We start from the raw sequence: 57,671 nt of genomic DNA, 5'->3' as shown, positions 1-57,671 counted from the left end.
GGCAGATTGATAGAAGTGAAGCTCAGGTTACCGCGGCCCGTGGTGATCTCGCGATCGGGGTCGTAGACATTGCCCATGACGCGCGTACGGCAGCCCATGTAGGAAACTTCGGTCTCAGGCGTGCCCTTGTAATAAGGCAGATTGAACGGCGCATCAACGAAGCTGAAGTTCGGGAACAAACGCTTTGCGGAGCAGCGCATGGCAAGCTTGAACAGGTCATAATTCGGATCGCCTGGATTGTAGTTGATGCCTTCCTTCACACGGAAGATCTGGACCGGGAAGATGGGCGTTTCGCCACTGCCAAGGCCTTCTTCAGTTGCCAGCAGGATGTTCTTGATGACCATACGGCCTTCAGCGGACGTGTCCATGCCATAGTTGATGGAAGAGAACGGCGTCTGGGCGCCAGCGCGAGAGTGCATGGTATTCAGGTTGTGGACGAGCGCCTCCATAGCCTGGAAAGTGGTGCGATCGGTGTCGTTCTTAGCAGAGGTCTCTGCGTAATCCATCGCACGCTTGGCGGTGTCTTCGTCAACACCCAGATCAGCAAGTTCGGACTTGATAGCGCCTTCGAAGGTGGCATCCATGACCAAGGTTGCGACCTTGCCCGTTTCACCCTCGACACGACCGATGATGGTCTCAGTAGCTTCTTTGGGGTTTTCGATATCAGTGAGCAGGCTGAGCGCCTCGAACAGATGCTTCTTGTAGAGACGCTTATAGGTCTTCTTCACACCCAATGCCAGACCATAGTCGAAGTCGCAGATGGACTGACCACCGTGCTGATCGTTCTGATTGGACTGGATAGCGATGCATGCGAGCGCCGAATAGCTGGTGATATCGTTAGGCTCGCGCAGTACACCATGACCAGTGGAGAAACCGCCCTTGAACAAGCGGCGCAGATCGATCTGGCAGCAGGTGGTGGTAAGCGTGTAGAAGTCCATATCATGGATGTGGATATCGCCTTCGCGATGAGCGCGCGCATAGCGCGGATCGATGACGCACATCTCATAGAACTGCTTTGCAGATTCGGAACCATACTTGAGCATGGTGCCCATAGCGGTATCTGCGTCGATGTTAGCATTTTCGCGCTTCATGTCTGAATCGCTAGCCTTGGAGAAGGTAATATCCTTCAAGGTCTGCACCAAGCGGCTGTTAACGTCGCGCACACGGTTACGCTCTGCACGATAGAGGATGTATGCCTTGGCGGTCTGGCTGAAGTTCGCTTCGATGAGCGCTTCTTCGACGAGGTCCTGAATGCCCTCGACCGTAGGGGTTCCCTCGATAGCGCCATGCTCGAGCTTCTCCATGACAGCATCAGTGATCTGCTCAGCGACCGCACGATCCTGCATCGCACCGGATGCCTGGAATGCCTTTTCGATCGCATCAGCGATCTTGGTCTGATCGAAAGCAGTTTCTCTGCCGTCACGTTTGATAATCGATGTAATCATGTAGCTTCTCTCCTCGTTGTCTAAGTGGTTCGTTTCTAGTTCGTTTTTTCAGCAACGATGCCTATCGAGAACGACCAGGCTTTACTTACTTCTCTACTCGTTTTTTCCTCTAGTTTTCCACGTCTTTTGCCCATGTTATGCACAACATATTGTGCCTTGGTCAAAAAGTTCGTATAGATATAGTAGGAAGAGAAAACTTTGCATACAAGTCTTGACATGGAAATTTTTGGCGTTTGGCATAAAACTTCTTCCGGGGTGTTTCGGCATGAAAAAAGCGCCCCTGTATGAGAGGCGCTAAAACACCAGGAATCTTGAATGGAGCAACCTAGTGGACCGCACCATAATAGTAGCCCCATCCATGAGATGACAGCGACGAATTGAACTGATCGCACAACCGCTCACGGGTGTAGGTGCCCGGCGGAAGCAACGAAACGATCTCTTGAAGATCGGGGTTCAGATCGAGCGCCTCTGCTTGCACCACGATATCAAGACGCGTCTGTTCTTCTGCGTCGGCGAACAGGCTCTCGACGAATTCCTGCAGTACGCCGAAGTCTTCGCTCTTCTCCAGTTTTCCCATAGCGTCTCCTTCCCTATTCCACCACGTCAAGACCTGCAAGGGTCGCTACGAGCGCACCAGTGTAAGCTACGCTTGCAGCTCCTGCTGCCCGGAGGAACTGCACGCCCCAAGCATGCAGCTTGAAGGCGGCATCGACCATAGTATCTGGCGAATAGTAGGGATTATCTTTATCAGGATCGAGGGCGCGTTCGATCAGTTCGCGCACTACCAATTCCACCAACAAGGGCTTGTTGGTATTAGCTCGCAAAGTCTCCACAACGATCTGGAGCTTTTCAAGACGCGCACCCGAAGCAACACCGATCACGCTTGCGCCATATTCATCCGCTAGCTGTACCGCTTCTGCAAGCGTGTGAGAGCCTGAAGGAAGTTCGCCTTTGTCATTGAGCGCGAAAGAGAGGAACACCGGGCCATCATAGACTGCGCGGGCGGCGATGAGCGCGCACTGAGCATCGTAGCCGTTAAAAAACCCACTGAAATAGATCGCATCGAAGGGATACGCGATCAATTCGCTCACCGCTTGCTGGTACTGCTTGCGAAGCGCCTTGAGCGATGTTGCGCTCGATTCGTCGATGGGCAACCCTGTGGGGCCGATGACCGCAAGACTATGCTGCGGGTTGGCGGCATCCACCGTTTCCCACGCCATCTGGGCAACCTCAGGCCCACGGCCTTCGAACTTCTCGTGCGCTAAGCGCGCGTTGGTGATGCATTCGGTGGGCGTGCACAAGCACGGAACCTCGATCATCTTCTCCATCTGGTAAGCCTGCTCGATCAGCTCCGGCTCGCACAAGTCGATATATGCCTCTTCGGTCTTTACGTTGAAACCTTGCTGCTCGAAAAGACGGTCGAAGGTAGTGGACAGCACCAGCATGTCCTTGCCAAATCTCATCTGAATGTCCGCCATGGTACCGCCTTAAAAAGAAAGCAGGCCAGAAAATGCGTCTGACCTGCTGAAACGTACGTGGTGGAGACGATGGGGATCGAACCCACGACCTCAGCATTGCGAACGCTGCGCTCTCCCAACTGAGCTACGTCCCCACGCTTTGAAGCAAAGTTGCGCGATGTGCGCCGTTTTGCCTTTCAACATTGTACGCGAGCGAACCCGCTTGTCAATCCAAAGAACCCGACAGGCACACCGCTTCACCGTGTCTTCGAAACTTGTGCGTGAGCAGTACCATGAAGCCGAACAGTGAAGCAGGCCTCACCGGGCATCGTGCTGGCTGCCCTACTAAGCGTCTTATTAGACGCTTTACTGGATACCCTCCAGCTCGGGGATGTACGCAAAACCTTTTTCCAGGTCTTCATCACTAGGAACATAGTCGGTCATCGTGCCGTTCTGATAAGCCTGGTAGGCGGTCAGGTCGAAATAACCCGTGCCCGTAAGGCCGAACACGATAGTCTTCTCCTCACCCGTTTCCTTGCACTTGAGCGCCTCATCGATAGCCACACGGATGGCGTGGGAAGATTCCGGTGCTGGCAGCGTTCCTTCAACGCGCGCGAACAACGTTGCCGCCTCGAATACACTGGTCTGCTCTACCGCACGTGCTTCATCGATGAAGCCATCGTGATAGAGCTGCGAGAGGATCGGGCTCATGCCGTGATAGCGCAGGCCACCAGCATGATTCGGGCTAGGGATGAAGCCAGAACCCAGGGTATACATCTTCGCGAGCGGGGTGACCTTGCCCACGTCGCAGAAGTCGTACGCGAACTTGCCGCGGGTCAGTGTCGGGCAGCTTGCAGGCTCGACCGCAATGAAGTACGGTGCGTCCTTGCCTTCCAGCTTGTCAGCCATGAACGGAGCCATCAGACCACCCAGATTCGAACCACCACCAGCGCAACCGATCAGGATGTCGGGCTTCACGTCGATCTTGTCGAGAGCGGCCTTGGTCTCCAGGCCGATGATGGACTGATGCAGCAGCACCTGATTCAGCACCGAACCGAGCGTATAGCGACAGCCCTCGGTCGAAACCGCTTCTTCAACAGCTTCAGAAATAGCCGTGCCGAGCGAGCCGGTATTATCGGGGTCCTTCTCGAGGATGGAGCGGCCCACGTTGGTCTCCATGGAAGGCGATGGCGTCACACGTGCGCCATAGGTTTCCATGACCGCTTTACGGAAGGGCTTCTGCTGCGCGGAAACCTTCACCATGAATACATGCAGGTCAAGGCCAAAGAAGCCGGTAGCCATGGAAAGTGCGGTGCCCCACTGGCCCGCACCAGTCTCGGTGGTCAAGCAGGTAAGGCCCTGCTGCTTGGCGTAATAAGCCTGTGCGATAGCAGAATTCAGCTTGTGAGAGCCCGAGGTATTATTGCCCTCGAACTTGTAATAGATCTTCGCGGGAGTATCGAGCGCTTCCTCCAAGAACTTCGCATGGATGAGCGGAGACGGACGATACATGCGATAGAAATCGCGCACCTCATCAGGGATGGCGATGAACTTGTCGGTAGCATTCAGCTCCTGTTTGGCAAGCTCGGTACAGAACACTGGCTCCAGATCGGCCACCGTGACCGGCTGAAGCGTTGCTGGGTTCAGGATAGGCGCATGGTCAGTATTCATGAATGCACGAATGTTGAGCCATTCTTTAGGCAGCTCTTCTTCGGCGAGGTAAGTCTTGTACTCGGTGCTGGTTCGGTTTGTCATTTCGTTTCCTTTCCAGAAACTGCTATGAATCGTTTGTCCGTTTCAATCATAGTCGCGCACTGCTGCACAGGAGGGCAAAAAGCCGCGAGCGTTAGTGAAGGGTGCGCTTCAGGTGCTCGAGCAGCGCAGTGCAGCCGGCGTCCACATCGTCGAAGGTAACGTCGAAATCGCCCGTGTACCAGGGGTCAGCTACATCGCGCGACCAACCAGGCCAATCGAGCAAGAGCGTGCATTTTTCTTGCGGGTCCTTCTTGAACAAGCGCATCATGTCGCGACGGTTGTATTCATCCATACCGATGATGTAGTCGAAACGGTCATAGTCGGCAGCTTTCGCCAGATGCGCTGCGCGCGGTTCGAAGGGAATATCGAAGCGCTCGAGCATCTCACGCGTGCCATGATGAATATCGGAGCCGATCTCGTCAGTATGGAGCGCGGCCGATTCGACATGGATGCGGTCCGCAAGACCCGCACGCGCAACCTTGTCCTTCATGACAAATTCCGCCATAGGTGAACGACAGATGTTTCCGTGACAAAGGAACAGGATCGAAGTCATAGCTTGGCCTTTCTTTGACGTGCGGTCATGCGCCGTGGACGATCTCGTAGGCATCGTTGCGCGCAAGCCCATACGCATCGCGCATATGGGCGACGATCTCTTTCTTGGAAAGCTCCCCTGCTTGCAGGAGCGCTTGGGCTTCTTCTCGCGCGACTTGTAGCATGTCGCTGGCTTGAAGTGCGGTCTCTTCGTCGCTTGGCGCATCGACGACCAACACGATCTCGCCCTTGATAGCGCCTTCTTGTTCGCGCTGCGCGAACCTACGCGCTACTTCATCCGAACGGCCGCGCACTACTTCTTCGTGAAGCTTGGTCAGCTCACGACACACAGCCACCTGACGCAGCGGATACGCAGCCGCTATCGCTTCGAGCGCAGAAGCCACGCGCTGCGGGCTTTCGTAAAAGATGAGCGCTGCATCCAAGCCACGAAGGCTCTCGAGCAATGCCGCGCGCTCCCCTGCCTTACGTGGGAAGAACGCACCAAAATAGAACGCTGGGGACGTGAACCCGCTGGCCACATACGCGGTCGCAGCCGCCGTGCCACCAGGCAGGACCTCAACTGGCAGATCGCGTTCATAGGCTTGATCAATCAAACGCTGGCCTGGGTCGGAAACGCCTGGCATGCCCGCATCCGAGCAATAGCACACCGTCTCCCCTGCCGCGATACGGTCAAGCACCGCGGGCGCCTTCTGCGCGATGCTCGCTTCGTCCAATCGCTCAAGACGCTGCTGGATGCCGAGCGCCGCCAGCAACTTCCCTGTCACGCGCGTATCTTCACAGCACACCACATCACACGTTTCCAGCGCCGCCTTCGCGCGCGCCGTCATATCACCCAGGTTCCCCAAGGGCGTTGGACAGATGATCAATTTTCCCTGCGTGCTCACGAGCGAATGTGCTCCAAGAATCGGTAAGCCCAGCCGTTATTCAACGACCGCAACAACTTCAACTTCAACCAGAGCGCCCTTGGGCAGCGCCGCAACGCCCACCGCCGAACGCGCCGGCAGGTTCTTGTCGAAGAAGCGCGCATACACTTCATTGAACGCCACGAAATCGTTGATATCGGCCAGGAAGCAGGTGGTCTTCACCACGTGATCCAGATCGGTACCCGCAGCATTGAGCAGACCGGTCACGTTCTTCATCACCTGTTCGGACTGCTCCTGTATGGTAGTACCCACCATTTCACCACTGTGCGGATCGAGCGCGATCTGACCCGACGCGAACAGCATGCCATTTACCACGATACCCTGCGAATACGGACCGATCGCAGCGGGTGCATTGTCAGTGCGAACTACCTTCATGTGCAACTCTCCCACTCTTACCAAGTTATATCTTTCAATTGCGACCTGCTTAACTACAATAGAGACAGAAACGCAACGGTTTTCATTATTCCACGAAAACAACCTGCTGGCACGAGAAATGCCGCATGACCATCTGCAAAGAAAAGGATCGCGATAGACATGCTCACGCTCGACACCTTCGAAGATGCTTCCAAACGAGTTCAGGAAGTAACCCAGGAAACGAAGCTCATCTACAGTCCCTATTTCAGCAAGGAAACGGAAAACGAGGTCTATCTTAAGCCTGAGAACATGCAGCGCACGGGCGCCTATAAGGTGCGCGGTGCCTACTATAAGATCTCAACGCTGCCTGAAGAAGAGCGCAAGCGCGGTCTTATCACCGCGTCGGCAGGCAACCACGCCCAGGGGGTTGCTTATGCAGCAAAGAAGTTCGGCGTGCCAGCCACTATCGTCATGCCCACTACCACGCCCTACATCAAGGTCGAGCGCACTAAGGCGCATGGCGCTGAAGTGGTGCTGGCGGGCGAAGTTTACGACGAAGCATACGAGCATGCATTGAAGCTCGCCGAAGAGCAGGGGCTCACCTTCATCCATCCGTTCAACGACCTCGAGGTTGCCGCAGGCCAGGGGTCGATCGCCATGGAGATCGTGCAAGAGCTGCCGCTGGTCGATGTTATCCTGGTTCCCATCGGTGGCGGCGGTTTGGCATCGGGTGTTTCCACGCTCGCCAAGATGCTGAACCCGCGCATCAAGGTCATTGGCGTTGAACCTGCAGAAGCAGCCAGTATGAAGGCATCGCTCGAAGCGGGCAAGGTAGTGAAGATCCCCTCCGCTAACACCATCGCTGATGGTACGGCGGTGCTCGAACCAGGCGATAAAGTGTTCCCCTATATCCAGGAAAATGTCGACGAGATCATAACCATCGACGACGACGAGTTGATCGTGGCGTTCTTGGACATGGTCGAAAACCATAAGATGATCGTTGAGAATTCGGGGCTGCTCACCATCGCAGCACTGAAGCATCTGGATATGAAGGACAAGAAGGTAGTGTCTATCCTTTCAGGTGGCAACATGGACGTTATCACCATGTCCACCGTTGTGCAGCATGGACTTATCCAGCGCGATCGAATCTTCACCGTATCCATCCTGCTGCCCGATCGCCCAGGTGAATTGGTGAATGTTGCTTCGATCATTGCAGAACAGAATGGCAACGTCATTCGTCTTGATCATAACCAGTTCGTCACCGCGAACCGCAACGCTGCTGTAGAACTGCGCGTTACCATCGAAGCCTTCGGGCCCGATCATAAAGAGCGCATCGTTCATGCTCTAGAAGAGGCGGGCTATTCCCCTCAGCTGATCCAAGCCCATCTGTAAAAACCGAACGCGTTGGGACCAGATCCCGAACCGGCCAGTGTTGACGAGAATCAATAGGCACTAAGTTCCCATTTGGGATGATTTGTAATATTTCTCAATATTATTACCATTTAGGATCATATTTATGAGAAACGCCAGGTGAGCGAATAATGTGCTCATCATTCTCTTAAAGGCTCATGGAACGCTTTGCCACTGCAACGCGAGGCTCAGCGTTGGATAAGATGCGGTCGACCATCGCAGTAGCATCCGCAGACAATCCTTCAGGGTCGAATGACTCAAGTCCTTCCACGACTTCTTGAATCACCTTCTCGAACACTGGCACTGGAATATCCAGCTCTTGCGGGATGGCCATGAGGTCTTGCTCGTCCACGTCTTGCAGATAGCGGTGTTTGCCGATATCGAAAGCCATCTTCGAAGAATAACCCGTGAGCGGGACACAGATAGCGCCATAGAGCGGTGCGAGCCTTCGGCCTGTCCATCGCTCGTTATAGAGCAGCGAGATGCTCCGAAGATGAGCTTCGGCGTTACCGATGAGGTAATTGAACACCAGTCGTTTCGCAAACTCCCTCTTGCCAGCATAGGGATCTTCGACCGTATCGTCCAAGAGCGCGCCTATCATCTTGATATAGCTTTGCTCGATGGAGTCGGGCTGATACTTGAAATGAGCAGGCAGCCCTAAAGCCTGACATGCATCTTCCTGATGGAGCCTTAGAACGCGTCGGTCGTCCTGGTCACCTACCCAGATTCTGTCATAGCGCTTTATGGCAAGAGCGCCTGAAAGGCCCTCTATCAGGGTTGCCTCCGCTGCATCGATGCCGCATGCTGTAGCCAGCAATGAACAGACGAGTTCATTAAAGACAAGATCTTCCTCCCCTTTACGTGAGAGCTTGATGATATGCGTCGAAGGTGCGGTGCCTTTCGGAACGAGCCAATCGTTGAGCGCGGCCGATGAAGCCGTAAGGTCTTCGGGGAGGAACCAGGCCACTTTTGATTGAGCGCCTGGAAGCGACATGCGCAGCTCGCTCACGATCTGGGCGGTGGTACGAACAGGGGTGGTTACCAAGGACTCAGCGGTCCACTTATCGAGCGGCTCATATTGAGCAACATATTCACGCGCATTCAAGCGCTCAGACATGAAAGTGAGTGCACCTACGCTTTCGCACCCAAGCTGCTCGAGCAGAGCAAGGTAGTCGTTTCGAGAGACCTGATACATCCGCACGAGCTCGCTCATCACTTCCCCATCAGGAAGAAGAGCACTGAAGAAGAGAGCTGCCTCTCCTGAATCGTAAGGCGCAAGGTCAAGAGGAAGTCGCTCGGAGATACCCAGCTGATCCGCCTGTTGCGCTTCGTCGAGATAGTTTCGGTCGTACTGGAATGTTGCGCCCGCCACTGAATCAGAGTCGATACGGCCAACATAGACCCTGCCATCAGGTGTGTCGCGAAATACGAGGAGACCCATGCTAGTTGCCCCTTGCTCTTGCGAAGAGATCGATGCCGAGCGTCTTGCACACATGGATGACCTGCTTGATGTTGCCGCCAGCGATGCCACGTTCGATTTCACCGATGAAACGCGCGGAGCATTTGCAGGCTTGAGCAAGTTCGGTCTGGGTATAACCCAGCTCTTTCCTGCGATCCCGTAAGATCTTACCCAGATCTTCTGCATCACGGATCTTGCCGTCAGGATTTCTTGGTTTCGAAGGGGTCGTGAGCTTCATGATCGCGCCTTATCTACATGATAATACCATTCAGGAAGATTATAGCAGAAGGAGCCTGCAAATTACCGTTTAGTAAGATTCTCTTTCGCGCGAATTGCAGCATCTTCCCTTTTGGTACTATGTTAAGTTATATAAATAGAATATTCCCAAATAGTAAGATACATACATTCAAAGAAGAATCATTGATGCACGACAAGCAAAAATGGGACTCTCAGGATCTGACCCTGAATGCCCCAAAAGTGGACAGTTTGGGATCCGGTCCGGAGTGGACGGGTTAGAGGCAGAAGCCGATCACTATGGAGAGGGCGTTGTTGGCATCCATGGAGAGCAGGTTGGACTGCTCGGTGTCGTAGCCGCTGCCCTGGGTGTAGAACTGGGTAGCAGTTTCAGGATTGGGAGTACGAAGCCACCAGTTAAGAGATTGTTCGCCTGCGATCTTCTTCAGCAGATCATTCTTGAAGCCAGGGTCAGCGAACAGCGAATATTGCGATCCTTCTGCGTTCAGAACCTTCGCGTATCCCTGGTCGCCTTCAGAGACGCCCATCAGCTCAACGAACGAAAGCGCCCATACCTTCTCATTGGTAACGGTTACCGCATCAGCGGATTCGGTCTGACCGGTATTGTTAGTAGACTTCTTCACCCCAACGATATAATTTTGCAGATCAGCTGGTAGCGAATCGAACACTTCCCCATCCAGCTTCGTACGCAGCTCAGAAGCTTCCCAGCCGCCAACATTGGTAGCTGAACCGTTCATATCACCCTTGGACACGGGCACCGTTACGATGAAGCTCATGCCCGCATTACCAGAATTATTGCTGCGGGGGTCGTGATACACGCCCGCCAATTGTGCCTGAGCGGTCATACCATCAGCAAGCTGGAATTCCTTCACCAGATCATCGCGCAGTGCGCCATCATCATCTACGAAACCATGTTTCTTAGCTTCGCGCATCGCACCGTCAACATTGCCAGCAAGGGTCATATCGCTTGCGATGGTAGCCAACTCTTCCCACGAATAATCATTGAACTCTTGCGGCTCATCCGATGTGTCGTTGCTGTTGCTGTATATAAACGCGAAACCCGCGATACCCAGCACTATAAGGAAGATCGCGCCCGCAAGGATCTGCTTCCAGGTTGTCTTCGGCATAACGCGATCGATCATCTGGTTACATTCAGTGCATTTGAAGCCATCTTCCTGATGGCGAGCACCACAGTGCGGGCAGCGCATAAACGATTACTCCTTGGCTTGAACGGTCACTTCGGTAACTTCGAGCTCTTCAACACGCTGGGGCTCACTCTCCTGCTTGAGCGTTTTGGAGAACAACACCTTCGTGTCTTCCTGCACCGCAGAAGCCTGCTTCTTAGCGTTCTGCTCGGCCAGATTCGCCTTGGCTACCGAGATCATGAGCTTGATACGATTGAGCTGGTTCACTTCCGAAGCGCCTGGGTCGTAGTCCACGGCAACGATATTCGTACCAGGATAACGACGACGCAGTTCCTTGATGGTAGCCTTGCCCACCACGTGATTCGGCAAGCATGCGAAGGGTTGCGTGCAAACGATATTCGGCGCACCCGTCTTGATCAGCTCTACCATCTCGCCCGTGAGCAGCCAGCCCTCGCCCATGGAGTTGCACAGGCTCAAGATCTCTTCAGCGTATTCTGCGATCTCGTAGATATTCGCAGGAGGTTCGAAACGCTGGCTCTTCTCGAGCGCTTTAGTGACCGGCAGCCTCAAGCGACGGATCGCCTCAAGACCGATCTTGCTTCCGAAGGCGCTCTTGGCAGACTTACCGATCTCACGCTGGAAGATGCCGCCTGCGATACCGAACAAGAAGAACTCGATAAGACCCGGCACCACGACCTCGCAACCTTCAGCTTCGATCTGATCGACGATCTGGTTGTTCGCGGTCGGGTGGAACTTCACCAAGATCTCGCCGACCACACCAACCTTCGGCTTCGTGCCTTCGCCCTGGAGCGGCAGTGTATCGAAATCTTCCACGATCTGGTTCACGGTCTTCTTGAATTCCGACATCTTCACGCCACGCATCAGCTGCTCTTTGCACTTCGCCATCCAGTAGTCGAAGAGCCTATTCGCGCTGCCTGGTTCGATCTCGTAGGGACGCGTGCGATAGAGGCACATCATCAAGAGGTCGCCATACTGCAGGGCGTAGATAGCTTGATAGAGCATGCCAGGCGTGATCTTGAAGCCGGGGTTAACCTCACCCAGATCCTTGAACGAGATAGCGATGACCGGGATATGGCCCAGCCCCACCGACTTCAGCGCCTTGCGGATGAGCGAGATGTAGTTCGTGGCACGGCAGCCACCGCCAGTCTGCGTGATGAGCACTGCCAGCTTGTCGGTGTCGTACTTGCCGCTCATAACTGCTTCCATGATCTGGCCCGTGACCAGGATGGACGGATAGCAGATATCGTTGTTCACGTACTTCAGACCCGCATCCACCGCGCCGTGGTCAACACTAGGCAACAACTCGACGTTGTAGCCATTACGCTTGAAGATAGGCACCAAGAGTTCGAAATGATAGGGCGCCATCTGGGGCGCCAGGATGGTGTAGCCTTCTTCTTTCATCTTCTCAGTGAATTGCGGGCGCTCGAATTCGGTCGAGACGCCTTCACGCTGTTCGACCTGTTCATGCGTGAGCACACCATCAGCCTTTTCGGTGAAGGAGTCGGGCACGAGCGCATCGATATCTTCGATCTGGATGCTTGCCGCTGGGCAGCCACGCTTCTGAGCCAATTCATCGGCGCGTGCTTCGCTGATCTGGTCCTGCTTATCCTTGAGTGCTGCCAGCAAGCTACGCACACGGATGCGCGCCGCGCCGAGATTCGACACCTCGTCGATCTTGAGAACGGTATAGACCTTGTCTGCCGCCTCGAGCACTTCTTGCACCTGATCGGTAGTGAGCGCATCAAGTCCGCAACCGAACGAATTCAGCTGGATAAGGTCCAGGTCATCGCGCTGGGTGACCACCTTAGCCGCAGCGTAGAGGCGCGTATGATACATCCACTGGTCCACGACGCGAATAGGACGCTCGAGCTGACCCAAATGAGCGATAGAGTCTTCCGTGAGCACCGCCAGACCAAAGCTGGTGAGCAATTCAGGGATGGCGTGGTTGATCTCAGGATCCTGATGATAGGGCCTACCCGCCAAAACGATACCATGGGTGCCCGTCTCTTCCATCCATGCGAGCGTTTCCGTGCCCTTGCGACGAATATCACGCTTGAAGGCTTCGTCCTCTTCCCACGCTGCATCTACCGCTGCATCGATCTGAGATGCAGTGGGAAGCCCGCCGCGCTTGCCCAAAACGGCTGCATATTCGCCCGTGAACGCATCGTGAAGGCGCTTCTTCAGCTTCTCCTTGTCGTGATACGGAAGCCACGGCGAAACGAAGGCGACATCGGATGTTTGCAGTTCATCGATGTTCAGGCGCAACGCTTCAGGATAGCTTGCCACGATCGGACAATTGAAGTGGTTGCCTGCAGTTTCGTCTTCCTGACGCTCCCATTTCGAACAAGGCATCCAGATAAGATCGGGTTCCTTGTCGAGCAGGTTCATGATGTGACCATGAGAGAGCTTCGCTGGATAGCACACCGATTCTGACGGCATCGATTCGATGCCCGCTTCGTAGGTCTTCTTCGTAGAGGGATCGGAAAGGACCACGCGATAGCCCAGATTCGTGAAGAAGGTGAACCAGAACGGATAGTTCTCGTACATATTCAACGCACGAGGCATGCCTACCGTAGCGCGCGTTGCCTCTTCAGCAGAGAGCGGCTCGTACACGTCGAAGAGGCGCTTGGTCTTCCACTCGAACAGGTTCGGCACCGTGCTCTTTTCCTTGCCAGCGCCCATGCTCTCGCCTTTTTCACAGCGATTGCCTGTGATGAAGCGGCGATGCTTGCCTGTTTCAGGATCAGCACCGAAGTCGTTCACCGTGAGCATGCAGCTGTTGGAACAGCCCTTGCATCGAAGGGTCTTATGGCTTGGTGCCAGCGCTTCGATCTGTTCGAGCGAGAGCATGCCCGAAACAGCTTCGATGCCCTCTTCTGCCAGGAGCTTTTCCTGAGCATGGAAGCGATCGCGTGCGAGCAGCGCCGCACCGTAGGCACCCATGTTGCCCGCGATGTCGGGACGCACTGCGTCCACACCTGCAAGCTGTTCGAACGCGCGCAAGACCGCATCGTTCAAGAACGTGCCGCCCTGCACGATCACCTTCGTGCCCACATCATGCGGGTCACGGATCTTGATAACCTTGAACAGCGCATTCTTGATGACCGAGATCGCAAGGCCTGCTGCGATATCGCCCACCGTTGCGCCTTCCTTCTGCGCTTGCTTCACGCGAGAATTCATGAACACCGTGCAGCGGCTACCCAAATCAACAGGGTTTTCTGCACCGATCGCGCTCTGGGCGAATTCGGAAACATCCAAGTTCAAGCCGCTCGCAAAGCTTTCGATGAAGCTACCGCAGCCAGAAGAGCATGCTTCGTTCAGCATGATATGTTCGATGACGCCATCTTTCACGCGCAGGCATTTCATGTCCTGGCCGCCGATATCCAAGATGAATTCGACGCCTGGGAGCATCTCCTGAGCACCACGCAGATGGGCCACCGTTTCGATCTCGCCCGAATCGAGGCGCAGCGCCTCGAGCAGCAAGCCTTCACCATAGCCCGTTACCGTAGCATGACCGATGGTGACCAGCGGCTCCCCTGTTTGAGGATCACGCGGCAAAGCGCGATAAAGATCGGCCATGCGCGCCTTGGCGCAGCCGAGCACGTCACCCTTGTTGCTGGCATAAGACGACCACAAGAGCGCCCCATCTTCACTGATGAGCGCAGCCTTGAATGTGGTCGAACCCGCATCGATACCCAAGAAAGCAGTACCGCGATAATCTTCGAGCGATTCACGACGCACGGTCTCGCGGTCGTGCCTTTCCTTGAATTCCTTGAGCTCCTCATCGTTGGCGAACAGCGGATCGAGGCGCACTACCTCGGAACCCTGAACGTCACCCAGATTCTCTAAGCGATCCACTACATCATCCAGGCGTTCTACCGTGGGATGTTCTACCTGAGCACCCGCGATAGCGCAACCACTTGCAACGAACAGATGCGCATTCTCTGGCACGATGATATGGTCTTCGTCCAGCTCGAGCGTTTCATAGAAGCGTTCGCGAAGCTGTGGCAGATACTGCAACGGACCACCCAAGAAGGCAACGTTTCCCCTGATGGGACGGCCGCATGCTAGACCAGAGATGGTCTGCGTGACAACAGACTGGAAGATGGATGCCGCGATATCTTGCTTCTTTGCGCCCTCATTGAGCAGCGGCTGCACGTCCGTTTTCGCGAACACACCGCAACGCGAAGCGATGGGATAGAGGATGGTGTGGCTTTCAGCCAATTCGTTCAGGCCAGTCGCATCGGTGTCGAGCAGTGCCGCCATCTGATCGATGAACGCACCCGTGCCACCTGCGCACGTACCATTCATACGCTGTTCGATACCATCATCGAAATAGATGATCTTCGCGTCTTCGCCGCCCAGCTCGATGGCAACATCGGTCTTAGGGATGAAGGTCTCCACCGCTGTCTTCGAAGCGATGACTTCCTGGATGAATTCGATCCCGAGCCATTGAGAGAGCAAAAGGCCACCCGACCCGGTGATAGCGACCGTGACTTCTTGATCGGAGATTTGCTGTGCTGCCTCTTTCAGCACTTCAAGAACGGTCGCGCGAACATCGGCGTGGTGGCGTTTATAGACCGCGAAAACGATCTCATTCTTGTCGTTCAAGACCGCGCATTTCACGGTGGTTGAACCGACGTCTACACCTAAATGCAGATTTGGTAAGCTTGTTGAATTTTCCATGTGGCTATTTTACTGAACATTATTTATCCTTAACAACAGTAAACAGCCCTTTTTCGAAGGAATACCATGCAAATTACACCAGAGGAAATCGCTGAAACGCTTGCGATGGTGAGCAAGCAGCATTTGGATATCCGCACCATCACGCTCGGCTTGAATCTGCGCGGTTGCACGCACGAAGATGTAAATACGATCGCCACTAAGGTCTACGACCGTCTTACCACGGCTGCTGAGCACCTGGTTCCCACCGCTGACCAGCTGGAGCGCGAATATGGTATCCCTATCGTGAACAAACGCATCTCCGTTACACCTATTGCTGAGATCTGTGCGGCATGCACGGCCAGCGACCTTTCCCCTATCGCTCGTGCGATGGACAAAGCTGGTAAGGAAGTTGGCGTTGATTTCATCGGCGGTTTTTCGGCGCTCGTGCACAAGGGAGCATCGGCAGCAGACCACAAGCTGATGGATTCCATCCCCGAAGCGCTTGCCACCACTGATCGCGTGTGCGCATCGGTCAACGTTGGCTCTACGCGTGCTGGCATCAACATGGATGCCGTGTTCAAGATGGCAAGCATCATCAAACAAGCGGCAGAAGCGACCAAGGATCGTCAGTGCATCGGTGCTGGTAAGCTGGTGGTTTTCTGCAACGCTGTTGAAGACAACCCCTTCATGGCGGGAGCTTTCCACGGTTCTGGCGAAGCCGATTCGGTGGTGAACGTGGGCGTTTCGGGCCCAGGCGTGGTGAATGCTGTTCTACGCGACATCCCCCAGGATGCCGACCTGACCAGTATCGCTGAAGCGATCAAAGCAACTGCATTCAAGATCACGCGCGCAGGCGAACTGATCTCGCGCGAAGCCAGTAAGCGCTTGGGTGTTGAAAAGGGCATCCTCGATCTTTCGCTTGCCCCCACCCCTGCAGAAAGCGATTCAGTGGCCGAGATCATCGAGGCTATCGGCGTTGGTCAGTGTGGCGGCCCTGGCACCACGGCGGCGCTTGCGATGCTCAATGACGCCGTGAAGAAGGGTGGCGTTATGGCGTCGTCTTCCGTTGGTGGTCTTTCGGGCGCGTTCATTCCCGTCTCCGAAGACGCAGGCATGATCAAGGCAGCAGAAGACGGTGCGCTCACCATCGAGAAGCTCGAGGCAATGACCTGCGTATGCTCGGTCGGTTTGGATATGATCGCGGTTCCAGGCGATACCTCGGTCGAAACGATCTTCGGCATCATCGCAGATGAATGTGCTATCGGCATGATCAACAACAAGACCACCGCTGTGCGCTTGATCCCTGCGATCGGTCTGGGTGTGGGCGACCAACTCGACTTCGGCGGCCTACTAGGCTACGCACCTGTGATGCCCGTGAATCAATTCGCTGGCACCGTGTTCGCGCATCGAGGCGGCCGCATGCCTGCACCCCTTAACTCGCTGAAGAACTAATTGGGTCTTCCAGAGGCCTCGGCTGCAGGATAAGGGCCCATAACTTACCCGTTGCGCTGTTCGCCTTCGGCTCATGCGCTCCACTGCCTCATGCATTGTTTACACGAACCCGCTTTGGCGGGTTCTGTCTTTTCAAGATAGTGTTCAGAGTAAGTTCTGCACCCTTACCCTACAACCGAAGAACCAAGCACGATTTAAAAAGCGAGCAATTCGGGGCCCAGTCTGGAGTGAACAGTTAGTAGGTGGCATAGACGAGGTATTCGATGTTGCCGTTGGCGCCTCTGATGGGCGATTCGATGGTTCCCCGAATATGGAACCCCTCAGCCACCAGGGCATCTTCCACTTCCCTCACCACGCGCTGGCGGACGGATTCGTCAACAACGATACCACCTTCGGTCTCGCCTTGCTGGCTTTCGAATTGCGGTTTGATGAGTCCCAGGAAGATGGTGTTCGGATAAGAGAGCGCAGCGAATACTGGCGCGAGCGATGCCATGCCGATGAAGCTCAGGTCGCATACGATGATGTCGAAGGGCGCACCCAAGTCTTCTGGAGAAGCCAGACGGATATTCGTACGCTCGAACACCGCCACGCGTGGATCTTGACGAACCTTCCATGCAAGCTGGCCGTAATTCACGTCAACGCACGTTACTTCAGCGGCACCAGCCTGAAGCAAGCAATCCGTAAAACCACCGGTTGAAGAGCCAATGTCGATGCAACGCTGACCTTCCACGATCACGCCGAACGCATCGAGCGCTCCTTGCAACTTATGACCACCGCGTGAAACGAACTGTCGCGCGTTCTTCACGAAGATATCAGCATTAGGCGCGACCTTCAGCGCAGCACTTGACACATAGACATCATCCACGCGCACCTCACGCGCGATGACCGCACGCAGCGCAGCATCTACATCAGGAAAGAACCCCTGTTCAACAAGTATTTCATCTAGACGTTGCTTCTTCATAAGAACGAGCAGCTAAGCTGAAAGGTCGCTAGGAATGCCGCCTTCATCCACGATGCGCAAGAATTGGCGTTCGGTAAGGATCGGTACACCCAGGTCCTCAGCCTTGGTGCGCTTCGATCCAGCGGCTTCACCGCAGACCACATAGCTGGTCTTCTTCGAAACACTGCCAGAGACCTTTGCGCCCAGCGCTTTGAGCTTCTCGCCTGCTTCGTCGCGCGTAAGGCCTGACTCGACCAAACTGCCCGTAAGTACGAAGGTAAGACCCTCGAGAGGTTGCTCCCCTACTTCGGCTGCCTCTTCAGCAAGCGGAAAACCTTCCGCTTTCAAACGAGCGATGACCTGCTGATTCGTTTCATTCGCCAAAAAAGAATGAACGCTTTCTGCTATCACTTCACCAATACCAGGAATGGCCGAAAGCTCTTCAACGCTGGCCTGCGTCAGCGCCTCGATGGAAGGATAAGCCTTCACCAACATCTCCGCCGTGGTCTTGCCCACGTGGCGAATGCCCAAACCGAAGAGCACGCGTGCAAAGGGGCGCTCCTTCGATCCATCGATAGCTTCTTTCAGTTTATGGCCAACCGTTTCGCCAAGCACGATAGGTTCGCCCTCTTTATTCACGCGATCCATGTACAAGTTCGTAAGATCAGCCTCTGAGAGCGTGTAATAATCCGCTACATCGCGTACCTTGCCCGTTGCGAGCAAGCGCCCCACGATCTCTTCACCCATTCCTTCGATATCGAGCGCGCCGCGGCTTGCCCAGTGCAGCAGACGTTCCTTAGCCTGAGCAGGACAATCGAGCGAAACACAGCGATAGACCGCTTCGCCCTCTTCACGAACGACCGGCGAACCACAGCTTGGGCAGAGCGTGGGCATCTGCCACGGCTGAGCGTCAGCTGGGCGCAACGAAAGGATCGGCCCTAAGACCTCAGGTATGACATCGCCCGCCTTGCGCACGATGACCGTGTCTCCGATACGCAGGTTCTTACGCTCGATCTCGTCGCTATTATGCAGCGTTGCGCGCGCCACCACTGAACCAGCAACGCGAACTGGATCGAGCTCTGCCACAGGCGTGAGCGCGCCCGTGCGACCAACCTGGATGGTGATATCGCGCAAAAGCGTGGTCTTCTCTTCAGGCGGGAACTTGTAAGCAATGGCCCAACGCGGCGCACGCGCCGTGAAACCAAGTTCGTGCTGCTGGGCGAACGAATCGAGCTTCACCACCACGCCATCGATCTCATAGGCTAGGCTATCGCGCATCTCAAGGCAGTGCTTGCAGAAATCGAGTACTTCTTTGCGCGTCTCGCAACGCTTGACGTCAGGATTCACGTGGAAACCACAGCTCTTGAGCCATTCGAGCAGCTCCCATTGCGAAGTGGCCCGGATCTGAGCATCGTTGCCGATAGCATAGATGAACGTGGACAGGTCGCGATCAGCGGTAACGTGGTAATCCTTCTGACGAAGGCTTCCCGCTGCAGCGTTGCGCGGATTCGCGAAGGCCGGCTTGCCTTCTTTTTCCGCCTGCAGATTGAGCTTCTCGAAGCTTGCTTTGGACATGTAGATCTCGCCGCGCACTTCGATGGGTACGTCCACATCCACAATGCCCTGAAGCCCCGCTTTCGAAAGCTGCAGCGGCACATCGCGCACCGTGCGCACATTCACGGTAACATCTTCGCCGGTAGTGCCATCGCCACGCGTGGCAGCCGTTACGAGCGAGCCGTGGTCGTAGGTGAGCGCAATAGAAGAACCGTCGATCTTCAGCTCGCACACCACGGGCACGAAGCGGCCGAAATGGGCCTCCATACGGTCCATCCAGGCCTCGAGTTCTTCAAGGTCGAGCGCATTATCGAGCGAATACATGCGCTCGGCATGGCGCACAGGATCGAACTGCGTTGCGACCGCGCCACCAACGCGCTGCGTAGGAGAAGCAGGATCGAAGAACTGCGGATGTTGCTTCTCTAGCTTGTCCAGGTCGCGCAGGAGCGAATCGAATGCCGCATCTGATATTTCAGGCGCATCCTTCACATAGTAGAGATAGCTATGATGCTCGATCTCATCGCGGAGTTGCTGGATACGCTGATGGATCTGCTGTTGGTCTCCAGTGTTCTGTGCTGAATCGGCCATAGCGCGCTGCTGCTCCCCTATTTAATCCAATAGTTCAAGATAAGACTTGATCGCAACGGGCAGCGCTTCGATGACATCTTCAGCGCACACGCTCACTTCGGTCATAGCATCTGCCACGATCTTGGCAGCATCAGCGTGAAGCGAAACGCCCAGATAGGAAGCCCCGAAGGGCTCCACGCCCTGAGCGAGCAAACCACCGATGATGCCTGCGAGCACATCACCCGTGCCAGCCTTCGCCAAAGCTGGCGTGCCGCCTTCGAACACCTCGGTGCGCTTGCCATCAGAGACAACGGTGATGGGGCCCTTCAGCACGACGATGGCCTGGTACGCCTGAGCGAACTGTGCCGCAGCATCCATCAAATTATCGGGGGTGATATCGCTTATCGCGATCAAGCGCGCCGCTTCGCCATGATGTGGCGTGAGCACGGTGGTTCGACCCATCGCAGCACGCTCCAAGATAAGCTCACGGCCTTCATCGGTAGCCATGATGGTAAGAGCGCCACCATCGAGCAAGAGCGGATGCTTGACGTCCTTCACGGCCTTCACGCACAGGTCATGCGCAACAGCATCGTTCACATCAAAGCCAGGACCAGCCACAACAGCACCATGATGCTCGACAGGGATAACATAGCCCGGATTGCAAGAATCAAAGGAACGCACCACCAGAGACGGCCTACGCACCTGCAGCAACATCTCGTTGACCTTAGCGGTGAACACCTCGGTATACCCTGCGCCCATGTATTGAGAAGCCCATGAGGCGAGCAATGCAGCACCAGGATACGGCGTAGAACCCGCGATGACCGCGCACTTACCGCGCGAGTACTTGTTCGCATCTGGCGCAGGAACGGGAATGAGATTTGCAAGGTCTTGCTGAGTGAACATAGGTCCCCCTCGTTGGTCGGTTTTCGAACTATAGCGTGTCAAGCATCGAGCGCACTTCTTTGAACTGACGATGCAGTTCTTGGAGCGGGTCTTCTTGCTTGGGTTTCTCTTCTTCGTCGCGCACGAGCGCAAGCGCGCACGCTACCGCATCATTTTGCGTATAGGAAAGCGAAAGCGGAATGTCCTTGATGTCGAGCTCCTTAGCCTTTTCGGCTGCGCGACGATAGAGCTTGATCTGCGGTTTTCCCTTGGAATTCAGCACCACTTCAACATCGCGAACGCCAATGCCTTCGGCAAAGCCCGTGCCAAGCGCTTTGAGCACGGCCTCCTTAGCCGCGAAGCGCGTTGCATAATGGCATTCTGGACGCGCGGTCTTTTCGCAATAGGCTCGTTCGTCTTCGGAGAATACGCGCTGCTTGAAATTGGGCGTACGTTCGAGGATGGAGCGCATGCGATCGATCTCGACGATATCAACGCCGATCGAATGCGGGCTTTCCAGGCTGATGCTGTCGTCGAAGTTCTGCGCGACTTGCTCAGCCACCGAAGCATTATCCTGCGCTTCTGGTGTCTCCACCTCGACCGACTGCGCCACTGCTGCGCTCACTTCATCCTTCACGTTGTTCATCGTATCCGTGCCCACTATTCCACTGTGACGGATTTCGCCAGGTTACGCGGCTGGTCGACATCGCAACCGCGATTGACCGCTACCGCACGTGCCAGCAGCTGCAACGGCACGCTGGCTGTGATGGGCATGAAGCTATCGCGCACGCGTGGGATATAGATGACCTGGTCGGCAACCTTCTGAATGTCGGTATCGCCTTCGGTGGCGATAGCGATGATGGCTGCGCCGCGCGTCTTCGACTCTTCCAGATTCGAGATGGTCTTGTCATACGTGGGGCTCTGCGTTGCCACTGCCACCACAGGGAATCCTTGCTCGATCAAAGCGATCGGACCATGCTTCATCTCGCCCGCTGGGTAAGCTTCAGCGTGCACGTAGCTGATCTCTTTCATCTTCAACGCGCCTTCATGACAGGTGATAGAGGCCAGGTCACGGCCAATATAGAATGCAGAGCTCTTGCCTTCGAACAAGCGTGCCGCTTCCTCGATGGCTTCAGTATTCTGCAGGATATCCTCGATCTGCTCGGCAGTGTCTGCCAGTTCAGCGAACAGCAAACGAGTCTGTGCAAGATTCAACTTGCCCTTCACGCGTCCGAGCATCAATGCCATGAGCGTAAGGCTTACCACCTGGCCGATGAACGACTTGGTCGAAGCCACTGCGATCTCTTTGTTCGCCTTCGTATAGATGACGCCGTCGGATTCGCGCGCCACGGGAGAGCCGATAACGTTAGTGATGCCGAACACCTTCGCACCGCGAATGCGCGCATCGCGAATGGCCGCCAGCGTGTCAGCTGTTTCACCCGACTGGGACACTGCCACCACCAGCGTAGTTGGCGTGATGATGGGATTGCGATAGCGGAATTCGGAAGCCACTTCCACTTCAGTAGGAATGCGCGCCCACGTCTCGATCAGGTTCTTCGCGATAAGGCCCGCATGATAGCTGGTGCCACAACCGATGATATAGACGCGGTCCACGAAATTCAGCTCCTGGCGCGTAAGGCTCAGTTCGTCGATGACTATCTCTTGGCCCGACATACGGCCCGCAAGCGTATCGCGCACCACGCGCGGCTGCTCATGGATCTCTTTGAGCATGAAGTCAGGGTAGCCGCCGCGTTCAGCCACATCGATATCCCAATCCACATGGGTGACCTCAGGCTCGATGGGCTTGCCCAAGCGGTTGAAATACGTCACACCATCAGGGGTTGCTACCGCGAATTGATTATCCTCAAGGATGACCACGTCACGGGTTGCACGCACGATGGCCACGATGTCGGATGCCACATAGGAACCGGTTTCGTCCGACCCGATGACGATGGGAGAATCCTTGCGCGTAATAACGATCTTGCCGGGCTCTTCAGCGCACATCACAGCAATGCCGTAAGCGCCCACCAGCATGCTCGATGCTTCCTGGACCGCCTGGAGCAAATCGCCACGATACAGGTCTTCGACCAGGTGAGCAACTACTTCAGTGTCCGTGTCGGAAGAGAAGGTATGGCCTTTGAGCGTAAGGTCTTCGCGCAATTCGTTGAAATTCTCGATGATGCCGTTATGCACCACCGCGATATTGTCAGAACAGCTGGTATGAGGATGCGCATTGCGCTCACTCGGCGCACCATGGGTTGCCCAGCGCGTATGACCGATGCCGCACGTACCCGTGCAATCGCTTTCGCCGAGCGCCGCCACCAGTTCAGCAACTTTGCCCTGTCGGCGAACGACCTCGATATCTTTTCCATCAAAAACTGCGATGCCAGCTGAATCGTAACCACGGTATTCGAGATGCTGCAAACCATCGATAAGGATGCCTTTTGCCTGCTGCGATCCCGTATAACCAACAATTCCACACATACAGAGAACTCCTTATGTTTGAACTATGGCTATTCTACAATACCCTCCCCGCGCGATGTGTGAACACGAGGTGAAGGGCCCAAATCCTAAACAAACAAAACAAATCCCTCGCCTGAACCAGGCCGCATCAAGGATGGAAACAAACGCGTCCCGGACACTTTGGGGACGGGTTCAAATCGGAAGTCTTTTGGGGTGCTGCGGCTGCAAGGTAAGGGTGCATAATTTACCCGCTACCCTGTTCGCCCTTCGGGCTCATGCGGTCGCTCTCCAGTTTTGTTTACACGAACCCAGCTTAGGCTGGGTTCTATCTTTTAGATTTGCTATGCGAAGTAAATTCTGCGCCCTTACCTCACATCCGCAGCACCGCGCACGCGTACGGTGAGCCTGTCCCCGTTTTGTCCAGGACAGTTTTGGACCTGTCCCCCACCTTATAAAAAAAGAACCCAGCAGTAGCTGGGTTCCGTAAGATGCATGAAGCAGTGAAGTGCCTTGAAAGACTACGAACTAGGAACGCTCCTCGATGGTGATCTTAGCGTTCTCCAGCGCCCAATCAGCCGCCTTCATACGCGAAGCTCCTTCCTTCAGCAGGAACGCGCGACCCGCAGTCTGCATCTGGTCGAAGATATCCTCTTCCTGACCAGGAGCCATAGCAGTAAGCGTTGCCTTCAGATCGGGAACGGTAACTTCCAGATCTTCATGACGGAAGATCGCATCGAGCACCAAGCCCTGGATGAGCTGAGCGCGCGCCTGAGTAGCCAGCGATGCACGGATCTGCTTCTCGTCAGTCTTCTGCTCAAGCATGAAATCCATGAGCGTACGACCCTGCTTCGCCAGATCAAGCTTGAACGCCTCGAGCATATCGGTGGTCATCGCGTCGATCATCTTCTCAGGGATGTCGCCATCGAAGCGTTCAGCATAAGCGCTGAGCACCGCATTCATCTTCGCGGATTCAAGCTGCTCTTCCTTCACCTTTTCTGAAGTTGCGCGGAACTGCGAGCGCAGCTCTTCAACGCTCTCGACACCCATACCCTTGAGGTTCTTCACTACCCATTCATCGGTGACCTCGGGGATGATAGTCTCTTCCTCGCCCGTTTCAGGGTCGACCTTCACAGTAGCGAACTGGCTGGCCAGCATCTGCAACTGGATGTCGATATCCTGCTCGGTCACATCGAGCGGCGCGAGCACGGAAACTTCCACTGAGTCATAGCTGGAAAGCTCATATTCAGGCTTTGCCAAGATAGTGACGTTGAAAGTGAATTCCTTGCCCTCTTCAGGGTCTGCATCCGCATGCACATCGGAAGAGGTCATAGGGATGATGTCTGCTTCCTGAAGAGCGAACGGGATAAGATAGCTGATCACCGCAGAGGAGACCGCATCGCGTGCCTCTTCAGGGCTCATAGCGTTATAGATCTTCTGAAGCGACGTTTCGCCTTCGAGCTTGTCAAGCTGGAACTGGTTGATGAACACATCCAGACCATCAGCGAAAGCGCGATCGACTTCCTCGGGCGAAGCAGTGATAGCGAGTTCGATCTCGCTATCCACTTCGTTGACTTTTTCGACCTTCATTAGCGAGCCTTCTTCGCGATCTCAACCAGAGCAGCGAATGCCTGGGGATCGTTGATAGCCATGTCAGAGAGCACCTTACGGTCGAGCTCGACACCAGCCTTCTTCAAGCCGTCCATGAATACGGAATAAGAAAGACCGTTCATACGAGCAGCAGCATTGATGCGGGTGATCCACAGACGACGGATCTCGCGCTTCTTGTTGCGGCGATCGCGATAGGCGTACTGGAGCGAGTGCTGGACCTGCTCTTTAGCAGCACGATAGGAACGGGACTTTGCACCGTAGTAACCCTTTGCGCGGTTAAGGACGGTGCGACGTTTCTTATGCGCAGAAACAGCGCGCTTTACACGAGGCATGATATCCTCCCTTACTTATTACGTGGGCTCGCTTAGCGAAGACCAAGATTACGTGCGATTACTTTCTGATCAGCGGTGGAAACTTCGGTCTCATGACGGAAGTTACGCTTACGCTTTTGGCTCTTTTTGGTCATGATGTGAGACTTATAAGCCTTAGCACGCATGATCTTGCCAGATCCGGTCACGCGAAAACGCTTTGCGGTGCCGGAATGAGTCTTCATCTTAGGCATTATTCATCCTTTCCTTTTTCATCCTTCTTCTTGACCGTTGCAGGCAACGGAGCGATGAGCATATGCATGTTGCGACCTTCCATCTTCGGCTGGTTCTCGATGACCGCAACATCTTTCAGATCGTCAGCAAGACGCTCGAGAATGGTCAGACCCTGTTCGGGGTGAGACATCTCACGTCCGCGGAACATGATGGTGATCTTCACCTTGGAGCCAGCCTCCAAGAAACGCAGCACGTGCTTCTTCTTGGTGGTGTAGTCGCCAATGTCGATCTTCGGACGGAACTTCATTTCCTTGGTTTCGACCTTGCTTTGGTTCTTGCGAGCCTGCTTTGCCTTGATAGCCTGGTCATACTTGAACTTGCCATAGTCCATGATGCGGCAGACTGGGGGCTCAGCTTGGGGGGCAATCTCGACCAAATCGTAGCCCTCGTCATCAGCGATGCGCTGGGCCTGCTCAACAGGATAGATGCCCATCTGGGTTCCGTCGTATGCGATAAGACGGCACTCTTTGGCGCGAATCTCGTCGTTGAGCCTTGGTTCTTGAGCTGCTATTGCTCCCACCTCCTTTTTTCTTCTTCGTATAACGCGTTTGGGAATACGCGCTTTGAAACGTTTCGTGCAAAACAAAAGCCTGCACACGGCAGGCCACAAGAATATCGATCCTTATCGAACGCTATTCGCATGACCCATCAGCTAGATGCCGAACCAGGTGAGGCCTGTGCCTACTTGTGTTTTACAGCTTGGAAAGCTTACCACACCTGCACGTGAATACGTGCGACTTTCGGGTAAATTTTAGGAATCAACGGAATTGATCGATACGTGAACGGTGCGAACGGTATCCGCCAAGTTGTTCGACTCGATCGCTTGCGTATAGTCGTAGTCAAGGAACACGCTCCATTCGAAGGGCGTACCCGCTTCATCACTTCCCGTGCCCATGAACTGATAGCGCTCTTCTGTGGTGGTCTTTCCACTGGAATCGTAGAGCGCATACTTCTCGCGCGCGGGAGCGGTGATGGGGTTCGGCTCATAAGTGCTCAGCCCTGCCCCTACCAGCAACCGCCCGATAAGATCCGCGTCGTTGACGATCTGATCGAAGGGCAGACTAGCGCACGAAAGATCGTTGATGTTGATGCGGTAGCTCGCCTGAACGATGCGCCCGCTGCGATCAAGGTAGAGATACGTCAACGCCGCACCTGTGTCCAATGTTGCGCTCTCTTCTCCCAGCAGCACCGTTACTTCAGTAAGGCCACCCGCCACCAGCTTCGATTCGCCATCGATCTCAGCACCATGGCCGATGCGCTCCAGGGCCTGGTCAAGATTACAGCCGATGAGCTCTGTAAGCTGGACCACTTCGATGGGGTCGGTGTCGTAATATCCTTCTTTTTCAGCCTCTTCGAGCGCCTTCTCTTCGGCCTCGACCTCTGCCTGAGCGGAATGGGAGGTGAGTGTTTCTTGAGGCGTAGCAACGAGCGCGACCACGAGAGCCACGAGCACCACCGCAAGCGCCACGATAACGCCCACAAGGATCTTCGTTGTCTGTTTCTTGGTCGGTTGCATAGCTCTATCTTATCTAAGGATCGTGCGTGCGAGTCGAAAGATTCGCGCCAGGGTCTAAGCGCCAGGGTCTAAAGTCCTAAGATCCCCTTAGGATCGAGGATCATCTTAGGAAGTTGAAGTAGATGACGAAGACCACGATGACCGCGATCAAGCACGCGATGATAACCGCCTGCATGCGCCTGAACGGAACTTCATCATCTTCGGCGTTACTGGGCTCTGCAGAGGACTGGGTTTTGGCCTTGGGTTGAGGCTTTGACCAGGCAACTGCAGATACCGCGATATCATCCTCTTCGAACTGAGTCTCGATCGGGGCTTCAGCCTGTGCAACTAGCTGCGCAGGGTCAGACGAACTGCCCACAGATGCGCCCTTTTGTGCCGCATTCGAAGCTGGAACGTCAGCCGCATCCGATACTGGTGCAGACTGCACCACGATGGTCTCTTCCCCATCGATGACGCTCCGTGTGGTGCGCACACCTATCTCTTCTTCGGTCGTGCCCGTATCAAGATCGATGAGCGAATACTTCTTTTGCTGGTCAGCCACGAATGTCCCCTTCGCCTGACTACTGGAAGGTTGCCTGAAGCGCATCGGCCAGCTTGTCGCCAGTCGCTCTTGCTTCTGCTTCGCTCGTACCCGTGGTGAACAGATACACCTTCATCTTCGGCTCGGTGCCACTTGGACGTACCACCACCTTGCAGCCATCGCTCAACACATATTCGAGCACGTTCGCGCGAGGAAGATCGCCCACGCCCTGCTGATAGTCGAGCGTTTCGGTAACGCTCATACCAGCAACTTCGTCCATGCCCTCTACGCGCAGGGTATCCATGATGTCTGCCATACGCTGTACGCCTGCTGCGCCTTCGAAGGTGAACGAAAGCGTGCGATTATGATGGAAGCCATGCTTCTTGTACAGATCCTGCATGGCCTGGTAAAGATTCTTGCCTTCTTTGCGATAGAAACGCGCCATCTGGCAGATGAGCATCGATGCCACGATAGCGTCCTTATCGCGTGCGTGGCTGCCCGCCAGGTAGCCATAGCTTTCCTCGAAACCGAAGATGAAACGATCCAGCTCATCAGCCTCTTCGAGCTTCGCCTGGATACCGCCGATGTACTTGAAGCCAGTAAGGACGCGCTTCACTTCGACCCCGTATTCCGCTGCAATAGGATCGACGATGCTGGTGGAAACGATGGTGGTCACCGCAACAGGGTTCGCGGGCATCTTACCCAGCGCCAAACGCATGCGGCAGATGTAGTCGAAGAGCAGCGCACCCGTTTCATTGCCCGTGAGCAGCTGATAATCGTTGCCGTCCTTCACCGCAATGCCAACGCGATCGGCATCAGGGTCGGTTGCCAACAACAGGTCGGGCTGGACCTGTTCGCAGAGCGCAATGCCGCGCTCGAGCGCTTCGCGGATCTCGGGATTGGGATAGGGGCACGTGGGGAAATTGCCATCGGGATAAGCCTGTTCGCCCACGATATAGACATCACGGATGTTGATGCGCTCGAGGATGCGGTTCACGCATTCCAGGCCCGTACCATTGAGCGGCGTATAGACTAAGCGCAAGCTACCCGCTTCATCAGCGGGTTCGAGGCTCTGCTCATAGACCGCGTCAAGATAAGCATCGAGCACTTCTTCGTTGATGTAGCGAACCAAGCCGCTTTCGATAGCAGCATGGAAATCCATCGTGCGAACGCTCTCGAACACGTCCACTTGCTCGATCGCAGCGGTGATGGCATCCGCGATAACATCGGTTATCTGGCAGCCGTCAGGACCATAGACCTTATACCCGTTGTATGCGCTGGGGTTATGGCTCGCCGTAACGTTGATGCCAATAGCACAACCCAGATAGCGCGTGGCGAACGAAAGCGCTGGTGTGGGCTCCAAGCGTGAATACAGGTGCGACTTGATACCGTTAGCCGCCAAGACGCTGGCTGCTGTTTCGGCGAACAAGCGCGAATTGATGCGCGAATCGAAGCAGATCGCCACCGTGCCGTCTGCTCCAACATTGTTCTTGATATAGTCAGCGATGCCTTGCGTGGCCTTGCCCACGGTATAGATGTTCATGCGATTGGTGCCTGCGCCCAGCACGCCGCGCAAGCCGCCAGTGCCGAATTCGAGCTCCTGGAAGAACGCATCTTCGATAGCCGTTTCATCCCCCGCTGCCTTCATGGCCGCAAGCTCTGCTGCCAAGATGGGGTCGGTAACCTTTTCACACCAACGGTTGAATTCGCTCTGGAGATCCATGGTCGTTTCTGTTCCTTCGTCTCGTTCGATCTGTTTGCGGCGCGCCGTTCTTCCAAACTCGGGCATTCTGCACTGCTCAGGCATCTTTACTCCGGTTGAGCGTTTCTGCCCCGCTGAATGCCTCTGCCTCGCTGGGGCACCTCCGCCCCGCTCGGGCACATCTGCCCTGCTTGGGAATTTAGGAATTCCAGCAAGAACCTGCACGTCCGCGCGTATTTTTTCGTATTGAGAAGTATACGCTAAGTTGGTTTTCTCACGATTCATAAACAATATATCGTGCAAATTTGTAAGGTACTAGTAATTTCCTACTAAAATGATATGATTTATGCTCTCATGGCGCTCGAAACGCACCACAAGCAAGTAACCGCAGCGAAACGAACTGCGGGAGCGCTTGCGAACCTGCTATAGTGACCATGAGGTTTTTTGACGAACAACAGGCATCTTTCAAGAGGAGAAAACGTGCTTGAATTGAAGGACATCGTCTTCGAGGTTCCCGTGACGGAAGGCTCGAGCGAAACGAAACGAATCATCGATGGCATCTCACTTTCCATCGATACTGATAAGTTCGTGGTCATCACTGGCCCTAACGGCGGTGGTAAATCCACGCTGGCCAAGTTGATCATGGGCATCGAAAAGCCCACATCGGGCAAGATCATCTTCAAGGGCCAGGACATCACCAACCTGCCCATCACCGAACGTGCGCGCCTTGGTATTGGCTATGGCTTCCAACAGCCTGCGCGCTTCAAGGGCATGAAGGTGAAGAAGTTGCTGGAACTGGCTGCAGGCAAGCGCCTTCCCATGCTGGCGTGCAACGAATACTTGAGCGAAGTAGGTCTGTGCTCTGCGAACTACCTTACCCGCGAAGTGGACAAGAGTCTCTCGGGCGGCGAACTGAAGCGTATCGAGATTGCCACGGTCCTGGCCGCCAACCCCGACCTGGCCATCTACGACGAACCTGAGGCTGGCATCGACCTGTGGAGCTTCGACCGCCTCACGCAAACGTTCGAAGAACTCTATAAGCAAGAGAACGGCAAGTCGATCATCATCATCTCCCATCAGGAGCGCATCATCGAACTGGCGGACGAGATCGTCTGCTTGCGCGATGGCAAGATCGAATCGCAGGGCACTGTGGAAGAGATCCTGCCTCAGTTGGGTCTTTCGGCGAAGAGCAACTCTTATTGCTCCTTCACCGAGCCACCTGACCTACACTTGACCGAGATCTCTACGAATTGTTAGGAGCATCAAAATGGCTGTTGATCTTTCACCTATCGATGCTGATCTGCTGAAAACGCTCACCGATGTTCACGGTATTCCCGATGGCGCATATAACATCCGCAAGGATGGCGAACTGCTCACGCGCAGCTCTTCAGCGAACATCGAGATAGCTACCAAGACCGACAACCCTGGTATCGACATCTTCATCAAAGAAGGCACCAAGGGCGAAAAGGTCTATATTCCTGTGATCATGTCCAAGGCGGGCATGACCGACGTGGTCTATAACACCTTCCACGTGGCCGATGATTGCGACGTTACCATCATCGCGGGCTGCGGCATCCATAACGATGCGCACGAAAAAGCCGAGCACGATGGCATCCATACCTTCAACATCGGTAAGAATTCGCGCGTGAAATACATCGAGCGCCATTACGGCGAAGGCACGGGCGATGGTGAGCGCGTGCTGAACCCCGTTACCAAGGTGTACATGGATAGCGATTCTTACTGCGAGATGGAGCTTTCCCAGATCGGCGGCGTTACATCCACTCAGCGCGACACCGATGCTGAAGTGGGTGCGGGCTCGAAGCTGGTGCTTTTGGAGAAGCTGCTCACCAATGGTGATCAGGTGGCTGTTTCTAACATGAAGGTTGAGCTGAAGGGCGAAGATTCCAGCGTGCAGGTCATCTCGCGCAGCGTTGCGCAGGATAATTCCAAGCAAACCTTCAATCCGCTGGTCATCGGTGAAGCACCCTGCAATGCACATGTGCAGTGCGATGCCATCATCATGGGCAACGCCACCGTTACCGCTATTCCGGGCATCGAAGCGGCGCATGAAGACGCGCAGCTGGTGCACGAAGCCGCCATCGGCAAGATCGCGGGCGACCAGATAACCAAACTGATGACGCTGGGCCTTACCGAAGAAGAAGCCGAAGCCGAGATCCTCGACGACTTCCTTTCATAAGTAGACAATTTGGGGGCGTAGCCCTTTTTGTCCACACATGCCGTTTTGGGGACGGGGGCGGAACTGTCCCACATGAAGCCGCTATCGGGACGAATCGGGGGCGGGAGCGAAAGTGTCACAAAAGCATCCGGGACGCTTTTGCCTCCGTCCCCTTTTAAATCACACCGCGTTTCGAAGGCTCGCCAAAGCACTGGCGGGCCTTCGTTATAGTGAGGGCGTTGTTGAAGACGCATCAAGAAGGAGTCTCCGTGGCACAGGAAGAGATCATCATCAACGCTCCCAACACTGAAGCGCTCACCCCTGCGCAGGTCACGCAAAAAGCCGAAGATCTTGGCGTTACCAAGACCGAGATGTCGTTCGCGCGCAGCTTCATGCTCTCACTGATGGCCGGCGCCTTCATCTCCATGGGTGCGATGTTCTTCACCCTGGTGGTAGGTGACCCGAACCTTCCCTTCGCCATCCAACGCGTACTGGGTGGCTTCCTGTTCTGCCTTGGCCTTATCCTGGTGGTTGTTGCAGGTGCTGAACTGTTCACGGGCAACACCATGATAGTGATGACCGCTGCCAGCAAGCGCATCAAATGGTCCGCGGTCTGGAAGAACTGGATCGTGGTCTTCATCGGCAACTTCATCGGATCGCTCGTTATCGTAGGAATCGTATTCCTTTCCGAAATGCCCAACATGAACGGCGGCCAGGTGGGCCAGACTATGGTGAGCGTAGCTGCTGGCAAGATGAATGCTGGCTGGTTGGCGCTGTTTGCCAAGGGCATCATGTGCAACTTCCTGGTATGCCTGGGCGTTTGGATGGCCTACGCCTCGAAGACCGTCACCGATAAGATCTTGGCCGTTATCTTCCCCATCACCGCATTCGTTGCCTGCGGCTTCGAGCACTGCGTTGCTAACATGTTCTTCCTTCCCATGGGTGCGCTGCTCGCATCGCTTGGCATTGCCCCTGCTGGTATCGACCCCGCTACCGTGAATATGGTGGGCGCGCTCTACAATTGGTCTGCCACCGTGCCAGGTAACATCGTGGGCGGTGCCCTGTTCGTTGGGATGATGTATTGGTTCATCTACTCCAAGAAGAAGAACTAACTTTCTCGTGCACTATCGCTTAGCAAGCACTTCTAAAATCGCCTGAAAAATCTTCCTTCGCGTATTGACACCATCACTCCATTTGCTAACATATGAGCAGATGTTCATATGTTAGGACGTGAAATGGAAATCGAACACACCCATAACCATGAAGCTGCAGAGCATGCGCTCAAACACTTGAACGATGGCGAGATGCCCAACGAAGAATTGCTCTACGACCTGGCCGATCTGTTCAAGACCTTTGGTGATACCACCCGCATCAAGATCCTCTATGCCCTGATGAACGGTGGGCTCTTCGTTGGCGACATCGCCACCACCATCGGCGTTTCCCAGAGTGCGGTGTCTCATCAGCTGCGCGTGCTGAAACAAGCCCGCCTGGTCAAATTCACGCGCGACGGCAAGAACGTTACCTATTCCCTGGCCGACGATCATGTTTACACCATGCTCTTGCAGGGCCTTACCCATATTTGTGAATAAAGCGCTCCCGCGCAAAGAATCGTCCCTCTTTGAAAGGAACCCGTCATGAAGAAGTCCTACAAGCTCGAAAACCTCGGTTGCGCCAACTGCGCTGCACAGATGGAAGCTGACATCAACAGGCTCGACGGTGTAGAAAAAGCCCAGGTGGTATTCATGACCTCGAAGTTGAAGATCGAAACCTCTACCGACAACATCGAACCCATCCTGGACCAAGCGCAGAAGATCATCACCTCTTATGAAGACGACTGCGTGATCTTGGGTCGCTAAACCGCAACCAAACTGAGCCCACGCCAAGCCCTACCCCTCAAGGAACCATCATGAGCAAAAGAAAGAAAGAGATCATCCGCGTTGCCATAGGCGCTGCCTTGTTCGTAGCAGCTGTCATCACTGATGCGCTCGCAAGCCCTGCGCTCGAGCCGCTTCAGAGCGCGCTGCCCTACCCTTTCATCATGCTCGCTATCTTCCTAGTTCCTTATCTGGTGCTGGGCTACCCCGTGCTGGCCAAGGCTGCGCGAAACATCAAAGCTGGTCACATCTTCGACGAGAATTTCCTCATGTGCGTTGCCACCATCGGCGCGCTCTGCCTTGCTGAATTCCCCGAAGCTGTGGCGGTAATGCTCTTCTACCAGATCGGCGACCTGTTCGAAGACTACGCTGTGAACAAATCGCGCGATTCCATCAGCGAGATGATGGACATCTGCCCTGAACAGGCCTTCATCGAACGCGATGGCGAAATAGAATCCGTGAACCCCGACGAAGTAGAGGTCGGCACCGTTATCGTGGTGCGCCCAGGCGAGCGCGTACCGCTCGATGGCATCATCGTCGAAGGTGAGACCGAGCTGGACACCGCTGCCCTTACGGGTGAGTCGTTCCCGCGCAACGTATTCACGGGCGACACCATCGCTTCAGGCTCGATCAATCTTTCCAGCACCATCTACGTGAAGACCACCAAGGAATTCGACGACTCCACTGTCAGCAGGATCCTCGAGCTGGTCGAAGACGCAGCATCCGAAAAAGCACCGATGGAGAATTTCATCACGCGTTTCGCACGCTACTACACGCCCATCGTGTGCTTGCTCGCGTTGGTGATAGCCATCGTTCCGCCGTTCTTCACGAACTTCGAGTGGACCGACTGGATCCAACGCGCGCTGGTATTCCTGGTTGTTTCCTGCCCGTGTGCGCTGGTCATCTCTGTGCCGCTGAGCTTCTTTGGCGGCATCGGCGGCGCGTCGAAGAAGGGCATCCTGATCAAGGGAAGCAACTATCTCGAAGCGCTTTCCAAGGTGAAGACCATCCTGTTCGACAAGACGGGCACCATCACCAAGGGCACCTTCTCGGTCAGCCGCATTTCGCCAGTAGGCATCAGCTCCGAAGAGCTGCTGCGCATCGCCGCTATGGCTGAGGCTTACTCGAACCACCCCATTGCGCTTTCCATTCGCAAGGAACATGAAGCACCGCTCGATCTGGACCTGGTAAGCGAGACTACCGAGATCGCAGGTCAGGGCATCCGCTGCATCATCGACGGCCAGGTAGTGTTAGCAGGCAATGCCCGCCTGATGGAAGCCAATGGCATCGATGCGGCTATGAACGATACCAAGACCACCGTGTTACATGTGGCTGTCGATGAGGTTTACCGCGGCTCTATCGAGGTGGAAGACACCATCAAGGACGACTCGGTCTCGGCGCTGCAACGCATCAAGGAACTGGGCGTTCAGCGCACCGTTATACTCACAGGCGACCGTGAGGAAGTGGCGGCACACATCGCCAAGGTGGCAGGGCTGGACGAATACCATGCGGGATTGCTACCCGAAGGCAAGATAGACTTCCTGCGAAGCTATCTGGAAGCCGCTAAAAACGGCGAGAAGGTGGCGTTCGTGGGTGATGGCATCAACGATGCACCCGCGCTGATCCGTTCCGATGTGGGCATTGCTATGGGCGCTATGGGTTCTGACGCCGCTATCGAAGCGGCCGACGTGGTGTTCATGGACGACAAGCTCTCACGCTTGGCTGACGGCGTGAATATCTCGCGCAAGACCGTGCGCATCGTCTACCAGAACATCATCTTCGCGTTGGGTGTGAAGCTGCTGGTGCTGGTACTGGCTGCCTTCGGCTTAGCTAACATGTGGGAGGCGATCTTCGCTGATGTGGGCGTTTCCGTGATCGCCATCTTAAATGCCATGCGCACTCTGAAAGTAAAATAGACGGACAGTTTGGGGACGGGTCCCATTTTGTACCGGACACTTTGGGGACAGGCCGGAACTACCAAATGGGATGTCTGGCCTGTCCCCTTTCTGTCCCGGACAGTTTTGGACCTGTCCCCCTTCCTCTGAATAAAACGACCCCTGCTCGTGACGAACAGGGGTCGTTTCGATAGACCAAGTTTTTGGATCGCGTATTAAGCGGCGTCCTTCACCTTAGTGGTGTCCTTCTTGCCATCAGGGCCAACATAGAACTGGTCCTTGTCGACCCACGCATCGGTTGCCATGACGCCCGTGGAGCCAACGTAGTAATCGCCGACCCACTTGCTTACCTGCATAACACCCGATTCATCGAAGTAGTACCATTTGCTGTCGATCTCTTTCCAACCAGTCTGCATGTTGCCTAGAGACGAGAAGTAATACTTAGCGTCGTTGTCGTCATACCAGCCGATGGTCATGGTGCCACTTTGCGGATCCAGGTAATACCAATCGTTCTTGACGTTGGTCCAACCCGTAGCCATAGCGCCAGAAGCATCATAGTAGTACCAAATACCCTCTTCCTTGTTCCAACCCGTTACCATGGCGCCAGAATCCTTCAGGAAGTAGGTCTTCTTGTCGATCTCCTGCTTACCAGTGAGCATCGCGCCATCTTCAGGGCTGAGGTAATACCACAGGTCCTTGCTCTTCACCCAACCAGTCTTCATAGCACCAGAAGTATTGAAGAAATACCACTTGTTATCGACCTTCTGCCAGCCAGTCTTCATAGCACCAGAAGCATCGGCGAAGTACTTGGCCTTGCCATCGCTGAACAGGCCCGTCTTCATAGCGCCATCGGTAGGATCGAGGTAGTACCAGATGTTCTTCAGCTTGATCCAACCAGTCTTCATGTCGCCGTTGGGGCTGTTGTAGTAATACCAGATGCCATCTTCCTTGTTCCAGCCAGTCTTCATAGCACCGCTGTCTTTAAGGAAGTAGGTCTTGTCCTTCACGACCTGCTTGCCTGTGAGCATCTTGCCATCAGCAGGGTTCAGGTAATACCAAACACCTTTGAGCTTCACCCAGCCAGTCTTCATGTCGCCATTAGGATTATTAAAGTAATACCAGGTGTTCTCGATCTCGCGCCAACCAGTGACCATCCAGCCGTTGGCATCCAGATAGTAAGTGCCAGAGTCAAGCTTCAGCCAACCCACTGCCCACTTGCTGTCGCCATAGCTGTACCACCAGCCCTTGGAGCCATGGATCCACTTGCCCGTAGGCGGATTGGCGGGTTCTGGGTCCTTGTTGTCTCCGCTGTTGTCGCCATTACCGTCGCCATCACCGGAATTGTTGTTGTCACCAGAGTTGTTGCCGCCCTGTTCAGGGTCTTTGTCATCCCCGTTATTATTGCCGGAGTTATCTCCGTTATTGTCGCCATCACCAGAGTTATCGCCACCCTGCTCAGGCTCTTTACCATCATCGGGATCAGTGGGTTCAGGCTGCTTCGTCACATCCTGATCACCAGCCGAGCCTTCGTGACCATCAATAGCAAGCCAAGCATCAATAGCAGCAGTATCAGCGATCTTGTTCTTTTCGCAATCCAGGTATGTAAGTGCAGGGTTCTTGCTGATATCAAGAGCAGTAAGCTCATTCTGAGAACAGTTCAGATCCTGAAGAGCTGGAACAGCAGACAGATCGAGCGATGCGATCTTGTTGTTCTGGCAATCGAGCGATTCGAGTGCGCTCAGTCCCCTAAGGTCAAGGGTGGTCAGAGCATTGTTCTCACAGGTGATTCGATTAAGTGCGGTACAACCTGTGAGCGTAAGCTGCGTAAGCTGGTTTCCGCCACAAGTAAGATATTCAAGGTTCTTGCACGGCGAAACATCCAACGCAGTCAATGCATTGTTATTGATGGTGAGCGTTTGAAGTTTTATGCAGCCTGTCAGATCGAGAGAGCTGAGCTTCGCAAACCCCATGGACAGCTCGGTCAAGTTCGAACAACCAGCCACCTTGAGCGATTCGAGCTCCATTCCGCCATTTGCGAACATGACCAAAGAAGAGCACTCACTCAGATCGATAGACTTGATGTTGCCAAGATCGGATCCCAAAGTAATGCTGCGCACGATGTAGGTCGTGTCCTCCGCGGTAGAGAGGCTATCGTCATCGCCGCCTCCATCGCTAGGTTCGGTTGGCGTGTCAGGATCAGTTGTTGTAGGTGGCTCAGTCGTGCCCTCATCTTCGATCACGATAGCATTTGGAACCTTAACGTCAGCTGAATTGCTCGACATACCGATGATGTCAGCATAATTTACTCCTTCTTCTTCAGCAGGAAGGAAGGTGTAGGTGACGCCATTAACCTCTTTAGTGATGGTGTTAGACTCTTCGGCATAGGCCATCGAGCCAGTAGCAGCAGAAACAAGCGCAGCAGCTGCTAAACACAGTACAGCAATGAATATACTGAACTTTACGGAAAACGATGCCCTGGAAGCAACACCCCCTCCCATGGTGTCCTTTTTGGAGAGTACGGTTTCGTAGTGCATTTCAAACTCCTAACACGGGGGGTGCAGAAAAAGTTATTTCCATCTTATCGAATGCCAGCCCCTATTACAAAGCAAATACCGAACATGCAATGAAAAACCCTCGCTCACTCGAACGAGGGTTTAGTCGCTAATCTTCTTCCAGTGCTAAGAATTCTTTCAAGCGCTCTTCCTTTGCCTGCTCTATTAAGTCCCCAACAGGAATCGAACACTTTTTCATTTTCTTGGATCTTTTAGCAATGTTCTTGTGCGCTATTTCTAACTTTTTCAGGCGATCCTCTTTACTTTCTGAGGCTAAGCATATATTGATTTTCTTCTTTTTCGCCTTCTTAATCACATCGGCCAAATTCTCCTCGCCTGAAATCGGTTTCATGAATTTCGAATTCTCTTTAATGCGCTTCTCTGCTTCGGCTAAACGTGCTAAACGTTCTTTTCTGTCTTTATTGTTCATTAAAGCCTCCTCTTTAGCTTCAATTAAGAAACCGCAAGAAAATCCTCTTTTCTATCCGCTAGCGGAACGATATTATTCAAAGTCTCTGAAAGCTCATGGGCAGTCTTATCGATATCGTAAGCAACCTGAGCGCGAAGCCAGTAGCCGTCAGACAAACCAAAGAACCGGCAAAGCCGCAAATCTGTATCGGCGGTAATAGAACGCTTATTGGCGATAATCTGACCGATCCTGCCAGCCGGGACACCAATCTCTTTCGCCAGACGATACTTCGTGATCCCAAGAGGTTTCAAAAATTCTTCCTCTAGCAATTCACCAGGAGAAATTGGTGTTATGTAATACTCAACCTTACCCATGCTCATCACCTCAGTGGTAATCCGTTATCTCTACGTCTCGTGCGCCAGCCTCAGTCCACTTGAAGCAAATACGATACTGGTCGTTTATTCTGATACTGTGTTGGCCTTTCCGCGAACCTTTTAACAGCTCAAGCCTATTGCCAGGTGGAATACGCAAGTCTTCAAGCGTTTCTGCGATCTGCAGTTGTCTGATCTTACGCAAGGCAACACGCTCTATAGGAACAAATCTTTTAACTCGCCTTCCCTGTGAAAGCTCTTCAGTATCCTTATCTTTAAACGAAAGTATCATAACGAAATAATAACGCTTTACGTTAATAACGTAAAGCGTTATTAGAGACTTTATTCAAAGAAGATCTTAGCGCGTCTTGCCCTTGACCCACTTGCCATTGCTATCGACCCAGTAGTCAACACCCTTGGTGGTGATCCAGCTATTGGTGACCATCACGCCATCAGAACCAAGGTAGTAATTCCCTACCCACTTGTTCTTGGACATCGCACCGGAGCTGGCGAAGTGATACCACTTCCCGCCGATCTTCTGCCAGCCCTTGAGCATTGCGCCCGATCCGTTCAGGTAATAGCGCGCATTATCAACATCCAGCCAGCCGGTCTTCATAACGCCGTTGAGCGGGTTGAGGTAATACCACTTCCCTTTCACCTTCTGCCAGCCCGTTGCCATCACGCCAGAGCTTTTGTAATAGAACCAACCTTGGCTTTCCTTGTTCCAGCCCGTGACCATGGCGCCAGAGCTCTTCAAGAAATAGATGAGCGTGTCGATGAGCTTCTTGCCCGTCTGCATCACGCCGTCGCTGGCCATGTAGTACCACTTGCCCTTGGTCTTATGCCAGCCGGTCTTCATAGCGCCGTCTGAACCAAGCCAGTACCAACCGCTGCCTGAGTTATACCAGCCCGAATGCATGTAGCCATTAGAACCGAAGTGATAGCGCTTGCCGCCGATGGTGACCCATTCGCTCGTAGGCCACTTCTTACCCTGCAGCTTAGCCGTGGCGGCATCATATTCGAACCACCACATGCCCTTGGTCTTCTTCCATTTGCCCGACACTGCTTTCGAAGCAGGCGGTGCCGTAGGAACTACCACACCTGCACCAGAAGGACCAGCGATGCCAGCCTGGCTCGAACCGTTCGATCCTGAAGAACCAGAGCTTGAAGACCCCGAAGAGTTGGTAGGCGCTGCATTGATCTTGAACGTGAAGGTACGCGTACCCTTATAGAGGCCAATACCCGCGACCACCGCCGTTGCCGTGCCCACATTGGTGTTGTTCGAATACGTGACCGTATAATCCACGCCCTCGCGCAGCTGACCATTGCCCTGCAGCACGTTGCCATTGTTGATGGTATACGTGGTGCCCGCAATGCCAACCAGCGGCTTGAGCGCGGTGCCGTTATAGGTGCAGTTTGCTGGCGCGGTCCAGTAATAGCCCGATGTGATGTCGATCTGGCGCGTCAAGATGCGGAACGTGAACGATTCTCCGCCACAAGTTGCGGTGATCATGCTCTGGCCAACGCCCACGGACATGAGCGTGCATTCACTGTTGTCTTTAAGCCCAGCAGAGGTACCCGACTGAACCTTGATAACGCTTGGGTTGGAAGAAGTCCAGGTGACCGCAGAAGAGGACGCATTCTTCACGCGCACATTCATGCGCTCGCCAATCAAGATGGAAGCATTCTGGGGGTCATACCCGTTGAAGTCGACCACGGTAAGACTGGAAGCCTGCGCGCTTATCTGGCCATCTTCAGTAGCCTGGATGGTTATTTCAGGAGCGTCCGCCGACGCAGGAGCTTCGTCCGCAAATGCCAACGAAGAAACACCAAGCACTAGCGCGAACGCCATGGCAAACGAAACCAGGATGGACCTTGTCTTGATCATCAAAACCTCCGCAAGAGAAGTGCAAACAGTGCCCTGTATTGTAAAGCCCTCGGGCTCAGTTGCGAATACCCCGCAGCTAATCCCCACAAAAACTGGGGCACTTTGGAGCCGGTCCTTAAAGTGCCCCGGCCTCCTTTTCCTGAAGGTGAACATTTTGAAAGCACGAGCGAAGATAAATCAAGCGCATCCTGTCTCGATCGATCAGTTCAACGTTCCTAAAACCACACGAAGAACGAATACACCGCTCAACCAGGTAGAACTTCTCCTAAAATTTGCGCAATCTCTTTCCCACCGCGCCCTCACGCTTCATGCTATAGAGCAAACTGCTACCCTAGCAAATCGAAGATGGTTTTAAAATCTGGACTGAGAGGGCCTGGCACTAGTGTCCGGATGCTGCGTGATTTCTAGTGCAGGTTATAGGCGGGTTGCTAGCAGAATCCTTCGTTTATTGGCGAGATCATTCACAATGCGGGGGCTGGTGAAGCCATTGGACTCGGCTATTTGGGCTGCCTCTTCTAGAGAGTCCTCGAAGAGTTCGGCCGCTAGAACCCCACCCGGTTTTAGGAGGATGTGAGCGTCGACGATGAAGCGGCGGAAGAGATCGAGGCCGTCTTGGCCGCCATCTAAGGCTAAGCGGGGTTCATAGTCACTCACTTCGGCATCGAGGGTGTCGACCACTGCAGAAGGGATGTAGGGCGGATTGGAGACGATCGCGTCGAACGCTCCCCTGTTGGCGGGATCGGCGACCACGACGGAGAGCAGGTCGCTTTCGACCACGGTTACGCGCTCGGCAACACCTTGGGCTTCGACATTTCGCTTGGCCAGCACAAGCGCTTCGGGAGCAATATCGAGCGCGAGCACTTCCATGTTGGGATGCTCGGTCGCAAGTGCGCAGGCAATACAGCCAGAACCGGTACAAAGATCGATCACGCGAATCGGTTCGGGGGCTTCTTCAGCTTCTTCAACAGACTGCTCTGATTCGGCAACGCCTTCAGCCTCTATCTCCTCGCCTACTTCGACCACCTTCACGCCATCGTCAACCTCGGGCGTAGCAACCTCATCCTCGAACGCATAGGCACTCACCTGCTTGGGAGCAGGAAACAACGCGAGCACTTCACTCACCAGCACTTCAGTCTCAGGACGCGGGATCAACACGCCAGGCGCAACTTCCAGCACCATGTGACGAAACGGCGCGGTACCGCAGATCAACTGCAGTGGCTCGCCTGTTCCCCTGCGCTGCACCCAGGCACGCATAGTGGATCGCTCTTCTTCAGAGAGCGGTTTATCCAAGTTGGTATATAGCTCGATACGGGAAAGACCCATGGCTTCACCCAGAAGCCACTGGGCAGATAGACGTGGGTTCGCATCGCCTTTACTGGCGAGATAGCCCTCGCACCAGTCCAGGATCGCTTTAACGGTCCAGGTTTGATCCCGCGTGGACACGAATTAGACCGCGCTCTCCAGCTTCGCAGCACGGTCCGCCGCCTGAAGCGCGGTGATAAGGTCCTGAAGTCCTGCGCCACCCGAACCCAGCAGCACGCCGTTGTAGGTGCCGTTATACCCGATGCGATGGTCGGTCACACGGTCCTGCGGGCCATTGTAGGTGCGGATCTTCTCAGAGCGGTCGCCCGTGCCGATCTGGCTGCGGCGCTCAGCGCCTTCGGCAGCCTGCTGGTCGGCCAGCATCTTCTCATACAAACGTGCACGCAGAACACTCATTGCGGCGATCTTGTTCTGCAGCTGCGACTTCTGGTCCTGGGACTGAACAACCAAACCCGTGGGCAGGTGCGTGATGCGCACCGCGGAGTCGGTAGTGTTAACACACTGACCGCCGGGGCCACCCGCGCGATACACGTCGATGCGCAGGTCGTTCTGGTTGATCTCTACTTCCACCTCGTCAGCTTCGGGCAGCACAGCCACGGTTGCCGTGGAGGTGTGGATACGGCCCTGGCTTTCGGTCTTGGGCACGCGCTGAACGCGATGCACGCCCGACTCGAACTTCATGATGGAATAAACACGGTCGCCCAGCATCTTGAACGATATTTCCTTGAAACCGCCTGCTTCGGATGCATGCATGTCCATGGTCTCGCACTTCCAACCCTGGTCAGAGGCAAAACGCGTATACATGTTGTACAGATCACCCGCGAAGATAGCCGCTTCGTCGCCCCCAGCACCGGCGCGAATCTCCACGATGATGTCCTTTTCATCAGCCGGGTCGCTGGGGATAAGCATGAACTTGATGTCCTCTTCCAACTGCGGCAGGCGCGCTTCAATGGTGGAGATCTCCTCCTGCGCGAATTCCTTCATGTCGGAATCGCTCAGCATCTCCTTAGCAGCTGCCAGGTCGTCCAGCAGGCCTAGATATTCCTTAGCCGCACGTGCCAGTTCGCCCTGATTCGCGTAGTCTTTGGCCAACTTGTTGTATTCGCTCTGATTCGCAACAATGGCTGGGTCGCCCATCTTGGCTTCCAGTTCGCCATAAGCTGCTACGATCTTCTCTAGCTTTTCGCGCATAACACCCTCTGTTTTACGTAATTTAGATTCGTCTTCAGATACAAAAAGAACAGGCCCCGTCATGCGGAGCCTGCCTTGGAAAACTCACTTACTGACAAGTGAGAATCATATCACATTTTACTCAGACAGATACGCTACAGCCGCTTCCGCCGCAAGGGCTCCATCTGCGGTTGCCGTTACTACCTGACGCAGCGGCGTGGTGCGCACATCGCCCGCCACGAACACACCCTTTAGCGAGGTGTGGCATTCATCGTGTGACTTCACGTAGCCGAACTTGTCCAGCTCTACGGCATCCTTCGCCCATTCACTTTCGGGCTTGGCGCCAATGGCAATGAACAAGCCTTCGACCTCCAGCGTATGCTCCTCACCCGTTTTCGAGTTGCGCACGGTAACTGCCTCGATGCGCTCGGAGTCGTTCGTGATAACGTTCTGCACTTCGTTGTTCCAGAAGATCTCAACATTGGGCAGATGCTTCACGCGCTCTACCACCCAGAAATGGGCACGGAAATCTTCGCGACGATGAACCAGGTACACCTTACGGCAGATGCGCGAAAGATAGATGGCCTCGGTAATAGCTGAATCGCCACCGCCAACGATCATCACGTCCTTGCCGCGATAGAAATTGCCGTCGCAGGTTGCGCAATACGAAAGGCCTTTGCCTTCCAGCTTGTCGCTGTCTATCTGCGGCAGCTTCAGGGGCTTCGCGCCTGAAGCGATGATGACCGAACGGGCCCAAAGTGGCTCGTCATTAGTGGTTATCTCGAACAGGTTACGGTCGCTGTAGCGCTCCAGCGATTTGGCCTGCGCATACATGAACTGCACACCGAAGCGTTCAGCCTGCTTCTGCATGGACGAGGCAATGTCGAAGCCGTTCACACCGCCGAAGAAGCCGGGGTAATTCTCCAGTTCATCGATGGTGGTAAGCTGGCCGCCGGGCACGTAAGCTTCGAGCACCGTGGCACGATAGCCAGCGCGCGCAACGTAGAGCGCTGCGGTCATACCTGCTGGACCTGCGCCCACGATGGCTACATCAGTGATGCGCGTTTCATTTTCAGTTTGTTCAGAAGTTTCAGAAGCCATGATGCTTCTCCCCTCTTTCGTTGGCGATGCGGATCACGTGTGAGTGTTGTCATCCGTACGGTCACGCCTTATGACTGTAGAGCTTCACGTTACGCCTACGCAGTGCCATAGTTCGGCCGCGCGGTGCCGTGACTCGGGCACGCGGTGACGCAATTCGCCCTTGAACAGAAACAGGGATGCTCGGCTTGCTACCGAACATCCCTGTATGCGGATCGACTAAGAAAGTGCGTTGACCAAGACTTGCTTGGGCTGTACACCCACCATCTGCTGGACGGGCTGACCGTCTTTGAACACAATAAGGGTGGGAACGCTTTGCACGTTGTAAGCCTGTGCCAGTTCGATCTCGCGGTCGATATCAACCTTGTAGACCGATGCCTTGCCAGCCACTTCGCTCGCTACTTCTTCGAGCACTGGTGCCAGCATCTTGCAAGGACCACACCAAGTTGCAAAGAAATCGACCATAACGGGCTCGCTTGCGCCCAGAACCTTGGTTTGGAACTGTTCTTCAGTAAGTTGTTCAGCCATGATAATCCCTCCAAAGATTCATGCGCTCCGCTCTTCATGCTTATTGCTGCGTGCGCTTCGTTATCTGACTTGATGTTTCCATTGTAGGCGCATGAAAAAGGAGCGCCCGCGTGTGGACGCTCCCTGATTACAAGCTGTTACCTTCTGTACAAGTTCTTGCGAACTTCGAAGCTTAGAGCGCAGCCTCCTTGATGATATCGATCAGCTGCTGAACTTCCCACGTGCCCAGGTCGCCTTCATGGCGTTCGCGCACGGAGATGGTGCCGTCTTCCACTTCCTTGTCGCCCACCACGCACATGTACGGGATCTTCTCGTTCTGTGCCTTGGCGATCTTCACACGCATGGGTTCGTTCTGTTCGTAGACCTCCACGCGGCCACCTGCAGCCTTGATCTTCTTGGCAATTTCCTTGCACGCATCCAAATGGCGGTCTGCCAGGGGCAAGAGCACCACCTGCACCGGCGCGAGCCACAAAGGCAGCGCACCGCTGTAGTGCTCGATCAGAATGCCGAAGAAGCGCTCGATGGAACCGAAGATAGCGCGGTGGAGCATCCAGGGGCGCTCTTCAGTGTTGTCCGCCGTGCGATAGGTAAGGTCGAAACGCTCGGGCAGGTTGAAGTCCACCTGCACGGTGGAGCACTGCCAGGTGCGGCCGATAGCGTCCTTCACCTTGATGTCGATCTTGGGGCCATAGAACGCGCCGTCGCCTTCGTTGATCTCATATTCCAGGTTGTGCTGCTTGCATGCTTCGATCAGCGAATTGGTGGCATGCTCCCACATCTCGTCCGATCCGATGCTCTTTTCAGGACGGGTGGATATCTCGGCCATGTATTCGAAGCCGAAGGTGCCCATGATGTGATCGACCAGGTCCAAGATGTCGAGCGCTTCGGAGACCACCTGGTCCTTAGTGCAGAACACATGCGCATCGTCCTGGGTGAAGCCGCGCGCACGCAACAGGCCATGGACCGCGCCCGAAAGCTCGTGACGATACACGGTACCGAACTCGAACAAGCGCAGCGGCAGGTCGCGATAAGAGTGGATGTCGTTGCGATAGATGAGCACATGACCTGGGCAGTTCATGGGCTTCACGCCATATTCGGTCTGCCTAGGATTGTCGTCGCTTCCTTCGTTGATATTGAAGAAGTACATGTTCTCGCCATAGAAATCATAATGGCCTGAGGTCTTCCACACGTCCGCCTTGTAGACATGCGGGGTGATGACCTCTTCATAGCCGCGTTCGTACAGGTCGCGGCGTAGCCATTCCTGTAGCGTACGGATGACGCGTGCGCCCTTGGGCGGATAGAGCGGCAGACCCACGCCAGCGTCTTCGTCGAGCATGAAGTATCCCAGTTCCTTGCCCACACGCCTATGGTCGCGCTTCTCTGCTTCGGCCAAGTTGTGCAGGTAGGTGGTAAGCTCCTTCTTCTTGAAGAACGCCGTGCCATAGAGGCGCTGGAGCATCTCTCGGTCTGAATCACCCTTCCAATAAGCGCCCGCGATCTTCATCAGCTTGAACGCTGCGATCTGAGAAGCGCGCGCCACATGAGGGCCTGCGCACAGATCGACGAAATCGCCGTGGCGATAGATGCTTATCTCGCCTTCAGGGGAAAGTTCATCGATGTGTTCCACTTTGAAACGCTGGCCTGCGAAGATCTCTTTCGCGCGGTCGTGGCTGACCACTTCGCGAATGAAGGGTTCATCAGCCGCGATTATCTCGGCCATCTTGGCCTCGATAGCTTCGAAGTCGTTTTCGGAGATAGAATGCGGCAGGTCGAAGTCGTAGAAGAAGCCGTCTTCCGTTGCAGGGCCGAACGCGATCATCACGTCGGGATAGAGCTGCTGAACCGCTTCCGCCATGATATGAGCCGCGGAATGGCGCATGATATGGAGCGCTTCGGGGGATTTCGTGGTAAGGATCTCGACCGAGTCGCCATCGGAAAGCTGCGCCGTTACGTCGACCGCTTCTCCGTTGACCTTGCCAGCTACCGCATCGCGTGCAAGGCCTGCGCCAATGCTTGCAGCCAGATCGTAGACGGTGGCGCCTTCTTCTAAGGTGCGCTTCGATCCATCAGGGAGAGTGATTTCCATTTCAACATCCTTTCTGACGCCGGGTGCATACCAAGCACCTGCGCCAATAGGGGCTTTAAGGCAAATTAGTTCACGCGGCGATGCGTGCCCGTAGCGCCAGCCGACGTTCGGCTGCGACGAGCAGGAGCCTGCGCAGGAGCGCCACCGCTGTGGATGGTGGTGGTGCAATACGGGCACACCGACCATTCAGGATTGAGAGCATGGTGGCAGGTAGGACAGAGATTCTTCAAGCGATTGTGGCAATGCGGGCACATGACGTAATCCGCTTCCACGGGGTATCCGCAGTGGCCGCATTCGCCATACTGCATGAGCTGGCGACGCTTCAAGGTAACATCGAGCGCCTGTTCATCGCGATCTTCAGCGGTAAGTTCAGGACGCATGAGCAAATAAACCAAGAAGCCGATCAGCGGCACCAAAGAGAAGACGCCCCATGCGTGCCAGTTCGCGCCGCGCGCACGTGAATCCTTGATAACGAACGCGATCGAGAGGATATAAAGAATGGCAACGATAACGCCAGCTACGATAAGGAATGTCTGAAGGCTTGAACCCATTGGTGAACTACTTCCGTCCTTTGCTTTCTGAACTATAGGGTGTGCTTGTTCTGCAGCTCTATATTTCTGCTCGTTCTACATTTCTGCTAATTGTACGCGTAGTTTATCAAGACGATCGGTGATGTCGGCAAGCTTCGCAGAATCTTTATCGATGATCTCTTGAGCGGCCTTCGCCAAGAAACCTGGGTTAGAGAGCTTTTTCTGGAATTTCGCTTGATCCTTTTCTAGCGTGGCGATCTCTTTTTCGATGCGCTTACGCTCTACTTCGAAATCAACCAAGCCGCCTAATAACACATACAGCTCGACCTCACCCGCGATAACAGGTGCAGAATCTTGGGGCTTCTCGCACGCGATGCCAGCTTCTGCCACCTTCATGGAACCGAGCGCGCAGATGAGCGATTCCTGGTCCTTGAACAGCTGCAGCGCCTCTTCGTTTTCCGCAGAGACCACCACTTCAAGTTCCACCTTGGGCGAAAGACCATAACGAGCACGCGTTGAACGAACGCCCGACACGGCACCTGTTACCAGATCGATAGCCTTTTCAGCTGCGGGGTCGATATAGCACGCCAGCTCTTGAGCATCAGGCCACGGGCACATCATCAAGAATTCGCATTCCTTTTCGCCAGGCATCTCTTGATAGATCTTCTCGGTGATGAAGGGCATGATAGGATGCAGTAAGCGCAGAGCTACATTCAACACGAACAGCAAGTTGCGCTGGCAGATAAGGGCATCTTCCCCACCCGCTTGCAAGCGTGCCTTGGAAAGCTCGATGTACCAGTCGCAGAATTCATTCCAGAAGAACGCGTAAAGTTCACGCGTGATCAGGCCGAAGTCGTAGGCCGTGTAGGCTTCATCGAGCTTCGCGACTAGCGTTGCCAAGCGCGAGAACATCCAGCGGTCGGCCAACGTACTGGGAGCTGGCGCTCCTGGCGTGAAGCCATCCAGGTTCATGTTCACGAAGCGTGCCGCGTTGCGGATCTTGTTAGCGAAGTTGCGGCTCGAAACGATCTTGTTCTCGTCGAAGCGCATAGCCTGCGAACCCGTTACCTGCATGAGCAAGCCAAAGCGCATGGCGTCCGCGCCGAAGTCTTGCATGAGCACCATGGGGTCCACGCCGTTGCCGCGGCTCTTGGACATGGGCTTGCCATCGGCTCCCATGACCGTTGGGTGGATGATAACGTCTTGGAACGGGATCTGATCGCAGCAATATTCCGAAGCCATGATCATGCGCGCCACCCACAGGCCCATGATGTCTCGTGCCGTGGACAGCAGCTGCGTAGGATAGTATTTCTGCAGGTCAGGAGATTGCATGCCTTCGTCTCCCCAACCCTGGGTAGCAAAAGGCCAGAGCTGCGAAGAGAACCACGTGTCCAGCACGTCTTCATCTTGACGCACGGGCGCGCCACAAACAGGGCACACCTCAACGGGGTCCACGCTGGCATCTTCCCAACCGCACACGTCGCAATAGTACATGGGAATGCGATGGCCCCACCACAGCTGACGCGAGATGCACCAGTCCTTCAGGTTGTCGAGCCAGTCAAGATAGACCTGTTTCCAGCGAGCAGGATAGAATTGCACGCTTCCGTCTTCCACTACCTGCTTCGCGGGGCCTTTCAGACGATCAACCTCAACGAACCACTGCTCGGAAAGCCAGGGTTCCAGGGTAGTGTGGCAGCGATAGCAATGCATGACCGAATGCGTATGGTCTTCGATCTTGTCGAGCAAGCCCAGCGCCTCGAATTCGGCTACCACCGCTTCGCGAGCCTCTTCACGGGTCATGCCCGAGAACTTACCGTAACCATCGACCACCACGGCGTGTTCGTCGAAGATGTTGATCTGCTCGAGGTCATTGCGCTGACCGATAGCGTAGTCATTCGGGTCGTGAGCAGGCGTGACCTTCACGCAGCCCGTGCCGAATTCCTTGTCTACCACGAAGTCGGCTACGATAGGGATCTTGCGGTTCACGATGGGAAGCATGACGCTCTTCCCCACCAGGTTCTTATAGCGTTCATCCTGCGGACTCACCGCCACACCCGAGTCGCCCAAGACGGTCTCGGGGCGCGTGGTCGCTACTACCAGGTAGTCCATGCCATCGACAGGTTCGGTAAGGGGGTAGCGCAAATGCCACAGGTGACTGTCTTCTTCTTCGTATTCCGCTTCATCGTCAGCGATAGCGGTGGTGCACGATGGACACCAATTCACGATACGGCGACCGCGGAAGATGAGCCCGTCGTGATACCAGTCGGTGAACACCTTGCGCACTGCGCGCGAAAGCGAAGGAGACATGGTGAATTGCTCGTGAGCATAGTCACACGAACAGCCCATGGCCTTGATCTGGTCGACGATGATGCCGCCGTACTTCTTGCGCCATTCCTGACAGGCCTCGATGAATGCTTCGCGGCCGATCTCATGGCGATCGATGCCCTGTTCGGCCAGGTGCTTGTCAACCTTGGTCTGGGTTGCGATGCCTGCATGGTCCACGCCCACGATCCAGCGGGTCTGATAACCCTGCATACGAGCACGGCGCACGCAAGCATCTTGGATGGTGTCGTTGAGCGCATGACCCATGTGCAGCACGCCCGTAACGTTGGGAGGCGGGATCACCACGGTGTAGGATTGCGCGCCGTTCTTGCCGAAGCCCGGCGTGCGTTCGAACAGCCCCGCTTCACGCCATGCGTTGAAGATCGGCTCTTCCCATTCTCTGTATGATTGATCCTGCTTCTTTTCCGTGGTCATGGGCGGTCCTTGGGTCCGTGTAGGGTCTTGCAATAATGGCAACGGCGGGTGCTCATGCCGCCCGCCGCTGGTGTGTTATTTCTTCGCCGCTTTCTTCAGGGGCTCGATCTGGGGTTTGGTCTCCCCTTCGATATCGCTGCGGCGCACCACCACCTGTGTTGGTTGGTGGTAGTCGGGTAATTCGTACATTGCGTCCATCAGCACGTCTTCCACGATGGTGCGCAAACCACGTGCGCCCGTCTTGTGTTCGATGGCGCGCTCGGCAATAGCATCGAGCGCATCGGGTTCGAAGATGAGCTGGGAATCTTCGTAGCTGAACATGAGCGTGTACTGCTTCACCAAAGCATTCTTCGGTTCCGTAAGGATACGGACCAGGTCTTCCTTGTTCAGTTCGGAAAGCGACGTGATAACGGGGATTCGTCCGATGAATTCCGGGATCATGCCGAACTTATGCAGGTCTTCAGGAAGCACCTGTTGGAGCAGCTTCGCATCGGCCTCGCGCTTGGCTTCGGGCATTTCGGATCCGAAACCGATGTTGGTCTTGCCGATTCGCTGTGCGATTATCTCGGGCAAGCCCACGAATGCGCCACCGAAGATGAACAGAATGTTCGTGGTGTCGATATGGATCAATTCCTGCTGCGGATGCTTGCGGCCGCCTTGCGGAGGCACGCTTGCCTCACATCCCTCAACGATCTTCAGGAGCGCCTGCTGGACACCTTCGCCCGAAACATCGCGAGTGATGGAAACATTTTCAGCCTTGCGCGCGATCTTGTCGATCTCATCGATGTAGATGATACCCACCTCTGCACGCGACACATCGAAATCTGCTGCGGTGATGAGCTTCAACAGGATGTTCTCCACGTCTTCGCCTACATAGCCCGCTTCGGTGAGCGTGGTGGCATCGGCAATGGCGAACGGAACCTTCAGCGTGCGCGCGAGCGTCTGGGCAAGCAAGGTCTTGCCACTACCCGTAGGACCAAGCAGCATGATGTTGCTCTTTGCCAGCTCCACATCGTCATCGTCGGCAGCCTCGCCCATGCTGATGCGCTTGTAGTGGTTGTACACCGCAACCGAAAGCGCCTTCTTGGCTTCTTCCTGCCCCACCACGTGCTCAGAAAGCTGCGCGTAGAGTTCCTTGGGCGTAGGAAGATCGGCGAACAGATCAACCGTCTTTCCCTGGTGTGCCTCGAAGTTCGCCACCGCAGCCTGATTGCCGAGCACCTGATTGAGCGCTTCGGATTCAAGACCACGCATGGAAAGATCCGCGATCATCGCGTCGACCGAGACCGAGATGCATTCATCGCAGATGTAGATGCCATTCGGACCCGAGATCATGGCGTTGACCTGTTCAGGGGTCTTTCCGCAGAAAGCGCAGTAGATTCCGTTGTGAGGGCCTGTTGGGGTTTGTTCGGACATGTAGCGCCTTAGCCTTCAGTGTTGAAGCGAGAGGAGACGACCTTGTCAACGATGCCATATTCGAGCGCCTGCTGAGCATCCATGAAGTTGTCACGCTCGGTGTCGAGCTGAATGGTCTCGAGGCTCTGGCCCGTGTTGTCTGCCAAGATGCGATTCAAGCGATCGCGCGTCTTCAGCATGAATTCCGCAACGATCTGGATCTCGGTCTGCTGACCCTGAGCGCCACCGGAGGGCTGATGGATCATGACCATGGAATTCGGCAGGGCCAGGCGCTTGCCCTTTGCGCCAGCCGAAAGGAGCACAGCTGCCATGGAAGCGCATTCGCCCAGGCAGATGGTGGAAACATCGCACTTGATGAAGTCCATCGTATCCAGGATGGCCAGACCAGCGGTAACGGAACCGCCTGGTGAATTGATGTAGAGCGAGATGTCCTTATCGGGGTCAGTGCTCTCCAGGTGCAACAGCTGTGCAACGACCGTATTAGCTACTGCATCATCGATAGCTTCGCCCAGAAAGACGATGCGCTCGTTGAGCAAACGAGAATAGATGTCGAAGCTGCGCTCTCCGCGAGGCGACTGCTCGATGACATAAGGGATAAGTGCGGATTTGGTCGGATTCGTGTACATATAAAACCTCACTGTTCTATTCCACAAAGAGCTTCATTATGCAATTTTGAAACGAGGGGTTGAGCTGGACTTATTCAGCCTTCTTGTCAGCCTCTTTCTTGGTGCTCTTCTTTGCGGGTGCTTTCTTGGTGGTGGTCTTCTTGGCAGCAGCCTTCGGCTTTGCGTCCTTGGTCTTCTTCGCCTCCTTGGCATCGACCTCGGTCACGGTTGCCGTTTCGACCACGTCGTTAAGAGCCTTGGTACGGATGACACCTTCGCGAATCAGCGGAATGCGGCCAGAGACCTTCCATTCGGCCTGAACAGCCACAGGATCATCCACGTTAGCCTTCTCGAATTCAGCGGTAACGTCTGCGTCGGTAGCTTCGATGCCCTTGTGACGAGCCCACGCATCGAGCGCCATGTCCTGACGGACCACATCGTCTGCCTGCTGCTTCATGTCATTCTTGAACTGGTCATTGGAAAGGCCCATGGTGTCAAGATACTGATCGAGCGTGTAGCCATTCTGCGAAAGCTGAGCGTAGAAGGACTGGAGCAGGTTCACTTCCTGCAGTTCACGCATGCCTTCGGGCATCTCGCCTTCGACGCGAGCTGCCAGCGCGGCCAAGCATTCGTTCTCGATGCGACGCGTCTTGTTCACTTCTTTCTGGTCCTTGATGGACTGGGCGACCTGCTTGCGCATGTCTTCCAAGTTCTCGAAGCCGAAGTTGTTGTGAGCCCATTCGTCGGTGACGTCTGGCAGTACCTTCTGCTTGATAGCGTCAACAGTAACGTCGAAGTGCAGTACGCCCTTGTCTTCACCCAGGGTCTGACCCAGCATGGAGTTATCAGTGGTGAAGTCCACGTCAAAGGACTTTTCCTGACCCTTCTTCATGCCCACCAGTTCAGCGTCGAACGCTGCTGGGAACAGGTTAACACCCAGTTCGTAGAGGCGATTCTCGGCAGAAAGCTGCGTGAGCTCGTTGCCGTCCTTATCGGTGACCTTCATGGTAAGTTCGACGAATTCGCCCGGCTTCACCTTGGTGTTCGCGTTGGCGTTCTTGAAATCGTGATAGTAGTTGCGCAGCTCTTCGATCTGAGCATCGATCTCTTCTTCGGTGGCATCCGCAGCAGGGATCTCGACCGAGATGGGATCATAGGAGGTGAGCTCGTAAGTGGGCTTCACTTCGATGACGGTAGAGAACGAGAAGGGCTTGCCTTCCTCGACGATCTCGGTGGAAAGATCGAATTCTGGCTTGAACAACGGCACCAGGTCGTGTTCATCCAAAGCCAGCGGATACGTATCGTTCACCAGGTCTTCGGTGAGCGCAGCCTTCACAGTATCGGCGCCCAGCATGTTATCCACAACAGGACGAGGTGCCTTGCCAGGACGGAAGCCCGGGAAATTGTAGCGCTTAGCGAAGTCCTTGTATGCCTGCTTGATGCGTGCGTTAACGTCCTTCGCGTCGATCTCGAACGAGAGTTTGACCTTGTTGTCCTCGAGGGCCTCTACTGTAGTGTTCACTCATTACTCCTTCTTGGTAACTTCAGCCGATGTGGTGCGGGTGAAAGGACTTGAACCTTCACGGGGGTTGCCCACCAGAACCTAAACCTGGCGCGTCTGCCAATTCCGCCACACCCGCGTTTTCGGCGCCGTTCAAAGCTATGAACGACAATTCGTTATAGTAACAAAAGTTGCGCGTCCTGTCCCTCAGATGCGCTAAATGCCCACTGTACGGGCAGCCTATTCCTGAAGCGGAGCGAAAGACTTCAGCGAGCCCCTAAAGTTCACTGATGTCTTTGGCGGAGATCACCTTGCTGGGCGATATCAAGATGGTGCCCACTTCGCCCGTGAGCGCGGCGTCGTTGAAGAACACGCCATCGGATGAAACGCCCACTGGGTTCAGACCCTCTTCCTGAGTGGAGACCACGATGTCGATGCCGTCGGTCTTGGTAACGCGCGAGAGGTCGTCGGTCACGGCCACGATGAAGTCGACATCAGCCGCTTCGTAGGCCTTGATGCGACTTGAGATGAAATACGGCAGTGCAGAAGCCTTGTCGATATAAAGGATGCCGAAGCGGTACTTCCCTGCCTTCACGATGGTCGGCTCGATGTAGGTCGTGGGATCGGTCACGTTCAGCGTGAGCACCGAAGCATTCTTGCGCAAGAACGAATTGCGCGCCTGAGAAACGCTCACGCTCTTCGTTTCCTCTTCTGCTTGGCCGTCGGTCGAAGCCTTCGGTGCCACATCAGATGCGGTCACCTCGTCCGTTGAAGGATTCTGAATAGCCTGGTCAGTACCAAGCTGAAGGGTCTTGTTGATTCCCTCTTGCGGGATGCTATCCAGGCCCGATTCGCCCATGGCCTTCTTCTTCTCGGCCGTACCTTCGTAGACGATGGCGGTATAGTCTCCCAGGTCGCCCGCGGCATCATCGATGGAGCTTGCGGTGGCATTGAGCGAATGGCCGATGTTGGTGATGTAGAACATCAGCGCACCAAGGCCAAAGACCACCAGTACGGCGAAGAACACCAGCGCCATCTTTTCGCGAGAGAGCTTTTTCATGCTTGCCATTCTACACCCACCCAGCGAGCACTGGGCGCGCCCGTACGCGAGGGGTCTACTCCATCGAGTAGACCGATTTGCAGCGGTCCTCTGCCAACACGCGCTTCAAGAAGCGGCCCGTGTGGCTCTCGGGGCATTCGGCAACCTGTTCAGGGGTGCCCTTGGCAACCACCGTTCCGCCGTTCGATCCACCTTCGGGGCCCAGGTCGATGATATGATCCGCGGCCTTGATCACGTCCAGGTTATGCTCGATCACCAGTACCGTGTTGCCCAGATCGACCAGGCGCTGCAGCACTTCGAGCAGCTGGCGCACATCGTCGAAATGAAGGCCCGTGGTAGGTTCGTCCAAGATGTAGAAGGTCTTGCCTGTTTGACGCTTCTGGAGCTCACTTGCCAGCTTCACGCGCTGAGCTTCGCCACCTGAAAGCGTGGTTGCAGGCTGACCGAGCTTGATATAGCCAAGGCCCACATCATGCAAGGTCTCGAGCTTGCGGCGCAGCGAAGGGATCTTGCCGAAGAATTCAAGTGCTTCATCAACGGTCATCTCGAGCACTTCGTAGACATTCTTGCCCTTGTAGGTGACCTGCAGCGTTTCGCGGTTGTAACGCGTACCATCGCACACTTCGCAGTTCACGTACACATCGGGCAGGAAGTGCATCTCGATCTTCTTTTGGCCATCACCCTTGCATGCTTCGCAGCGGCCGCCGGCCACATTGAACGAGAAACGCCCTGGTGAATAACCGCGCGCCTTGCTCTCTTGCGTAGAGGCGAACAGATTGCGGATGTCGTCCCAAAGGCCGATATACGTAGCAGGATTCGAACGCGGAGTACGGCCGATCGGACTTTGATCGATGCTGATCACCTTGTCGATCAGCTCCACGCCCTCGAGCTTCTTGAACTTGCCCACCTTGCGATGCGAGTGGTTCACGCGGTTAGCGAGCGCCGGGGTGAGCGTATCGGTCACAAGCGAGCTCTTGCCCGAGCCTGAAACGCCAGTGACCAGGGTTAACGTGCCGATTGGTATCTCGGCGGTAACGTTCTTCAAGTTGTTCTCGCAAGCGCCTTTGATGGCGATCTTGCCACGTTTGGGCTTACGACGCTTGGCGGGGATGGGAATGCATTTTTCGCCACGCAGATATTGAGCAGTGAGCGAATCGTCCGTTTCCATGATCTGCTCGGGGGTACCCTTCGCAACCACTTCGCCGCCATGTTCACCCGCGCCCGGGCCCATGTCGATCACGTAGTCGGCGCTGCGGATGGTGTCTTCATCGTGCTCGACCACCAGCACGGTGTTGCCCAGGTCGCGCAGATGCTCGAGCGTATGGATAAGGCGTTCGTTGTCGCGCTGATGCAGACCGATGGAGGGTTCGTCCAAGATGTAGAGCACGCCCATCAGGCCTGCGCCGATCTGCGTAGCCAAACGGATTCGCTGAGCTTCGCCGCCCGAAAGCGTTGCCGTAGCGCGCTCGAGGGTAAGATAGTCCAAGCCCACGTTCACCAAGAAGCGCAAGCGCTCAGTGATCTCTTTCACGATGGGACCTGCGATTATCTCGTTGTTCTCGCCGAACTGGAGCTTCTCAAAGAATTCGAGTGAATCTGATGCGGAAAGTTCGCAAACATCATGGATGTTCTTGCCATCGATGGTCACTGCCAGGATCGAAGGGTTCAGACGTTTGCCACCGCAGGTAGCGCACGGGATGATAGAGAAATAGCGTTCGTACTTCTGACGCTGGCGGTCGCTCGTCGCCTCTTTGTAACGATGCTCCACCGCCGAAGCGATGCCTTCCCATTCCACGAACCAATAGGTCTCGCGGCCATCCACGGTCACGTAATCAACGCGCACCTTTTCGCCTGGCGCACCATAGAAGAGCTTCTTGCGAACCTTCGCGGGAATGTCCTTCCAGGGAGTGTCAGCATCCACGCCGTAATGCTTCAGCACTGCACGCATGACCTGCGGATAATAGTTCCCTGATTTGAACGGTGCCACTGCACCTTCGTTGAGCGAAAGCTCTGGATCGGGAACGACCAGGTCGGGGTCGACCTCTTCCCTGCTGCCGATACCTAAGCAATCGGGGCACGCACCGTACGGAGCGTTGAAGGAAAAGTCGCGCGGCTGGAGCTCGTCCATGGAATGGCCGTGCTCAGGGCAACCCAAGGCCAACGAGAAGATATATTCACCTTCTGCAAGACCGCCCGTTGCGCCCGAAGACACCGTGCGCTGGCCGCCGAGCGGATCGCCATTGCTATCGAGCAGCTGCACCAACACGCGGCCGTCTGCCAGTTTCGTAGCTGTTTCAACCGCTTCAGCGATGCGACTCTGTGCCGACGGCTTCAACACCACGCGATCGACCACAACATCGATGAAATGCTTGATCTTCTTGTTCAAGACGATGGGATTTTCATCGAGCTTGGTTATCTCGCCATCGATGCGTACGCGCGAAAAACCTTCCTTGAGCAGGTCTTTGAACAGCTTGGTGAATTCGCCTTTGCGGCCTGTCACCACGGGCGCCATGATGATGCACTTGGTCTTGCCGTCTTCTGAAAGACGAAGGATATCATCGGTCACCTGGTCGGTGGTCTGCATGCGGATCTCGCGACCGCACTCAGGACAATGCGGGATGCCGATGCGTGCGAACAGCAAGCGTAAGTAGTCGTAGATCTCGGTGGTTGTGCCTACAGTGGAGCGCGGGTTCTTGCTGGTGGTCTTCTGGTCGATGGAGACCGACGGGGAAAGGCCGTCGATCGAATCCAGATCAGGCTTGCTCATCTGACCCAGGAACATGCGCGCATAGCTCGAGAGGCTCTCGACATAGCGGCGCTGACCTTCGGCGTAGATGGTGTCGAACGCGAGCGAGCTCTTGCCCGAGCCCGAAAGGCCCGTGATCACCACAAGCTCATCGCGCGGGATGGTCAGATCGATATCTTTTAAGTTATGTTCGCGTGCACCTTTGATGACAATGGACTGCTGTGCCATATATACACTCTTTCTTGAAATGTCTGATGTGCTGGTCTGTTTTTGCGGGTCATCATCATAGCGCGCGATTTTCCTCCGAGCAATTCGCCCCACGTTTCGTTCATAATTCACGAACGAATTGGGGACGGGTTCATTTCTGTCCGGGTGTGAATACGCAAGTACGATTGCAAGAGAAAAAATTGCCATAGCGGGATAAGCAAAACTCAACAAT

General features: G+C 55.0%; 48 protein-coding genes and 2 tRNA genes (1 of these 50 running past the window's edge). 8 read left to right on the top strand and 42 right to left on the bottom strand.

All coding sequences use genetic code 11. The features are described from left to right. From NFR25_RS06920 to NFR25_RS06885, 8 genes are all read right to left on the bottom strand, one after another. Positions 1-1,445, bottom strand: partial view of an anaerobic ribonucleoside triphosphate reductase gene (locus NFR25_RS06920; RefSeq protein WP_251198519.1) — the 5' portion only. Its footprint begins 877 nt before the window's first position; the window shows 1,445 of its 2,322 coding nt (coding positions 1-1,445); the start codon lies at positions 1,443-1,445; its stop codon lies off the left edge, out of view. Positions 1,446-1,770: 325 nt separating this feature from the next. Then, positions 1,771-2,022 carry a hypothetical protein gene (locus NFR25_RS06915; protein WP_251198518.1) on the bottom strand — a complete coding sequence of 84 codons (252 nt, stop codon included), beginning with the start codon at positions 2,020-2,022 and terminating at the stop codon, positions 1,771-1,773. Positions 2,023-2,035: 13 nt separating this feature from the next. Next, a complete protein-coding gene (locus NFR25_RS06910) occupies positions 2,036-2,923 on the bottom strand; it encodes a homocysteine S-methyltransferase family protein (RefSeq protein ID WP_251198517.1) in 888 nt (295 codons plus the stop codon). 58 nt (positions 2,924-2,981) lie between these two features. Beyond that, positions 2,982-3,057 (bottom strand) — tRNA-Ala (locus tag NFR25_RS06905). A 211-nt stretch (positions 3,058-3,268) separates the two neighbouring features. Next, positions 3,269-4,657, bottom strand: coding sequence for a TrpB-like pyridoxal phosphate-dependent enzyme (locus NFR25_RS06900; RefSeq protein WP_251198516.1), 1,389 nt, complete (start codon positions 4,655-4,657; stop codon positions 3,269-3,271). Positions 4,658-4,748: 91 nt separating this feature from the next. Next, the gene (locus tag NFR25_RS06895; protein ID WP_275556946.1) at positions 4,749-5,210 is read right to left on the bottom strand and encodes a low molecular weight protein-tyrosine-phosphatase; all 462 of its coding nucleotides are present in this window, start codon (positions 5,208-5,210) and stop codon (positions 4,749-4,751) included. Between the two features lie 25 nt (positions 5,211-5,235). Further along, on the bottom strand, positions 5,236-6,093 hold the full coding sequence (gene rsmI / locus NFR25_RS06890) for a 16S rRNA (cytidine(1402)-2'-O)-methyltransferase (protein ID WP_275556945.1): 858 nt from the start codon (positions 6,091-6,093) through the stop codon (positions 5,236-5,238). A 36-nt stretch (positions 6,094-6,129) separates the two neighbouring features. Continuing rightward, positions 6,130-6,507 carry a RidA family protein gene (locus NFR25_RS06885; RefSeq protein ID WP_251198513.1) on the bottom strand — a complete coding sequence of 126 codons (378 nt, stop codon included), beginning with the start codon at positions 6,505-6,507 and terminating at the stop codon, positions 6,130-6,132. 159 nt (positions 6,508-6,666) lie between these two features. Between NFR25_RS06885 and ilvA the strand changes: the two genes are divergently transcribed. Further along, positions 6,667-7,878, top strand: a complete 1,212-nt coding sequence (ilvA, locus tag NFR25_RS06880) for a threonine ammonia-lyase (protein WP_251198512.1) — start codon at positions 6,667-6,669, stop codon at positions 7,876-7,878. A 166-nt stretch (positions 7,879-8,044) separates the two neighbouring features. On the opposite strand, the gene NFR25_RS06875 is transcribed toward ilvA, so the two are convergent. From NFR25_RS06875 to NFR25_RS06860, 4 genes are all read right to left on the bottom strand, one after another. After that, positions 8,045-9,337, bottom strand: a complete 1,293-nt coding sequence (locus tag NFR25_RS06875; protein ID WP_251198511.1) for a HipA domain-containing protein — start codon at positions 9,335-9,337, stop codon at positions 8,045-8,047. A 1-nt stretch (position 9,338) separates the two neighbouring features. Further along, positions 9,339-9,593, bottom strand: coding sequence for a helix-turn-helix domain-containing protein (locus tag NFR25_RS06870; RefSeq protein WP_251198510.1), 255 nt, complete (start codon positions 9,591-9,593; stop codon positions 9,339-9,341). Between the two features lie 274 nt (positions 9,594-9,867). Next, a complete protein-coding gene (locus NFR25_RS06865) occupies positions 9,868-10,818 on the bottom strand; it encodes a DUF6273 domain-containing protein (RefSeq protein WP_251198509.1) in 951 nt (316 codons plus the stop codon). Positions 10,819-10,824: 6 nt separating this feature from the next. Continuing rightward, positions 10,825-15,462, bottom strand: coding sequence for a 2-hydroxyacyl-CoA dehydratase (locus NFR25_RS06860; RefSeq protein WP_275556944.1), 4,638 nt, complete (start codon positions 15,460-15,462; stop codon positions 10,825-10,827). Positions 15,463-15,528: 66 nt separating this feature from the next. On the opposite strand from NFR25_RS06860, the gene NFR25_RS06855 reads away from it, so the two are divergent. Next, the gene (locus tag NFR25_RS06855) at positions 15,529-16,893 is read left to right on the top strand and encodes a PFL family protein (RefSeq protein WP_251198507.1); all 1,365 of its coding nucleotides are present in this window, start codon (positions 15,529-15,531) and stop codon (positions 16,891-16,893) included. Between the two features lie 235 nt (positions 16,894-17,128). Here NFR25_RS06855 and NFR25_RS06850 read toward each other — a convergent pair whose 3' ends face one another. From NFR25_RS06850 to NFR25_RS06795, 12 genes are all read right to left on the bottom strand, one after another. Continuing rightward, a complete protein-coding gene (locus NFR25_RS06850; RefSeq protein WP_251198506.1) occupies positions 17,129-17,854 on the bottom strand; it encodes a TlyA family RNA methyltransferase in 726 nt (241 codons plus the stop codon). 12 nt (positions 17,855-17,866) lie between these two features. Next, on the bottom strand, positions 17,867-19,975 hold the full coding sequence (ligA, locus tag NFR25_RS06845; RefSeq protein WP_251198505.1) for an NAD-dependent DNA ligase LigA: 2,109 nt from the start codon (positions 19,973-19,975) through the stop codon (positions 17,867-17,869). 21 nt (positions 19,976-19,996) lie between these two features. Then, positions 19,997-20,857: an NAD(P)H-hydrate dehydratase gene (locus NFR25_RS06840; protein ID WP_251198504.1), complete on the bottom strand. Its 861-nt coding sequence runs from the start codon at positions 20,855-20,857 to the stop codon at positions 19,997-19,999. Positions 20,858-20,885: 28 nt separating this feature from the next. Next, positions 20,886-21,497, bottom strand: coding sequence for a holo-ACP synthase (gene acpS / locus NFR25_RS06835; RefSeq protein WP_251198503.1), 612 nt, complete (start codon positions 21,495-21,497; stop codon positions 20,886-20,888). Continuing rightward, on the bottom strand, positions 21,497-23,320 hold the full coding sequence (gene glmS / locus NFR25_RS06830; RefSeq protein WP_251198502.1) for a glutamine--fructose-6-phosphate transaminase (isomerizing): 1,824 nt from the start codon (positions 23,318-23,320) through the stop codon (positions 21,497-21,499). The genes acpS and glmS overlap by 1 nt, the downstream gene beginning before the upstream one ends. A 504-nt stretch (positions 23,321-23,824) precedes the next feature. Then, positions 23,825-24,886 (bottom strand): trigger factor, encoded by a 1,062-nt coding sequence (locus tag NFR25_RS06825; RefSeq protein ID WP_251198501.1) that lies wholly within the window; start codon positions 24,884-24,886, stop codon positions 23,825-23,827. Next, positions 24,886-25,239, bottom strand: a complete 354-nt coding sequence (gene rplT, locus NFR25_RS06820) for a 50S ribosomal protein L20 (protein WP_251198500.1) — start codon at positions 25,237-25,239, stop codon at positions 24,886-24,888. The genes NFR25_RS06825 and rplT overlap by 1 nt, the downstream gene beginning before the upstream one ends. A 32-nt stretch (positions 25,240-25,271) precedes the next feature. Further along, on the bottom strand, positions 25,272-25,469 hold the full coding sequence (gene rpmI, locus NFR25_RS06815; protein ID WP_251198499.1) for a 50S ribosomal protein L35: 198 nt from the start codon (positions 25,467-25,469) through the stop codon (positions 25,272-25,274). Next, positions 25,469-26,029, bottom strand: coding sequence for a translation initiation factor IF-3 (infC, locus tag NFR25_RS06810; protein WP_251198498.1), 561 nt, complete (start codon positions 26,027-26,029; stop codon positions 25,469-25,471). The genes rpmI and infC overlap by 1 nt, the downstream gene beginning before the upstream one ends. A 231-nt stretch (positions 26,030-26,260) precedes the next feature. After that, positions 26,261-27,025, bottom strand: a complete 765-nt coding sequence (locus tag NFR25_RS06805; protein WP_251198497.1) for a hypothetical protein — start codon at positions 27,023-27,025, stop codon at positions 26,261-26,263. A 100-nt stretch (positions 27,026-27,125) separates the two neighbouring features. Next, positions 27,126-27,566, bottom strand: coding sequence for a hypothetical protein (locus NFR25_RS06800; protein ID WP_251198496.1), 441 nt, complete (start codon positions 27,564-27,566; stop codon positions 27,126-27,128). A 19-nt stretch (positions 27,567-27,585) separates the two neighbouring features. After that, entirely contained in the window at positions 27,586-29,268 is a 1,683-nt protein-coding gene (locus NFR25_RS06795; protein ID WP_251198495.1) for a phospho-sugar mutase, read from the bottom strand. Between the two features lie 459 nt (positions 29,269-29,727). Here NFR25_RS06795 and NFR25_RS06790 point away from each other — a divergent pair, with 459 nt between their 5' ends. The 6 genes from NFR25_RS06790 (at position 29,728) to NFR25_RS06765 (ending at position 35,213) form a co-directional block, all read left to right on the top strand. After that, positions 29,728-30,504 carry an ABC transporter ATP-binding protein gene (locus NFR25_RS06790; RefSeq protein ID WP_251198494.1) on the top strand — a complete coding sequence of 259 codons (777 nt, stop codon included), beginning with the start codon at positions 29,728-29,730 and terminating at the stop codon, positions 30,502-30,504. Positions 30,505-30,514: 10 nt separating this feature from the next. Continuing rightward, the gene (locus NFR25_RS06785; RefSeq protein WP_251198493.1) at positions 30,515-31,444 is read left to right on the top strand and encodes a SufB/SufD family protein; all 930 of its coding nucleotides are present in this window, start codon (positions 30,515-30,517) and stop codon (positions 31,442-31,444) included. 248 nt (positions 31,445-31,692) lie between these two features. Then, entirely contained in the window at positions 31,693-32,535 is an 843-nt protein-coding gene (locus NFR25_RS06780; protein WP_251198492.1) for a formate/nitrite transporter family protein, read from the top strand. Between the two features lie 192 nt (positions 32,536-32,727). Next, complete coding sequence (locus tag NFR25_RS06775; RefSeq protein WP_420840613.1) at positions 32,728-33,012, top strand: ArsR/SmtB family transcription factor; 285 nt, start codon at positions 32,728-32,730, stop codon at positions 33,010-33,012. A 45-nt stretch (positions 33,013-33,057) separates the two neighbouring features. Next, positions 33,058-33,279 carry a cation transporter gene (locus NFR25_RS06770; protein WP_251198490.1) on the top strand — a complete coding sequence of 74 codons (222 nt, stop codon included), beginning with the start codon at positions 33,058-33,060 and terminating at the stop codon, positions 33,277-33,279. Between the two features lie 50 nt (positions 33,280-33,329). Then, the gene (locus tag NFR25_RS06765) at positions 33,330-35,213 is read left to right on the top strand and encodes a heavy metal translocating P-type ATPase (RefSeq protein WP_251198489.1); all 1,884 of its coding nucleotides are present in this window, start codon (positions 33,330-33,332) and stop codon (positions 35,211-35,213) included. 194 nt (positions 35,214-35,407) lie between these two features. Here NFR25_RS06765 and NFR25_RS06760 read toward each other — a convergent pair whose 3' ends face one another. The 18 genes from NFR25_RS06760 to uvrA form a co-directional block, all read right to left on the bottom strand. After that, positions 35,408-37,726, bottom strand: coding sequence for a hypothetical protein (locus tag NFR25_RS06760; RefSeq protein ID WP_251198488.1), 2,319 nt, complete (start codon positions 37,724-37,726; stop codon positions 35,408-35,410). A 127-nt stretch (positions 37,727-37,853) separates the two neighbouring features. Continuing rightward, positions 37,854-38,174, bottom strand: coding sequence for a hypothetical protein (locus NFR25_RS06755; RefSeq protein ID WP_251198487.1), 321 nt, complete (start codon positions 38,172-38,174; stop codon positions 37,854-37,856). A 23-nt stretch (positions 38,175-38,197) separates the two neighbouring features. Then, complete coding sequence (locus NFR25_RS06750; protein WP_251198486.1) at positions 38,198-38,527, bottom strand: HigA family addiction module antitoxin; 330 nt, start codon at positions 38,525-38,527, stop codon at positions 38,198-38,200. A 10-nt stretch (positions 38,528-38,537) separates the two neighbouring features. Next, positions 38,538-38,816, bottom strand: coding sequence for a type II toxin-antitoxin system RelE/ParE family toxin (locus tag NFR25_RS07480; RefSeq protein WP_251198485.1), 279 nt, complete (start codon positions 38,814-38,816; stop codon positions 38,538-38,540). Positions 38,817-38,882: 66 nt separating this feature from the next. Continuing rightward, on the bottom strand, positions 38,883-40,412 hold the full coding sequence (locus NFR25_RS06740) for an N-acetylmuramoyl-L-alanine amidase family protein (RefSeq protein ID WP_251198484.1): 1,530 nt from the start codon (positions 40,410-40,412) through the stop codon (positions 38,883-38,885). Positions 40,413-40,826: 414 nt separating this feature from the next. Beyond that, positions 40,827-41,855, bottom strand: coding sequence for a N5-glutamine methyltransferase family protein (locus NFR25_RS06735; RefSeq protein ID WP_251198483.1), 1,029 nt, complete (start codon positions 41,853-41,855; stop codon positions 40,827-40,829). Positions 41,856-41,858: 3 nt separating this feature from the next. Further along, positions 41,859-42,926, bottom strand: coding sequence for a peptide chain release factor 1 (gene prfA, locus NFR25_RS06730; RefSeq protein WP_251198482.1), 1,068 nt, complete (start codon positions 42,924-42,926; stop codon positions 41,859-41,861). A 117-nt stretch (positions 42,927-43,043) separates the two neighbouring features. Next, a complete protein-coding gene (locus NFR25_RS06725; protein ID WP_251198481.1) occupies positions 43,044-44,006 on the bottom strand; it encodes an NAD(P)/FAD-dependent oxidoreductase in 963 nt (320 codons plus the stop codon). Between the two features lie 216 nt (positions 44,007-44,222). Further along, entirely contained in the window at positions 44,223-44,531 is a 309-nt protein-coding gene (gene trxA / locus NFR25_RS06720; RefSeq protein ID WP_251198480.1) for a thioredoxin, read from the bottom strand. Positions 44,532-44,703: 172 nt separating this feature from the next. Continuing rightward, positions 44,704-46,617 (bottom strand): threonine--tRNA ligase, encoded by a 1,914-nt coding sequence (gene thrS, locus NFR25_RS06715; protein ID WP_251198479.1) that lies wholly within the window; start codon positions 46,615-46,617, stop codon positions 44,704-44,706. Between the two features lie 65 nt (positions 46,618-46,682). Then, positions 46,683-47,168: a double zinc ribbon domain-containing protein gene (locus NFR25_RS06710; protein WP_251198478.1), complete on the bottom strand. Its 486-nt coding sequence runs from the start codon at positions 47,166-47,168 to the stop codon at positions 46,683-46,685. Positions 47,169-47,243: 75 nt separating this feature from the next. Beyond that, a complete protein-coding gene (locus tag NFR25_RS06705; protein ID WP_251198477.1) occupies positions 47,244-49,904 on the bottom strand; it encodes a valine--tRNA ligase in 2,661 nt (886 codons plus the stop codon). A 75-nt stretch (positions 49,905-49,979) separates the two neighbouring features. Next, positions 49,980-51,320 (bottom strand): ATP-dependent Clp protease ATP-binding subunit ClpX, encoded by a 1,341-nt coding sequence (clpX, locus tag NFR25_RS06700; protein ID WP_251198476.1) that lies wholly within the window; start codon positions 51,318-51,320, stop codon positions 49,980-49,982. Positions 51,321-51,328: 8 nt separating this feature from the next. Continuing rightward, a complete protein-coding gene (locus NFR25_RS06695; RefSeq protein ID WP_251198475.1) occupies positions 51,329-51,946 on the bottom strand; it encodes an ATP-dependent Clp protease proteolytic subunit in 618 nt (205 codons plus the stop codon). 70 nt (positions 51,947-52,016) lie between these two features. After that, positions 52,017-53,447 carry a trigger factor gene (gene tig, locus NFR25_RS06690; protein ID WP_251198474.1) on the bottom strand — a complete coding sequence of 477 codons (1,431 nt, stop codon included), beginning with the start codon at positions 53,445-53,447 and terminating at the stop codon, positions 52,017-52,019. Between the two features lie 32 nt (positions 53,448-53,479). After that, positions 53,480-53,565 (bottom strand) — tRNA-Leu (locus NFR25_RS06685). A gap of 138 nt (positions 53,566-53,703) precedes the next feature. Further along, positions 53,704-54,495 (bottom strand): hypothetical protein, encoded by a 792-nt coding sequence (locus NFR25_RS06680; protein ID WP_251198473.1) that lies wholly within the window; start codon positions 54,493-54,495, stop codon positions 53,704-53,706. 46 nt (positions 54,496-54,541) lie between these two features. Next, positions 54,542-57,460: an excinuclease ABC subunit UvrA gene (uvrA, locus tag NFR25_RS06675; protein WP_251198472.1), complete on the bottom strand. Its 2,919-nt coding sequence runs from the start codon at positions 57,458-57,460 to the stop codon at positions 54,542-54,544. Positions 57,461-57,671 lie beyond the last annotated feature (211 nt).

This window comes from Anaerotardibacter muris, from assembly GCF_943192915.1.
GTDB lineage: Bacteria > Actinomycetota > Coriobacteriia > Coriobacteriales > Eggerthellaceae > Anaerotardibacter > Anaerotardibacter muris.
Note: the sequence above shows the minus strand (reverse complement) of the source record. Positions and strands in the feature narration are given on the sequence as shown.

What these genes read in the sequence shown, in the direction of transcription:
- NFR25_RS06915 (WP_251198518.1), bottom strand. Translation starts at nt 2,022, where the DNA reads ATGGGAAAACTGGAGAAGAGCGAAGACTTCGGCGTACTGCAGGAATTC.
- NFR25_RS06910 (WP_251198517.1), bottom strand. Translation starts at nt 2,923, where the DNA reads ATGGCGGACATTCAGATGAGATTTGGCAAGGACATGCTGGTGCTGTCC.
- NFR25_RS06900 (WP_251198516.1), bottom strand. Translation starts at nt 4,657, where the DNA reads ATGACAAACCGAACCAGCACCGAGTACAAGACTTACCTCGCCGAAGAA.
- NFR25_RS06895 (WP_275556946.1), bottom strand. Translation starts at nt 5,210, where the DNA reads ATGACTTCGATCCTGTTCCTTTGTCACGGAAACATCTGTCGTTCACCT.
- NFR25_RS06885 (WP_251198513.1), bottom strand. Translation starts at nt 6,507, where the DNA reads ATGAAGGTAGTTCGCACTGACAATGCACCCGCTGCGATCGGTCCGTAT.
- ilvA (WP_251198512.1), top strand. Translation starts at nt 6,667, where the DNA reads ATGCTCACGCTCGACACCTTCGAAGATGCTTCCAAACGAGTTCAGGAA.
- NFR25_RS06875 (WP_251198511.1), bottom strand. Translation starts at nt 9,337, where the DNA reads ATGGGTCTCCTCGTATTTCGCGACACACCTGATGGCAGGGTCTATGTT.
- NFR25_RS06870 (WP_251198510.1), bottom strand. Translation starts at nt 9,593, where the DNA reads ATGAAGCTCACGACCCCTTCGAAACCAAGAAATCCTGACGGCAAGATC.
- NFR25_RS06865 (WP_251198509.1), bottom strand. Translation starts at nt 10,818, where the DNA reads ATGCGCTGCCCGCACTGTGGTGCTCGCCATCAGGAAGATGGCTTCAAA.
- NFR25_RS06860 (WP_275556944.1), bottom strand. Translation starts at nt 15,462, where the DNA reads ATGGAAAATTCAACAAGCTTACCAAATCTGCATTTAGGTGTAGACGTC.
- NFR25_RS06855 (WP_251198507.1), top strand. Translation starts at nt 15,529, where the DNA reads ATGCAAATTACACCAGAGGAAATCGCTGAAACGCTTGCGATGGTGAGC.
- NFR25_RS06850 (WP_251198506.1), bottom strand. Translation starts at nt 17,854, where the DNA reads ATGAAGAAGCAACGTCTAGATGAAATACTTGTTGAACAGGGGTTCTTT.
- ligA (WP_251198505.1), bottom strand. Translation starts at nt 19,975, where the DNA reads ATGGCCGATTCAGCACAGAACACTGGAGACCAACAGCAGATCCATCAG.
- NFR25_RS06840 (WP_251198504.1), bottom strand. Translation starts at nt 20,857, where the DNA reads ATGTTCACTCAGCAAGACCTTGCAAATCTCATTCCCGTTCCTGCGCCA.
- glmS (WP_251198502.1), bottom strand. Translation starts at nt 23,320, where the DNA reads ATGTGTGGAATTGTTGGTTATACGGGATCGCAGCAGGCAAAAGGCATC.
- NFR25_RS06825 (WP_251198501.1), bottom strand. Translation starts at nt 24,886, where the DNA reads ATGAAGGTCGAAAAAGTCAACGAAGTGGATAGCGAGATCGAACTCGCT.
- rplT (WP_251198500.1), bottom strand. Translation starts at nt 25,239, where the DNA reads ATGCCTCGTGTAAAGCGCGCTGTTTCTGCGCATAAGAAACGTCGCACC.
- rpmI (WP_251198499.1), bottom strand. Translation starts at nt 25,469, where the DNA reads ATGCCTAAGATGAAGACTCATTCCGGCACCGCAAAGCGTTTTCGCGTG.
- NFR25_RS06805 (WP_251198497.1), bottom strand. Translation starts at nt 27,025, where the DNA reads ATGCAACCGACCAAGAAACAGACAACGAAGATCCTTGTGGGCGTTATC.
- NFR25_RS06795 (WP_251198495.1), bottom strand. Translation starts at nt 29,268, where the DNA reads ATGGATCTCCAGAGCGAATTCAACCGTTGGTGTGAAAAGGTTACCGAC.
- NFR25_RS06785 (WP_251198493.1), top strand. Translation starts at nt 30,515, where the DNA reads ATGGCTGTTGATCTTTCACCTATCGATGCTGATCTGCTGAAAACGCTC.
- NFR25_RS06775 (WP_420840613.1), top strand. Translation starts at nt 32,728, where the DNA reads ATGCCCAACGAAGAATTGCTCTACGACCTGGCCGATCTGTTCAAGACC.
- NFR25_RS06770 (WP_251198490.1), top strand. Translation starts at nt 33,058, where the DNA reads ATGAAGAAGTCCTACAAGCTCGAAAACCTCGGTTGCGCCAACTGCGCT.
- NFR25_RS06765 (WP_251198489.1), top strand. Translation starts at nt 33,330, where the DNA reads ATGAGCAAAAGAAAGAAAGAGATCATCCGCGTTGCCATAGGCGCTGCC.
- NFR25_RS06760 (WP_251198488.1), bottom strand. Translation starts at nt 37,726, where the DNA reads ATGCACTACGAAACCGTACTCTCCAAAAAGGACACCATGGGAGGGGGT.
- NFR25_RS06755 (WP_251198487.1), bottom strand. Translation starts at nt 38,174, where the DNA reads ATGAACAATAAAGACAGAAAAGAACGTTTAGCACGTTTAGCCGAAGCA.
- NFR25_RS06750 (WP_251198486.1), bottom strand. Translation starts at nt 38,527, where the DNA reads ATGGGTAAGGTTGAGTATTACATAACACCAATTTCTCCTGGTGAATTG.
- NFR25_RS07480 (WP_251198485.1), bottom strand. Translation starts at nt 38,816, where the DNA reads ATGATACTTTCGTTTAAAGATAAGGATACTGAAGAGCTTTCACAGGGA.
- NFR25_RS06740 (WP_251198484.1), bottom strand. Translation starts at nt 40,412, where the DNA reads ATGATCAAGACAAGGTCCATCCTGGTTTCGTTTGCCATGGCGTTCGCG.
- prfA (WP_251198482.1), bottom strand. Translation starts at nt 42,926, where the DNA reads ATGCGCGAAAAGCTAGAGAAGATCGTAGCAGCTTATGGCGAACTGGAA.
- NFR25_RS06725 (WP_251198481.1), bottom strand. Translation starts at nt 44,006, where the DNA reads ATGGCTTCTGAAACTTCTGAACAAACTGAAAATGAAACGCGCATCACT.
- trxA (WP_251198480.1), bottom strand. Translation starts at nt 44,531, where the DNA reads ATGGCTGAACAACTTACTGAAGAACAGTTCCAAACCAAGGTTCTGGGC.
- thrS (WP_251198479.1), bottom strand. Translation starts at nt 46,617, where the DNA reads ATGGAAATCACTCTCCCTGATGGATCGAAGCGCACCTTAGAAGAAGGC.
- NFR25_RS06710 (WP_251198478.1), bottom strand. Translation starts at nt 47,168, where the DNA reads ATGGGTTCAAGCCTTCAGACATTCCTTATCGTAGCTGGCGTTATCGTT.
- NFR25_RS06705 (WP_251198477.1), bottom strand. Translation starts at nt 49,904, where the DNA reads ATGACCACGGAAAAGAAGCAGGATCAATCATACAGAGAATGGGAAGAG.
- clpX (WP_251198476.1), bottom strand. Translation starts at nt 51,320, where the DNA reads ATGTCCGAACAAACCCCAACAGGCCCTCACAACGGAATCTACTGCGCT.
- NFR25_RS06695 (WP_251198475.1), bottom strand. Translation starts at nt 51,946, where the DNA reads ATGTACACGAATCCGACCAAATCCGCACTTATCCCTTATGTCATCGAG.
- NFR25_RS06680 (WP_251198473.1), bottom strand. Translation starts at nt 54,495, where the DNA reads ATGGCAAGCATGAAAAAGCTCTCTCGCGAAAAGATGGCGCTGGTGTTC.
- uvrA (WP_251198472.1), bottom strand. Translation starts at nt 57,460, where the DNA reads ATGGCACAGCAGTCCATTGTCATCAAAGGTGCACGCGAACATAACTTA.